This is a genomic window from Lacinutrix sp. YIN62 (assembly GCF_057219185.1).
This window is the reverse complement of record NZ_JBXVVH010000014.1, coordinates 1-57,671: the sequence shown is the minus strand read 5'-3', so window position 1 is coordinate 57,671 and position 57,671 is coordinate 1. Positions and strand designations below refer to the sequence as shown.

The 57,671-nt window shown below is 33.2% G+C and carries 39 protein-coding genes (1 of these 39 running past the window's edge); 20 read left to right on the top strand and 19 right to left on the bottom strand.

The features are described from left to right. Both AC2D8I_RS10645 and AC2D8I_RS10640 read right to left on the bottom strand, forming a co-directional pair. A protein-coding gene (locus tag AC2D8I_RS10645) for an APC family permease (protein WP_484705992.1) crosses the window boundary here: on the bottom strand, window positions 1-1,697 show its 5' portion. It extends 61 nt beyond the left edge of the window; 1,697 of the gene's 1,758 nt are visible here — the first part of the coding sequence; its start codon is at window positions 1,695-1,697; the stop codon falls past the left edge of the window. 353 nt (window positions 1,698-2,050) lie between these two features. Continuing rightward, window positions 2,051-2,725: a TetR/AcrR family transcriptional regulator gene (locus tag AC2D8I_RS10640; protein ID WP_484705991.1), complete on the bottom strand. Its 675-nt coding sequence runs from the start codon at window positions 2,723-2,725 to the stop codon at window positions 2,051-2,053. A gap of 121 nt (window positions 2,726-2,846) precedes the next feature. Between AC2D8I_RS10640 and AC2D8I_RS10635 the strand changes: the two genes are divergently transcribed. The 5 genes from AC2D8I_RS10635 to AC2D8I_RS10615 all read left to right on the top strand — a co-directional run bounded on the left by AC2D8I_RS10635 (window position 2,847) and on the right by AC2D8I_RS10615 (window position 8,052). Further along, window positions 2,847-3,149, top strand: coding sequence for a hypothetical protein (locus tag AC2D8I_RS10635; protein ID WP_484705990.1), 303 nt, complete (start codon window positions 2,847-2,849; stop codon window positions 3,147-3,149). A gap of 78 nt (window positions 3,150-3,227) precedes the next feature. Next, complete coding sequence (locus AC2D8I_RS10630) at window positions 3,228-4,808, top strand: SulP family inorganic anion transporter (protein WP_484705989.1); 1,581 nt, start codon at window positions 3,228-3,230, stop codon at window positions 4,806-4,808. A 29-nt stretch (window positions 4,809-4,837) separates the two neighbouring features. Beyond that, window positions 4,838-5,467 carry a carbonic anhydrase family protein gene (locus tag AC2D8I_RS10625; protein ID WP_484706041.1) on the top strand — a complete coding sequence of 210 codons (630 nt, stop codon included), beginning with the start codon at window positions 4,838-4,840 and terminating at the stop codon, window positions 5,465-5,467. 21 nt (window positions 5,468-5,488) lie between these two features. Beyond that, the gene (locus AC2D8I_RS10620) at window positions 5,489-6,163 is read left to right on the top strand and encodes a DUF2490 domain-containing protein (RefSeq protein WP_484705988.1); all 675 of its coding nucleotides are present in this window, start codon (window positions 5,489-5,491) and stop codon (window positions 6,161-6,163) included. A gap of 65 nt (window positions 6,164-6,228) precedes the next feature. Next, window positions 6,229-8,052, top strand: coding sequence for a cation:proton antiporter (locus AC2D8I_RS10615; RefSeq protein ID WP_484705987.1), 1,824 nt, complete (start codon window positions 6,229-6,231; stop codon window positions 8,050-8,052). Between the two features lie 47 nt (window positions 8,053-8,099). On the opposite strand, the gene AC2D8I_RS10610 is transcribed toward AC2D8I_RS10615, so the two are convergent. From AC2D8I_RS10610 to AC2D8I_RS10570, 9 genes are all read right to left on the bottom strand, one after another. After that, window positions 8,100-8,687: a 2OG-Fe(II) oxygenase gene (locus AC2D8I_RS10610; protein ID WP_484705986.1), complete on the bottom strand. Its 588-nt coding sequence runs from the start codon at window positions 8,685-8,687 to the stop codon at window positions 8,100-8,102. A gap of 192 nt (window positions 8,688-8,879) precedes the next feature. Beyond that, window positions 8,880-9,320: a heme-binding protein gene (locus tag AC2D8I_RS10605; protein ID WP_484705985.1), complete on the bottom strand. Its 441-nt coding sequence runs from the start codon at window positions 9,318-9,320 to the stop codon at window positions 8,880-8,882. A 220-nt stretch (window positions 9,321-9,540) separates the two neighbouring features. Continuing rightward, window positions 9,541-10,107 carry a hypothetical protein gene (locus AC2D8I_RS10600; RefSeq protein ID WP_484705984.1) on the bottom strand — a complete coding sequence of 189 codons (567 nt, stop codon included), beginning with the start codon at window positions 10,105-10,107 and terminating at the stop codon, window positions 9,541-9,543. Window positions 10,108-10,351: 244 nt separating this feature from the next. Next, the gene (locus AC2D8I_RS10595) at window positions 10,352-11,266 is read right to left on the bottom strand and encodes a DUF6268 family outer membrane beta-barrel protein (RefSeq protein ID WP_484705983.1); all 915 of its coding nucleotides are present in this window, start codon (window positions 11,264-11,266) and stop codon (window positions 10,352-10,354) included. Window positions 11,267-11,354: 88 nt separating this feature from the next. Further along, a complete protein-coding gene (gene bioA, locus AC2D8I_RS10590) occupies window positions 11,355-12,620 on the bottom strand; it encodes an adenosylmethionine--8-amino-7-oxononanoate transaminase (protein ID WP_484705982.1) in 1,266 nt (421 codons plus the stop codon). Window positions 12,621-12,708: 88 nt separating this feature from the next. Next, the gene (gene bioD / locus AC2D8I_RS10585; protein ID WP_484705981.1) at window positions 12,709-13,344 is read right to left on the bottom strand and encodes a dethiobiotin synthase; all 636 of its coding nucleotides are present in this window, start codon (window positions 13,342-13,344) and stop codon (window positions 12,709-12,711) included. After that, window positions 13,341-13,721: a putative signal transducing protein gene (locus AC2D8I_RS10580; RefSeq protein ID WP_484705980.1), complete on the bottom strand. Its 381-nt coding sequence runs from the start codon at window positions 13,719-13,721 to the stop codon at window positions 13,341-13,343. The genes bioD and AC2D8I_RS10580 overlap by 4 nt, the downstream gene beginning before the upstream one ends. An 8-nt stretch (window positions 13,722-13,729) precedes the next feature. After that, the gene (locus tag AC2D8I_RS10575; RefSeq protein WP_484705979.1) at window positions 13,730-14,851 is read right to left on the bottom strand and encodes an aminotransferase class I/II-fold pyridoxal phosphate-dependent enzyme; all 1,122 of its coding nucleotides are present in this window, start codon (window positions 14,849-14,851) and stop codon (window positions 13,730-13,732) included. Between the two features lie 51 nt (window positions 14,852-14,902). After that, window positions 14,903-15,766 (bottom strand): DMT family transporter, encoded by an 864-nt coding sequence (locus tag AC2D8I_RS10570; protein WP_484705978.1) that lies wholly within the window; start codon window positions 15,764-15,766, stop codon window positions 14,903-14,905. Window positions 15,767-16,125: 359 nt separating this feature from the next. Between AC2D8I_RS10570 and AC2D8I_RS10565 the strand changes: the two genes are divergently transcribed. Then, window positions 16,126-17,385 carry a Y-family DNA polymerase gene (locus tag AC2D8I_RS10565; RefSeq protein ID WP_484705977.1) on the top strand — a complete coding sequence of 420 codons (1,260 nt, stop codon included), beginning with the start codon at window positions 16,126-16,128 and terminating at the stop codon, window positions 17,383-17,385. Continuing rightward, a complete protein-coding gene (locus AC2D8I_RS10560) occupies window positions 17,382-17,822 on the top strand; it encodes a LexA family protein (RefSeq protein WP_484705976.1) in 441 nt (146 codons plus the stop codon). The genes AC2D8I_RS10565 and AC2D8I_RS10560 overlap by 4 nt, the downstream gene beginning before the upstream one ends. 79 nt (window positions 17,823-17,901) lie before the next feature. On the opposite strand, the gene AC2D8I_RS10555 is transcribed toward AC2D8I_RS10560, so the two are convergent. From AC2D8I_RS10555 to AC2D8I_RS10525, 7 genes are all read right to left on the bottom strand, one after another. Next, a complete protein-coding gene (locus tag AC2D8I_RS10555; RefSeq protein WP_484705975.1) occupies window positions 17,902-18,195 on the bottom strand; it encodes a F0F1 ATP synthase subunit delta/epsilon in 294 nt (97 codons plus the stop codon). A 12-nt stretch (window positions 18,196-18,207) separates the two neighbouring features. After that, window positions 18,208-19,716 (bottom strand): F0F1 ATP synthase subunit beta, encoded by a 1,509-nt coding sequence (atpD, locus tag AC2D8I_RS10550; protein WP_484705974.1) that lies wholly within the window; start codon window positions 19,714-19,716, stop codon window positions 18,208-18,210. 169 nt (window positions 19,717-19,885) lie between these two features. After that, window positions 19,886-21,526, bottom strand: a complete 1,641-nt coding sequence (locus AC2D8I_RS10545; RefSeq protein WP_484705973.1) for an SGNH/GDSL hydrolase family protein — start codon at window positions 21,524-21,526, stop codon at window positions 19,886-19,888. A gap of 2 nt (window positions 21,527-21,528) precedes the next feature. Continuing rightward, window positions 21,529-24,306, bottom strand: a complete 2,778-nt coding sequence (locus tag AC2D8I_RS10540) for a TonB-dependent receptor (RefSeq protein WP_484705972.1) — start codon at window positions 24,304-24,306, stop codon at window positions 21,529-21,531. A 196-nt stretch (window positions 24,307-24,502) separates the two neighbouring features. Continuing rightward, window positions 24,503-26,350 (bottom strand): glutamine--fructose-6-phosphate transaminase (isomerizing), encoded by a 1,848-nt coding sequence (gene glmS, locus AC2D8I_RS10535; RefSeq protein WP_484705971.1) that lies wholly within the window; start codon window positions 26,348-26,350, stop codon window positions 24,503-24,505. A 5-nt stretch (window positions 26,351-26,355) separates the two neighbouring features. Next, window positions 26,356-28,047: a BamH family beta-barrel-assembly machinery protein gene (gene bamH / locus AC2D8I_RS10530; protein ID WP_484705970.1), complete on the bottom strand. Its 1,692-nt coding sequence runs from the start codon at window positions 28,045-28,047 to the stop codon at window positions 26,356-26,358. Window positions 28,048-28,070: 23 nt separating this feature from the next. Then, complete coding sequence (locus AC2D8I_RS10525; protein ID WP_484705969.1) at window positions 28,071-28,877, bottom strand: glycogen/starch synthase; 807 nt, start codon at window positions 28,875-28,877, stop codon at window positions 28,071-28,073. A gap of 186 nt (window positions 28,878-29,063) precedes the next feature. Between AC2D8I_RS10525 and panC the strand changes: the two genes are divergently transcribed. The 13 genes from panC (at window position 29,064) to AC2D8I_RS10460 (ending at window position 57,250) form a co-directional block, all read left to right on the top strand. Continuing rightward, a complete protein-coding gene (gene panC / locus AC2D8I_RS10520; protein ID WP_484705968.1) occupies window positions 29,064-29,912 on the top strand; it encodes a pantoate--beta-alanine ligase in 849 nt (282 codons plus the stop codon). A gap of 12 nt (window positions 29,913-29,924) precedes the next feature. After that, the gene (panD, locus tag AC2D8I_RS10515) at window positions 29,925-30,275 is read left to right on the top strand and encodes an aspartate 1-decarboxylase (protein ID WP_484705967.1); all 351 of its coding nucleotides are present in this window, start codon (window positions 29,925-29,927) and stop codon (window positions 30,273-30,275) included. Continuing rightward, complete coding sequence (locus AC2D8I_RS10510) at window positions 30,276-31,232, top strand: lysylphosphatidylglycerol synthase transmembrane domain-containing protein (RefSeq protein WP_484705966.1); 957 nt, start codon at window positions 30,276-30,278, stop codon at window positions 31,230-31,232. Window positions 31,233-31,271: 39 nt separating this feature from the next. Beyond that, window positions 31,272-32,417 carry an alpha/beta hydrolase gene (locus tag AC2D8I_RS10505; RefSeq protein ID WP_484705965.1) on the top strand — a complete coding sequence of 382 codons (1,146 nt, stop codon included), beginning with the start codon at window positions 31,272-31,274 and terminating at the stop codon, window positions 32,415-32,417. A 32-nt stretch (window positions 32,418-32,449) separates the two neighbouring features. Next, window positions 32,450-33,808, top strand: coding sequence for a DNA repair protein RadA (gene radA / locus AC2D8I_RS10500; protein ID WP_484705964.1), 1,359 nt, complete (start codon window positions 32,450-32,452; stop codon window positions 33,806-33,808). A 367-nt stretch (window positions 33,809-34,175) separates the two neighbouring features. Next, window positions 34,176-34,760, top strand: a complete 585-nt coding sequence (locus tag AC2D8I_RS10495) for a hypothetical protein (RefSeq protein ID WP_484705963.1) — start codon at window positions 34,176-34,178, stop codon at window positions 34,758-34,760. 6 nt (window positions 34,761-34,766) lie between these two features. Then, on the top strand, window positions 34,767-36,419 hold the full coding sequence (locus AC2D8I_RS10490; protein WP_484705962.1) for a hypothetical protein: 1,653 nt from the start codon (window positions 34,767-34,769) through the stop codon (window positions 36,417-36,419). A gap of 40 nt (window positions 36,420-36,459) precedes the next feature. After that, a complete protein-coding gene (locus tag AC2D8I_RS10485) occupies window positions 36,460-42,150 on the top strand; it encodes a hypothetical protein (RefSeq protein WP_484705961.1) in 5,691 nt (1,896 codons plus the stop codon). A gap of 2 nt (window positions 42,151-42,152) precedes the next feature. Further along, on the top strand, window positions 42,153-44,564 hold the full coding sequence (locus AC2D8I_RS10480; RefSeq protein WP_484705960.1) for a VWA domain-containing protein: 2,412 nt from the start codon (window positions 42,153-42,155) through the stop codon (window positions 44,562-44,564). A gap of 3 nt (window positions 44,565-44,567) precedes the next feature. Continuing rightward, window positions 44,568-45,266, top strand: coding sequence for a LolA3 family protein (locus AC2D8I_RS10475; protein WP_484705959.1), 699 nt, complete (start codon window positions 44,568-44,570; stop codon window positions 45,264-45,266). A 38-nt stretch (window positions 45,267-45,304) separates the two neighbouring features. Continuing rightward, the gene (locus AC2D8I_RS10470; RefSeq protein ID WP_484705958.1) at window positions 45,305-56,332 is read left to right on the top strand and encodes an RHS repeat-associated core domain-containing protein; all 11,028 of its coding nucleotides are present in this window, start codon (window positions 45,305-45,307) and stop codon (window positions 56,330-56,332) included. Between the two features lie 4 nt (window positions 56,333-56,336). Further along, window positions 56,337-56,786, top strand: coding sequence for a hypothetical protein (locus AC2D8I_RS10465; protein ID WP_484705957.1), 450 nt, complete (start codon window positions 56,337-56,339; stop codon window positions 56,784-56,786). Then, window positions 56,783-57,250, top strand: a complete 468-nt coding sequence (locus AC2D8I_RS10460; protein WP_484705956.1) for a toxin-antitoxin system YwqK family antitoxin — start codon at window positions 56,783-56,785, stop codon at window positions 57,248-57,250. Before AC2D8I_RS10465 ends, AC2D8I_RS10460 begins: the two co-directional genes overlap by 4 nt. Before the next feature lie 69 nt (window positions 57,251-57,319). Here AC2D8I_RS10460 and AC2D8I_RS10455 read toward each other — a convergent pair whose 3' ends face one another. Next, a complete protein-coding gene (locus tag AC2D8I_RS10455; protein ID WP_484705955.1) occupies window positions 57,320-57,520 on the bottom strand; it encodes a hypothetical protein in 201 nt (66 codons plus the stop codon). Between the last annotated feature and the right edge of the window lie 151 nt (window positions 57,521-57,671).

The window sequence follows — 57,671 nt, the reverse complement described above, 5'->3', positions numbered from 1 at the left end:
GAGCCTATAAACATAAAATTTATAGGGATATTCCATTTTTTGGAAAGAGCTCTAATTAGTGATGGAGAAAATTCTCCTTCTTCAACAATTAAGTCTATGTGAATTTCTGGATATTCTCGGCTTAAAAATTCAATCTCTTCAGCTAGTTTTTCTGGGAGCTTTGCTGTATTGTTTACAATAATTACAATTTTTACTTTTTTTGCATGTTCATTCCTTATAATATATAACATTACTTTGTTTAATGTGGCTATATTGCCTCCTTTAGTAAAAAAAACAAATTCTTGTTCGTTTATATCATCAATTGTTTTTTGAATTTTTTGGTCTAATCTAATAAAGTACTTGCGTATAGGGTTAAAAACCGCGTTACTTATTTTTAATATTAATTTTAAGAGGACAGTTCTATTCAGCATAATTATAATAAAAAGAATAGCAGGAATAAAATAATATAAAAATATGCTTATGTTACTAGGAGCTCCTTCTTTATAGGGCATAACAATATTGCCTATTAATGCAATAATAACAGCGGTTATGGCGATAAGAACTTTAAGCCAAGAAGCTTTTTCGGGTCTTGGTAAGCTGCTGCGTTTTACTTTTAATAAGATGTTTCCAATACCAAATAATGCCATAACAGATAGGAAGGAAATTGTATAAACACCAGCTAATAGTTTTACATTGCCATTTGTAATTAGTAAAACTGAAATGGAAAGTATAAGAAAGATTAGAATTATTCTATACGAGCTGCCTTTTTTGTTTTTTTTTAAGAAATAAGGCGGCATTATTCGGTCTAAAGTCATTCTTTCTAGTAGTCCTGTAACGCCTATAAAACTTGTTAAAACAGCACCACTCAATACGAGAAATGCATCGATAGCAATTAAGTTGGCCATCCAATTTCCGCCGACATGTTTTCCCATTTCTATTAATAAGGTGTTTTGATATACCTCACTTTGTAAAACAGGAATTGTAAACAAGGCTAAAGCAAAAATTGCGATTAATGGATTGATAATACTTATAACTGACCACATATTTCTTAAGGTCTTTGGGAATACACCTGTGTCTTGTTCTTCTACAAAATTAGCAGAACTTTCAAAACCAGAAACACCTAGCATAGATGCCGCAAAGCCTAAGAAAAGAGCATTCGTTATACTGCCTGTTCCAGAAAAATGCCAGTTGTTAAAGAAAAGGGTTACATCGTGTTTAATTAAGTAAAATATTATAAAGCCACTTAAAATAGTTAATGATGAAAGATGGAAAATAAAAATAGCAATAGCAACTTTGGAGGATTCTGTAATGCCGCCTATAGTAAGAATAGCGAAAAGACTTAAAAGTACTATTGTAATAGGGATTATTGGAATAGAAGGGATTAAGTGGTGGATGTAATGAATGGCTTCATTACTGGATATAACAGCAGTGGCCATATAGGAGAGTAATGTAAGAGTTGCAGCAAAGGAAGCTGTAAATTTACTAGTGGTGTTTAGTAGGGCATTGTAAGCACCTCCATTAAGCGGGAGTGCGCCAACAACTTCTCCATAAATTTTTCTAAATAAAAATAATACGAGAGAAACCATAAGTAATGTAATCCATGCATATTGTCCTGCAAAAGCAATAGCTAAAGCAGAGACATATAAAACAGAAGAACTTATATCATTACCACAAATTGCTGTGGCAGCCAATTGGGTTAATTTATTTTTTTTCGACATTATTTTGTGCTTGTTTTTTAATAAACATAGCGGTTGTGTATTGTGTGCCCTTTATTAGGTGTACACTATCAGTATTGATTAAAAAGTAGCGGGTTCGTTTTCAAGCTCACTAAGATAGAGGTGTCGCAAACGTTTTAAAACGTGTTGTACCAAAGTTATCTATTGAAGTAGAGATTTACAAGGAAATATAAGTTAATTCAATGTTAAGTATACTGCTACTAGTGTTGTATCTGTTTTTAAATGTATAGCGTATAACGTTACGGTTTTATAAATCAGACCTCTCTTAATTGTGAAATTACTGTGTGTTTAATCTGCTTTTTTTACAATTTTAAGGAATATTATAAAGTGAAGGCCTAGTTTAAAAGTTTGTCTGTAAAATAATTAAGCATGTCTTCTACTTGATTTACTTCGTTGTCTGTAATAGAAATATCTGTTAATTTGGGAAGGTGTTTTGCAAAATAAATATGATTGTTAGACATTTCAAATAAATTAGTGGCTAGTGTAAAGGGGTATTTAAAATTAGGGTTTATTTCGTTGATTACTTTAGAAACAGAATGGGCTAAATCTTTATAACTTTTAAAAAAACCTTTAGAATTTTCGTTATCAACTTCTTTAGTGTGATAAGCCTTCATTCCTTCAGAAATCACAATATTATGTAGTCTACTTTCGCTTACGTATTCTACACCAGGGTTGTTTTTAGCGGCCGAAACAAAAGAATGTATAATGATTTTAAGTTTTTTTCTAGGGTTGTCAATATTTCTCGTGTTAATCTCTATGAGGTAATTTACCCATTCCCAATACCAATTAACTAAGAATAATAATAATAAATGCTTATTTTCAAAATATCTATAAATAGATGCTTCTGTAGAATTTATTTCTTGAGCCAATTTTTTAAAATTAAAGGCTTCAAAGCCAAATTCATCAATTAGAAGAATACTATGTTTTATAATGTTTCTTCCAAGTTTAGAATCTTGAGGCTCTTTAAGATACAAGCCTTCATTTAGAAATATTTTTATTTCAATACTCATAAGTTATACCAATGTATTGCTATTGTTATTGCCAAAGATAAAGAAGTTTAACATTTTTTAATAATAGTAAAACTATCATATTGAAAAGTATTGTTATATTTGCTGCGTTTAAAAAAAATAAGTGCCCAAAAAAATAGTATCAATATTCTTTTCTATAGCCTTTCTATCGGTTATTATTATGCCAACTGTACTTGTTGTAGTTGATAATGCTTTTGATACTTCTGTTTTTTTTTCTGTTTCTGAGGAAGAGGAAAAGGGCTGCGAAATGGATTTAGATATTGAGTTTTTATTAACCAGAATAAATCCTATTGATTCTGATTTTGTCTTTGAATTATCAGAAAACAAGATGCTGTATTTTTATAAAAGCTATAGCATGCCTAATTTAAATATAATCTCTCCGCCACCAGATACTTATAGTATATAAGGTTTGTGCCTGTAAAAGGCTTTAAAAGAATTTTAATAACTTCTGGTTTTATGTAGTCAGAAGTAAATCATTTATAATATGTTTAAAAGTTTTAAAAAAGACTTGCCAGCGAGTATAGTCGTATTTTTTGTTGCACTACCATTATGTTTAGGTATTGCATTGGCCAGTGGAGCACCTTTGTTTTCTGGTTTAATCTCTGGAATTATTGGAGGAATTATTGTTGGAGGATTAAGTGGGTCTAAAGTAGGCGTAAGTGGTCCAGCAGCTGGTTTAGCAGCAATTGTGTTAACAGCAATAGGGAGTTTAGGCGGTTATGAGAATTTTTTAGTAGCTGTTGTTTTGGGAGGTATTATTCAGTTATTATTTGGGGTTTTAAAAGCTGGAATTATTGGGTATTATTTTCCATCATCTGTAATAAAAGGAATGTTAACAGGGATTGGAATTATTATTATTTTAAAACAAATCCCTCATTTTTTTGGTTACGATGCTAGTTATGAAGGAGATTTTGCCTTTTTTCAAATAGATGGAGAAAACACTTTCTCTGAGATATTTAAGTCTATAAATAATATTAGTTTAGGATCTACAATTATTGGTCTAATAGGATTGGGCATCTTATTGCTTTGGGATAAAGTTTTGTCTAACAAAGGCCGGTTTTTTCAACTAGTTCAAGGGCCATTAGTTGCTGTTGTTATAGGTATTGTATATTTTTTAATCACAGGAACAAGCTCTATATTTGGTATTAATGCTTCGCACTTAGTAAGTGTACCAGTACCAGATAATTTTGATTCTTTTTTAGGACAATTTAGTTTCCCTAATTTTGGAGCAATTACAAATCCTGAAGTTTGGATTGTTGCATTTACTATTGCTCTAGTCGCTAGTTTGGAAACCTTGCTATGTGTAGAAGCTACAGATAAATTAGATCCTAATAAAAATGTAACGCCAACAAATAGGGAGTTGTTAGCACAAGGTACAGGAAATGTTATCTCAGGATTAATAGGAGGATTGCCTATAACGCAAGTTATTGTGAGAAGTTCGGCTAATATTCAATCGGGAGGGAAAAGTAAAATGGCAAGCATTATTCATGGTTTCTTTTTACTAATATCTGTAGTTTTAATTCCAACTTTGTTAAATAAGATCCCGTTATCGGTATTAGCTGCAATATTATTAATTGTGGGATACAAACTCGCTAAGCCAGCTTTGTTTATCAAAATGTATGCCTTAGGATGGAAACAATTTGTACCGTTCACTGTAACTGTTTTAGGAATTGTTTTTACAGATTTATTAATAGGAATTGGATTAGGTTTAGCAGTAGGAGTTGTTGTTATTTTAATTAAAAGTTATCAAAATTCACACTTCTTACATATAGAAGATAATAGTAATGGCCAAACTAAAATAAAAATGACATTGGCAGAAGAAGTTACTTTTTTTAATAAAGGTGCTATTTTAAAAGAATTGGACAAGCTACCTGAAAACTCACAGTTAGAATTAGATGTTCGGAAAACAAGATATTTGGACAATGATATTGTTGAAATATTAGAAGATTTTGCTTTTAAAGCAAATGAAAGGAATATAGAAATGAAATTAATCTCAGAACGAGGAGTTGTAAAAAACCCAACGAGTTACATTGAGTTTTTTAAATTAAGAAAAAAATCAGCTTAAAATAATAATATAAAAACAATACAAAGATGATAAAAGCACATACTAAAGAAACACAAAATATGATGACTCCAGAAAAGTCATTACAAGAATTAATCGAAGGAAATAAAAGGTTTCAAGAAGATTTAAAATTAAATAGAAACTTACTAGAGCAAGTTGAAGACACTAGCAAAGGACAATATCCTTTTGCTACTATTCTTAGTTGTATTGATTCTAGAGTATCTTCCGAATTAATCTTTGATCAAGGGATTGGCGATATTTTTAGTGCTCGTATCGCTGGGAATTTTGTAAATGATGACATTTTGGGTAGTATGGAGTTTGCAAGCAAATTAGCAGGAACAAAACTGATAGTTGTTTTAGGACACACTGCTTGCGGTGCTGTAAAAGGAGCTTGTGATGATGCTAAATTGGGGAAGCTTACAGGGATGTTAGAAAAAATTAAACCAGCAGTTAATGCGGTTAAGTTACCTGAAGACGCTAGTTTAAGAAATTCATCTAATATTGAATTTGTTAATAATGTTGCGGCTAAAAATGTGCAACTTACTATAGATAAAATTATAGCAGATAGTGCCGTTTTAGCAGAAATGCATAACGCAGGAGAAATAAAAATTATTGGCGGAATGTATGATATACATACTGGTGCAGTAACTTTTTACGAGTAAAACTTAATTAATAACTGTTCTATGCAAGATAAATTAATTAAAACCTTAAGTATGGTAGCCTTAATCGCAGGATTAATGTTACCTACTTTTGTTAAAGCACAAGATAGTCATTTTGGTAATTGGTTAATATATATAGGTAATAAGAAGCTGAATGAAAAGTGGAACATACACCATGAGGTTCAATACAGAAATTACGATGCTATAGGTGATTTAGAACAACTGTTATTGCGTACAGGTTTAGGATATACGTTCAATGATAATAAAAATAACTTATTATTAGGTTATGGTTATATTACATCTGAAAACTACGTTGCTAATACCGATGAAAAGATTACCGTTAATGAGCACAGAATTTTTCAGCAGTTTACATCCAAACAAAACATCGGTCGAGTAAAGTTAAATCACCGTTATAGATTTGAACAGCGTTTTGTCTCAGAGGATTTTAAAATGCGATTTAGATACTTTTTAGGCTTAAACATTCCAATAACAAATAAAGCCGAAAACAATTACTATCTTTCTTCTTACAATGAAATATTTTTAAATACAAAAGCGACCGTATTTGACAGAAATCGTTTGTATGGCGGTTTCGGTTATCATCTTAATAAAAATATAAGGCTAGAGCTTGGGTATATGAATCAATTTTTTGAGAATGGAAATAGAGATCAGTTAAATATGATTGCATTTGTTACTTTTTAAACTATTGAATATATTTAATAGTTCAGATTATTTCTATAATTAGAAATCAATAAAAAATAAAGTTTATGTTGGAATTAGCAGGTATTATTATATTAGGAATTTTAGCCCAGTGGGTGGCCTGGAAATTTAAAATACCTGCAATTTTGCCATTAATATTAATAGGGCTATTTGTCGGGCCTATTGCTACACTTTTAACCGAAGACGGTAGTAAATGGATTGCACCTATTTGGAACGGGAACAAAGGGTTGTTTCCAGGTGAAAGCTTGTTTTATTTTGTGTCTTTAGCCATTAGTATTATTCTCTTTGAAGGCGGCTTAACATTAAAATTGAAAGAAATAAAAAACGTAGGCCCTGTAATTACTAAGCTAATTACTTTAGGAGCGGCAGTTACCTTTTTCGGAGCAGCAATTACTGTTCACTATATTTTTAATTTAAGTTGGGAAATTTCTTTCCTTTTTTCAGGATTAATTATCGTTACTGGTCCTACTGTAATTACACCCATTTTACGTAATATACCTTTAAAAAAAGATGTTTCTGCAGTATTAAAGTGGGAAGGTATTTTAATAGATCCTATTGGAGCTTTAGTCGCTGTTTTGGTGTTTGAGTTTATTAGTGTAGGCGGAGGAAGAGAGTTTACTCAAACCGCATTTATAGAATTTGGTAAAATTGTTTTATTCGGAACTACTTTTGGATTTACTTTTGCACATGGACTTAGTTTTACAATGCGAAAAAAATTAATTCCACATTATTTATTAAATGTGGTTGTATTGGCATCTGTTTTAGGTGTTTTCGTGCTCTCAGACGCATTTGCCCATGAGTCAGGATTACTTTCTGTAGTTGTAATGGGAATGGTTATTGGGAATTCTAATTTACCACAATTAAAAGAGTTGTTATATTTTAAGGAGTCTTTAAGTGTATTGTTAATTTCGATCCTCTTTATTCTATTAGCAGCCAATATAAATTTAAAGGACTTAATACTTCTTTATAATTGGGAAACAGTTATACTCTTTGCAGTTGTGGTTTTTTTAGTAAGACCTATAGGTGTTTTGGTTTCAACAATGAATTCCTCATTAAAATTTAATGAAAAACTGTTTATTAGTTGGGTTGGTCCCAGAGGAATTGTTGCCGCAGGAATAGCGTCTTTATTTGGTTTAAAATTAGCTAAAATGGGAATAGCGGGAGCAGAATATATTACGCCACTAGTTTTTATGATCGTACTAGGAACGGTATTGTTAAATGCAACAACAGCTCGTGTTTTTGCTAAAATTTCAGGCGTTTTTTTAAAAAAATCTGAAGGGATATTAATCGTTGGAGCCTCGGCTTTTCCTAGACTTATCGCACAGTATTTTGAGAAAATTGGAAAACAAGTCGTGATAATAGATACTAATAAAACGAACATAGATTTAGCTGAAGCATTAGGCTTAGAAGCCTTAAATGCGGATGTGTATTCCGATGAACTAACCAACAATATAGAGTTAAGCAATATAGGATATTTGATTGCTTTAACTGGAAATGCCCATGTTAATAAATATGTTATAGATAAGTTTAAAAAACAATTTGGAGAGAATGGAGTGTATAGAATTCCTACTCAAGAAGATCTTAATATAAACCCGTCTAACGACGAATTATTCTCCCATTCTAATGATTTTAATTCTTTAACTGGAATTATTGAGAAAAACCCAACGGTTTATGAGGCAATTATAGAAACTGAAGAAGATTATAACCGTTTAATAAATGCTAAAGATTTTAGTGTAGCGCCATTATTTTTTAAATATTCAAATAATAAATTAGACATTATAACTGAAACTTCTAAAGAAAAAGCACTAGCCCAAGTTGGATCGACGCTTGTTTATTTGCGTAAAGATAAAAATGTAGATAAAAGAGGCTAGTTTAGAAAACTAGCTTAAGTTAGTTTATTAAAATAGTTATCTACTTATTAGCGGTATGGTGGCCCTGAAACCCATCCCACAATAGATTGACGTGTCCCTTTGGTTATAGGAGTAACACGATGCATTATAAACGAAGGAAATATAACAATGGTTCCTTTTTCACGTGGCGCACTCACTATTTTATCATTTATCATAAACTGTAAATCTCCACCTTCGTATTCGCTTGGGTCAGACAATTGTATTGTCATACTTAGTTTTCTTATGGAACTACCGCCAGGACCAAAATCTAGATGCCAATCAAAAAAATCACCTTTTGAGTATCGGGTTAATTGTAATTCTTGATGAAAGCCTAAGATGTCAAAATGATATCTTTCATGATTGCAGCTAATAGCAAGCTCAGCTAATTTACGATATATCCAATCATGTTCTACGGTATTATCTATGAACATTACAGTACTTTTTCTAAGGTCGTCCTTATATTTTTCTTTTCCGCTAACCGTTGCTTTTATTGTTTGTTTGTGATCCCAAAAATGGATTATCCTATCGACTTCATGGGGTAAAAATAACCCTTGATAATAAACAAACTCTACAAAATTATTTTTTAAGGGTAGGCCAAAGGAGTAGTTTGTAAACATAGCAAAGTATTGTTTATAATATAAATTAATAGAATATGTGTTCAAAACTAGTAAAGCTGCGGCATAAAAAAAACACGTACAATTACGTGTTTTTAGGTAAATAATTGATATTTTAAAAGAGTACTATCTATTGTAATTAAAAGGGTTTAGTTTATAATTGTCCTACTTAAAAAATAAAAAGGAGACTTCTTTTTAAATGAATTTATTTTTTAAGGCATCAATTATTATGTCGTGATCTGCTTCATCATTTAAGCCTGATACCGCTATTGTGGCTATCATTCCTGCATTTTTAACAAAAACAGGAATAGCACCACCTTTAGCTAGATATGTTTTATTATTGAGTGCGAAAGTATCCTCTAATGTCATATTTCCTTTAATTAAATCATGTTTAACACTTAATGAACTTTCTTCGAAATGTTTGGCCACATTGGCTTTTCTCGCTAACCAATTGTGTTTGTCGGCTGGAAGTGTATCATCTACATATAAAAAAATAATATGATTGAGTCGTGAGATTTGAACAGCGATTTCTTGTTTTCTGTCTTTCGCTAAATTAACAATGGCCAAGCCCATTTCAAGGGCAATACTATTGTCGAATATTTCTAATTCTATTTTTTTTATAATGATAGAGTTCATATTTAGTTACTAAAATATAGTTTTTATAGATTGATTAAATGTGAGTTAAGATAAAATAGTACCATTTTGGTATACAGTGAACTTAAAAATAACACTTTTAAATGTAAGCGGTCTCAGCTTATCTTAGTAAAGTGTTGATTTTTTCTTGCATATCGTATTTGCTTCTATATTTTGATCATAAAGATTATTAATAATTTATAAATGGAAGAGTATGATTCACTTAAAAGCGATAGCCTACACGTAAGTGTAAATTAGCAGCAACATCATTCCTGCCTGTTATAATCACATGCTCTTTTTCATAATAGTGTAAGTAACCAATACCAAACCCAGCTTCATATGTAAAATGATTACCAATATGCCTTCTTATACCCCAAGTAGGCACAATAGAAAGCGTGCTTATATAGCTGTAATTATCGTTAGGAGTAGCAATTAAAAACCAATCTGGAGCGTATTTAGTTTGTATAGCTATAAAGTTGCCACTATTGCCATCAATGCTTCTGGATTTGTTTTTTCTTTTATTTAGATTGTAATACCATCGGGGTTCTAATATTAACGTAGGTGTAAGAAAAAAACCATCATTATCACTAATATCACTTCCATATACACCTGTTTCAAGCCCTAGCTCAAGTCTTAATGAAGTTTGATTTGATAATTTTATTTCGTTATGCGCCCATAGCCCTAGAAAGCCTGTTTGAATTCCAAAAGTAGATTGTTCTACAGATGTATTTTGTGATTGCGTTGTAAATAGTATTCCACTAATAAATAGGGTTAGTAAAATTTTCTTCATTTGGTTTATTTTTGTTAAATTGATTATTCGAGTGCGTTATGAGAAATGATTTTTTTATTAAGCATTATTTCTTTTGAAGACTTCGTTGTTTTATTTGAAGTTTTAAGGGGATTTGATCAGCATAAAATAGCGCTTAAAGTTTTACTTCGCTTATTATTTATTTACGCCTGTCTATATTATTTTAAAATAAATAAGAGGTTCTGTTTTTACTTTTCATGCTAAAAAAGCAGAAAAGGTGTTAAGTTTACTTTAGGAATTTAATTCCGACATTAAAGAAAAATTTATCCTCGATATTGAAATCAATCTCAGAATTAGAATCATTATCTTGAAATTCTAAAATATTTCGAACCGCTATTCCTGTGCCAACATTTAAATAGAAATCTCCAAACAGCTTTTGCCTAAAGTCTGGTCCTATAGTAATTCTTGAATACGAGACCTTGTGTAAGTCTAAATTAGAATTGCCACTTTCTAGTTTTGAATTGTATAAATTACCATAAATAGCTAGTTTAACTCCTATTTGGGTGTTTTCATTGAAGCTATAGTTTTGCGAAATATAAGCTGGTAATACTGCTCGTGTTTTCCAGGGGCCTTTTTTGTAGGTTAGGCTAAATAAAGGAATAGGAATCGGCGATCCAAAGGTTGTTGTATAGGCCAATCCAAAACCATATTCTAGGGCAGGATTTGCTCTTTTTAGAGCTAAAAAAGAAGCTTGTAATATAATATCATCTGAACTAAAAGTATCTTTAAAATCTGTAGCAATGGTGGGCGAAAGATTTACGATTAGTTTCCAGCGTTTTGGGAGTATTTTAATAACTCCTAGAGAGTAGGCGATAGAATGAAAATTTTCATTTGTTTCAGTATTACTTCCTATTTTAGTATTGAACGCAAAATTGGTGTAACGTACGCTATTAGATAGGTAATATTTTTTATCCACGATTGGCGTAATGTATGCTAAATTAACATTGAATTCACTCATTCCGATTTCTCCTTTTTCAACCCCTGTGTTAAAATCAGATTTACCGTAATTAAAATAACCTACTGTAAAAACAGGTGTTTTTGTTAACCTTTTATAGGAAGGAATTGAATCATTGTCTTTTTGCGCATAAATAAGGTTGCTTAATAATAAAATTAAGAGCGCTGTACTCCATTTTTTAGTCATAAATTTTGGATTAAATTATAGCAAGGTAGAAAGCAATATGTTTAAAGAGACATTGCTATATTTAGGTTGTTTTTAAATTAGTTGTATTTTAGATAATCTCTAAAGCGTCTTCAATAACGGTATATATTTTTTCTAATTGTGTTTTAGAAATTATATATGGTGCTTGAATATATATGGTACTTCCTAAAGGACGTAAAAACACACCTTTTTTCATGAAAAAAGCAAATAATTTATCTCGTAAATTGCCATAACGTTCCATGGTTATATTTAGGTCTAATGCATAAATAACACCTGTTTGTCTAGTCGATTTTACTTTTGGATGGGTTTTTATACGCGCATTAAATATTTGATGAGATCGAATGATCTGTTCTATATTGTTTTGTATGGCTTCCGTTTGTAATAGCTCTATTCCTGCTAAAGCGGCAGTACAAGCCAAAGGGTTTGCAGAGTAAGTGTGACCATGAAATAAACCTTTAGTTAGATCGTCACTATAAAAGGCATCATAAATGTTTTGAGTACAAGAAGTAATAGCCATAGGTAGTAAACCTGCAGTTAATGCTTTACTTAAGCATATAACATCTGGTTGTTGTTCCATATGTAAAGAGGCAAAATGCTTACCCGTTTTACCAAAACCTGTCATGACTTCATCTGCAACAGTAATGATATTGTTGGATTTGCAAAATTTCAAGATCTTATCTAATCCTTTAGCATCGTGCATTTTCATAGCAGCAGCACCTTGTACTAAGGGTTCGTATACAAAACCTGCAACGTTATTAGTCGCAATAATAGTTTGTAACGCCATTATAATAGCCTCGTGATTTTCGCCATTAGGAACAGGAATACGCTTCACGTCTAAAAAAAAATCTTCAAATGGGCCGTTATAAACCGATAGACTTGAAACACTCATTGCTCCAAAGGTGTCTCCATGAAAACTATCTTCAAATGCAATTAGTGTATTCCGTTTTTCACCCTTGTTGAAATGATATTGTAGAGCCATTTTTATTCCTATCTCTACAGATGATGAACCATTATCGCTAAAGAAAATCTTGTTCTGATTTTTAGGTAGTATACCAATGAGTGCTTCAGATAATTTAATCGCAGGTTCATGAGTGAAACCGCTAAAAACGACTTGATCTAGCACTTGCATTTGTTTGGTAACGCGTGTGGTTACATAATCATTACAATGTCCATACATACAAGTATACCACGACGCAATAGCATCTATATACGTGTTCCCGTTCTCGTCGTATAAGATACAGTCTTTGGCTTTTGTAATAGCCAATGTCTCTGGATGTAATTTGTGTTGGGTTAACGGGTGCCAGATGTGTTTTTTGTCTCGTTCTTGTAATGTCATGCTGTAGTGTATTTCTGTTTCAGGAACAGAATATATTTTATATTTTTTTGCTAATATTTAAAAACGCATAGAATGGCGTATTATTGTTTTAATCTAGCCCAAAGAAAGTGCGGCATTCTTGTTTGTTCAAGAATATTTCTGCATATTCTCGAACGACATTCTTATCAAAATAAGGTTCTTCTTCTATGCGACCAATAACCGGAACCTTAGTCATTGATTTAATAATGTTTTCCGTGGTTATATGCTCATTGCCGCTAAAAATGATTGCAACATCTAGACCTTTGGATTTTAGTAGGTTTACAGTTAAAAGTGTATGGTTTATACTGCCCAGATAATGTCTCGATACGACAATAACTTTATAATTTGGTTTTATAATATCTAATATGGTTTGGCTGTTGTTTAAAGGTACTAATAGTCCTCCCGCTCCTTCAATAATTAAATCGTTTTTCGTTTTTGGTACTTTTATGTTTTTCGTTTCTATTTTAATATGATCTATTGCTGCTGCTGCATGAGGACTCATAGGCGTCTTCAAAGCATAGGCGTTATTATGAAACTTAGAGTTTTTATTAGATACTAATTGTTTTACTTTCTGGGTATCACAATAGTCTAATTCTCCTGCTTGTATTGGTTTCCAGTAATCGGCTTCTAAGGCTTCAGTAATAATGGCAGATGCTATGGTTTTTCCAACCTCGGTAGAAGTACCTGTTATAAAATAGGTGTTCATTTAAAAATAGTATTACAAACGTTACAACGGTATTTCGTTTTTTCAAAAAAAGGAAAGAGCATATAAAAAATATTTTTTCTAGAAGGCTCTGCTATTAATATTTTGGAGGAATTACAATTAGCACAAACGATCGCTTCTCCTTTATTGTTTTTTTCGTAGGCGCGTATTCTATTATAAATAGTCATAGCTTTGTTTAGGTCTTCGTTATGAACTAATAGTTTTACACCGCCTATGGCTTGACTTATTAATGGATCTGAATCGATGGTTTTTTCATCGGCAAGAAGCACACGAATGTGTTCCTCTTCCAATTTAGACTTTGTTATATGGGCTTCCGTTGAATACGGAAAGGTTGCTAAAATGGTATAATGATCTATCATAGGGATATCTATTTTAAAACAAAGGTACTAAGTAAGGTTAAGACCTTTGATATTTCTTGTTCAGAATTATATGAATGTAGGCAAAAACGCAATCTTTCTTGCCCCTCAGGAACAGTAGGTGACATTATAGGCTTTACATTAAAACCTTCGTCTTGAAATTTTTTAGCGATTGTTTTTACAGTTTTATTTCCGGAGGTAATATAACAATGTATAGCAGCATCACTATTCGTAAAGGAATGGTGAAGTTGTAATCTTTTGGATTCGGCTTTAAAAAATGAAATGTTACGATGTAATTTTTCGATTTCTGATGTTTTTAGAAGCTCATCATAAGCAGATGCAATGCTCGCTAAAGCATGAGGCGGTAATCCTGTAGTGTAAATAAAGGGGCGCGAGAAGTTTATTAAATAATCTTTTACGATCGCATTACTTAATATTGCTGCCCCGTGACAGCCCATAGCTTTTCCAAAAGTTATAAGTCTTGCAAATGGTTGCTCTTTTTTTTCCGTTTCTTGAATAATTCCTGTACCATTTTCGCCAAAAACGCCTAAAGCGTGAGCCTCATCGACTATTAAATGATAGTTGTTTTTTTTACAAAAGCTAGAAAGGGCCTTTAAATCAGGAGTGTCTCCATCCATAGAGAATACCGATTCGGTAACGATATAAATTTCGGATTCCGAACGGTTTCTAGAACGTTCTGTTTTACAGCGCTGTTTTAGGTCTTCTAGGTCATTATGCTTAAACTTATACCGCTTTGCATTGCTCATTGTTATACCATCTCGAATTGATGCATGAATGTATTCATCATAGAAAACAATATCACCACGTTGCGGGATACAAGAAAAAAAAGCGAGATTGGCATTATAACCAGAGTTAAATACCAAAGCATTTTCACTATTATGAAACTTAGAAAGTTTGGCTTCTATAGTATCGTACAATGGATAATTGCCAGTGAGTAACCGGGATCCGGTAGCACCATTTTGGAAAAGCTTATTATCGATTAAATACTGATGTGCGTTTTTAAAGAGTGTTTTATTTCTTGAAAAACCCAAATAGTCATTAGAAGAAAAATCAACCAAATTGTTTTGTGTGCCCAGTGTGCGAAAGGCATCGATAGCATTACGATTATCCAATTTTTTTTGTAATTTTTTTGGGAAACCATTCATAAGACAAAGATACAATTACTAAGCATTCTTTTTGCTTCTTACACTTTCAATAATAACAGTTGTAAGAATTAATAAACCACCAAAAAAGGTGTTCCAATTTGGTATTTCTTTTAAGAAAAAATAAGCGAGTATTATTGCATAAATGGGTTGTAAACTGCTAATAATACAGGCCGTACTTGCAGAGAAATATTTCAAACTTTTTATAAACAAAGTATGGCCAATAGCAGTAGTTAACAAAGCTAATAACATAACATATGGCAATTGCGTTTGTATGGCTGAGGTGTCCATAAAGTATAAAAAGGGAAATAAGGCAACGCTAATAACTACTAATTGATAGGTCATAAGCATTGTTCCATTGTAGTTTGAAGTATGTCGTTTTATAATAAGAGTTCTTAAAGCATAGAACAAGGCAGATAAAAGTCCTAATAATACACCTTTTACATAAGTGTTTTGGTAATCTAGTTCTGGGACTAATACATAAATACCTAGTAAAACAAGACCTCCTAAAAGGAGATGTGTTGGATTTAATTTAGTTTTAAAAAAAAGAGGCTCCATTAACGCTGTCATTACTGGAAAAGTATATAAAGATAAAATACCCAGTGCGACATTTGATAATTTTAAAGCATAAAAGTAAGTAACCCAATGTGCGCCTAAAAGTAGGGCGCTTACAATAAAACTATAGCTGTCTTTTCTTGAATTTATTTTAAGACTTATTTTTTTGTATTTACAATATCCGAGTAAAATAATTACGGCTAAGACAGCACGCCACCAAACAATTACAGGTGGAGGCATAGCAATGAACTTACCTAAAACTCCAGAGGTACTTATGAATAATGTTGCTAAGCTTAACTCTAATAATTGCTTAAAATGCTGGTTTTTCATTATTCAAATATAAGTAATGCATTTAAGCTTTTAGTTATCTATTATAGCGTTGTTTCTATCGCTAATATTTTCTTTTCTAGTAAAAATATTAATGTCTTAATTTGTTGTATTATAGGGTTTAAATCTGTGTAGTGTTGCAATTATTGATTGTTTTTAGAAAAAGGACTTTTGTAGTAATGAATACCACTGTTTTAATATTTAATTTATGTATAAAAGTATCATTAGGGTCAATAAAACTGTTCGGATTTATAATCTTGATTTTTTATTATGGTATTAAAGTTGTTTAACGAGTGTCGTTAGTTGTTTTAGAAAGAAATTATTTTAAAAATCTGAAATGGATTTCTCGTATCTTTGTCTCTATGTTTGGACTTGTTGATTGTAATAACTTTTATGCTTCTTGTGAACGTGTTTTTAACCCTAACTTACAAAGTAAGCCAATTGCTATACTTTCTAATAATGATGGCTGTGTAATTTCACGTAGTGATGAAGCTAAAATCATTGGTTTGCCAATGGCAGCGCCTATTTTTAAATGGGAAGCCTTTTGTAAAACCAATGGCATAGAAGTTTTGTCTTCAAATTATCCTTTATATGGCGATATGAGTAGCCGTGTGATGTCTATTTTAAAGCAATTTAGCCCCGATATAGAACTCTATAGCATAGATGAGTCGTTTGTTGAATTTAAAGAGTTTAAAGTAGATTTTGACTACCATACTTACGGTTTGGAAATTAGAAGTAGGATCTTGAAATGGACAGGCATACCAACATCCGTTGGTATAGCGTCAACAAAAGCATTGTCTAAGGTCGCTAATAAGATTGCTAGAAAGTTTCCTGAGAAAACGAAAGGTGTTTATGTTATAGATTCAGATTTAAAACGAATCAAAGCCTTGAAATGGATTAAAATCGAAGATGTATGGGGGATTGGAAGGCGTTTAAGTAAACGCTTAAAACTTATGGGGTGTAAAACCGCGTATGATTTTATTCAGTTGTCCGATGATTTCGTGAAACAACATTTTTCTGTTGTTGAATCTCGCTTAAAAAGAGATTTAGAGGGAATTGCTACTTTGGAATTGGATGAGCATAAAGATAAAAAAATGATAGCTACTACACGTAGCTTTGAAAAGACTTATTCAGACCTTGCGAATATAAAGGAACGTATTGCTACTTTTGCTTCTAGTTGTGCAGAAAAATTGAGAAAGCAACAGTCTAGCTGTTATGTTGTTATGGTAACATTAAGTAGTGACAGGCATCAAAAAGTTGGTGAGCAGCATCGTGCTAGTATTAGTGTAAATTTATCATATCCAACGAATTCATCTTTAATAATAAGCAGAGAAGCTATTCGAGCTGTTATGTCTATTTTTAAGAAGGGAATAAAGTACAAGCGCGCAGGTGTTATTGTTACTGGATTAGTACCTACCGATAGGCATCAATTAAATATGTTTCACAGTGAAAACCCTAAGCATAAACCATTAATGGCATCTATAGATGGACTAAACACTAAATATGGCGCTTATAAAATTAAGCTAGGCAGTCAAGACCTAGAACGGACCTGGAAAATGCGACAAGAACGTTTGTCTCCACGGTATACTACCAATATTAACGATATTATAGTTGTAAAATGATAAAACATAAATCAGGAAATTTAATATTTTTTACTCCACAAGCTTTCAAAAATTCAGGGGCTCATTTTTTTGATGCAGGGATTTCAGCAGGTTTCCCTTCTCCTGCAGAAGATTTTAAAGAACAAAGACTGTCTTTAGATAAGGAATTGATTAAAAATAAAGAAGCTACTTTTTTCGCTAAAGTTAGTGGGCAATCTATGATTGGCGCAGGGTTAGATGACAATGATTTACTCGTTATAGACAGGAGTTTAGAACCCAAAAACAACAAAATTGCGGTTTGCTTTTTAGATGGCGAATTTACTGTAAAACGACTTAGAGTGGATAATGACGAGGTCTGGTTGCAACCAGAAAATCCAGATTACCCGATTATAAAGATAACCGAAGAAAATAATTTTTTAATTTGGGGTATTGTAACTAATGTGATTAAAAAAGTTTAATTTTTTGAAATTATGAGGAATAAAAAAAACGCAAAGCTTAGCCTTGCGTTTTTTTATACTTTATAATAAGGTGATTGATTTAATCAGCTAGAATAATAACTTTATTATCATTCATTTCTAGTGTTCCAGAATTGATTTTCACCGTTAGTACTTTATCATCATCGTTATGAGGAACAATGGCAGCGTGCAATTCATCAAAAACTAAATGAGATTGTGTATGTGTGTGAATTTGGATATTTCCAGAGCTTAAAAGAGACACTATAGGTGCATGGTTTTTTAACATTTGAAATTCTCCATTTATTCCAGGAACAACAACCGAATCTACTTCGCTACTAAATAGAGTAGCTTCTGGTGATACAATTTCTAAATACATAGTTTTCTAATTTTAAGCTTCAGCTAACATTTTCTCTCCAGACTCAATAGCCTCTTCAATAGAACCTTTAAGGTTAAAAGCTGCTTCTGGTAAGTGATCTAGTTCACCATCCATAATCATATTAAATCCTTTAATTGTTTCTTTTATGTCTACCAATACTCCAGGAATACCAGTAAATTGTTCTGCCACGTGGAACGGTTGAGATAGGAAACGTTGTACACGTCTAGCTCTACCTACAGCCATTTTATCTTCTTCAGATAATTCTTCCATACCTAAAATGGCAATAATATCTTGTAATTCCTTATAACGTTGTAATAACTCTTTTACTCTCTGTGCACAGTTATAGTGTTCGTCTCCTAAAATATCTGCTGTAAGAATTCGAGATGTAGAATCCAATGGATCTACTGCAGGATATATCCCTAGCTCAGCAATTTTACGCGATAATACTGTTGTAGCATCTAAGTGTGCAAAGGTTGTTGCTGGTGCAGGATCTGTTAAATCATCTGCAGGTACATATACTGCTTGTACAGAGGTAATAGATCCTTTTTTAGTTGATGTAATACGCTCTTGCATAGCTCCCATTTCTGTTGCTAATGTAGGTTGGTAACCTACGGCAGAAGGCATACGTCCAAGTAATGCAGATACCTCAGAACCAGCTTGTGTAAAACGGAAAATGTTATCTACGAAAAATAAGACATCTTTTCCTTGGCCATCTCCAGCACCATCACGGAAATACTCAGCAATTGTTAATCCAGATAAGGCAACACGAGCACGTGCTCCAGGTGGTTCATTCATTTGACCAAATACGAAAGTAGCTTTAGATTCTTTCATTATGCTTTTATCTACTTTTTGAAGATCCCAACCGCCTTCTTCCATAGAGTGCATAAAGTCATCACCATATTTGATAATTCCAGACTCTAACATTTCACGAAGTAAATCATTTCCTTCACGTGTTCTTTCTCCTACACCTGCAAATACAGAAAGACCACCATGTCCTTTTGCAATATTATTAATTAACTCCTGGATTAATACTGTTTTACCTACTCCAGCACCTCCAAATAATCCAATCTTACCTCCTTTTGCATAAGGCTCAATTAAATCGATTACTTTAATACCTGTAAATAAAACTTCTGTAGAGGTTGATAATTCTTCAAATTTAGGCGCATTTCTATGAATAGGAAGACCAGCATTACCAGATTTAGGTAAATCACCTAAACCATCAATGGCATCACCAATTACATTAAATAGACGTCCATAAACATCTCCACCTATAGGCATTTGTATTGGAGCACCAGTAGCGTTAACTTCTGTTCCTCTACTTAAACCATCAGATGAGTCCATTGCAATAGTACGCACGGTATCTTCACCAATGTGAGACTGTACTTCTAGTACTAAGGTAGAACCATCAGGTCTTTTAATTTCTAATGAATCGTAAATTTTTGGAAGTTCAGCGCCTGCTCCGAATTCAACATCGATAACTGGACCTACTATTTGTGCAACTTTACCTGTAACTTTTGACATTACTTATCTATTTAATATTATGCTGTTTAATTGATTGAAAACGTCATTTGTTTTCGCGTGCAAAGATAGTCGTTTTAATTTAAAAATAAAGTTGTTTCGAAGCATTTTTTATACATAAAAAAAGGCCTTCGTTTTGAAGGCCTCTTTTTGTAAATATTATCGTGTCTTCTTATTGTAATAGAGGAGAATAGTTTGTGTTATAATTAGCTATATCTACTAAATTACCAGAAGCTTCGAAGTTAGAATTGTATGTCGCATCTATTGCTTTTAGCATTTCATTAGCTATTAAAGCATATCCTTTTGATGTTGGGTGAACCCCATCTAAAGAAAATGCACCACCTGTTACTAAGTCTGAAGTTAAGATGTAATTATCAGAAGGAAATCCGCCACTAGCCAATCTTAGCATTAAAGCATTTGCATCTAAAAGCGCTAAACCTGCATCTGTTCTTGTATTATCAATTGTTTGATTAAATGCATCTGTAGCAATTCTGATCTCATCTTGCTCATTAGGAATTAATACCCATTTATCTTGCAACGGAAAAGAAACGCCTTCAACAGAAAATTGTGCAGCCAATGTTTCAGGGAATCCTTGTGCAACTAATGCCTCTACAGAAGCATTATTGGTTGTTCCTATGATGTTTGAACTTGGTAATACCAGTAGGTCATTAGCTGTTGCTTGTCTGGATTGGCCATAAGACATTCCTAGAAAGTTGGCAACTAACGGAGCGGCTTGTGGCGGTAAACCAAACTGCTCAATAAAGGCAATAAAACCAGGGTTGGCATTAAGAGCCCCTGTAATTTGAGCAGAAATGTCTATTAAAGATTCATCTCTAATTATTACAGGACTAGCTTCTGTTTCTGAAAAAACGATAGCACGTTCATGTTCTCCTAAGGCAGCGTATATTTGATTAATTTGGCTAAATACATTGTTTAATGTTGCAATTTGTGGACCAAAATTTGGATCTGAAGGCTCTAAAGGATTATGAGGAACTGTTGTAAAATGCGGTATGGAAGTAACATAAGGGATATTAGCAACAATACCTTTAGTTTCTCCATTTGCCAATGTAGATACTAATGTACTGTATGATAAATCGAATGTTTCTTGTGGTGTAATAGGATCATAATTAGTTGCAGCTGTATTACTTTCTCCTCCAGATAATGCGTAACCTAATACATCATTGTTCCCTATCCATAATGAGAAAAATGTTGGTGATTGTGCTGCTGCATCTGCTAAAACAGAAGTGGCAGATGAACTAGCCATTCTTACAAAGTAAGGGTTTGCTGTAGCTGGACTTGTAGAAATACCAGCTATATTGCCATAACCTGGTGCTAATAAATGAAAACTCTTTGCACCAGGAACTCCCATATTATTAAAAGGACCTGTAGGATTATTTAAAACGATATCGGTTGTTGGGGATACTGGGCCTATTACACTTGAAAGCGGTGCTGGACCAGAACCATCAAATACTAACCTTGGACCAAAATCTGGGATTTCCGTACCACCAGCTAGAAGTCCTCCAATATTATCATTCATTAGCGGTTGTATAAAACTACCGCCACCAACTAAAGCAAACTGTTGTGCAAGTATTGCTGGCATAGAGTTTTCTTGCGAGACTTTATATAAAGCACCATCTGAAAAACCAGCTGTTAAGGAGTTTCCTAAAGAAACAAATTTTGAAAAATCAGCATCACCTGTTGTTAATGTTGGGAATGTTATAACGGGCTCAGATTCTATAAAATCTTCCTCGTCGTTACATGCTGTAAGCCCCAAAGCAATAGCTAGTAAGTATATGTATTTTATATTTTTCATTATTAAAGATTGTTAATTGTTAATGAAATGTAATATTGAGACCCTATAAAACCAGTTCCAAAAGCTGTAAAATATTCTTTCCCAGTAAGGTTAGTAGCGCCAGCTTTTATCGTTGTTTTCATTGCTGGCACTCTGTAATTTATTTGTGCATCTACAGTATGGAATTCTGGGACAACGCCACTACCAAATGTTGCTTCCCAAAAGTAATCGTCACTAAACCTATAGGCGATGTTAAACCCGAAATTTTTAAATAAATCTGTCTTACCAAATGTCGCTTTAAATTTATGCTCAGGGGTGTTAAAGCTCGTTTGAAATCCAGGATTAGCTGCTTGATCAAAATCTTGTTTAGTAAAGGTGTAACTCCCTCCAAGATCAAAATTATTAAATACCTTGGTAGACAGGCCTAAAGAAGCGCCGTAAGAGTTTACATCAGCATCAGAATTAGTATAAGCACTATACGCTTGGAAATCACCATTAGCAATAGCAGCAACCGATAGTGTGTTATCTCCAACAGTTCCATAGTATGGTGATGCGACTACTTCTTGAGCAATAAAATCTTCGTATTTGTTGTAATATGTACTAAAGTCTATAATAATTTTATTGAATTTTCCTCTATAGCCTATTTCTACAGATGTTACTTTTTCAGGTTTTACTATATCAGGATTGGCTATAGCTGAAGGTTCAGCAAGAACAGCAGGGTTTCCTGTTTCAGCAAAAGACTGTAGGGCTGCAATAGAATAAGAGTTATTATATGCGTCTGCTCCTGTCTGTGTTACAGTGCTTTCTTGTCCTAAGGTGTTTTGAGCCTCTACACTAATAGGGAAGGTTCTGGTGTATCTGTCCAAGTTACTTGGCGCAGAACCTACTAAGATAGCACTACCTGCATCTAAGCCAATAAATAAATCTTGTGTGGTTGGATTTCTAAAACCAGTTTGAACTGAAGCTCTAATATTATGATCTCTATTTAGTGTCAAACCAGCAGAAAGTCTAGGAGATACAAAACCATCGAATAATTCTGATTTGTCATATCGTCCCGATAACGTAATTTTTAGTTCCTTATCGCCAGATAATTCTAGATTCTTTTGGATTTGTGCATAACCACCAGCTTCAGAGTATCTAATTGGAGCATCACCATCGGTATAAATAGTTCCGCCAGAATTTAAATTGTATTGTCTGTAAGACCCTCCAACTTGGATTTCTGCAAATTCAATTAAATGACTAAAGTTGTAATTACCATCACTATGGAAATACTTGGAAGCATCTTGAAATTTTGAGCCCTTAGACAAGTCAGGATCGTTGATGCTTTTGTTAAAAGCTGCTTTAAATTCTGGAGAGCCTGGTAAGTACCTTCCAGTATCTGCAGCAGATCTAGCTTCAGCATGTTTTTGCTCCTCTGTTAAACCTAAAGGGTTACCACTTAAATTGATTTCAGCAAACTTAGCGATGTAATCGCCAAACCATTCAGTATCACTTTTCCACGCTCTATTTATATTAATTCCAGAAAAAACCATGTCATAAGAGTCTCCTGCTTTGTCTGCAACTTCATAAGCTCTAATGAAAAAATTGTCATTTTTAACTTCTATTTTATGCTGTTGTTGGAAGAAGTTGTCAATATTGTATCTGTTAGTTCCTTGGTAGATAGTTGTTCCTGTTCCTACTTTACCAACATAAGATATTTCTAGACTATTGTCTTTTATTGGACGCAAGTAAAGCCCCCAATCTGCTTTAATACTTTCTGCGTTATATTCGGTTAGATCTCGTTCATTGTAACCTGTTCTGCTTACCACAACATCTGGTATTATACCTAAACCAGAAGCAGATCTAATATTTGTAGATACTTCATCTCCATAAACATTAATACCATCATAATTGGTATTATTTGCTCTTGTGCCTCCAACTCTATTTTTATCAACTTCGCTGGTAGCAGCCCAATCTGTTCCTTTTAAATAGCCGAAGTTTACTTTAGCAGCAAAATGGTCTGAGAATTTATGAGCCATCCTAATTCCTAAATCAGTATAAGCGTTATCTCCTGACTCTTCTTGTGAAGTGATGCCTCTTTTTATGTAACCACTAACACCTTCGTGTTCAAAAGGGTTTTTACTTCTCATAAATAGAATTCCGTTAAAGGCATTGGCACCATATAAAGCAGAAGATGCTCCTGGTAAAAGCTCTACACTTTGAACGTCGGTTTCTATCATACCTACCAGATTTCCTATTGGGAAATTAAGTGCTGGAGTAGAGTTATCCATGCCATCTACCAATTGCATAAAACGTGTGTTTGCAAAGGTTGCAAAACCACGCGTATTGATCGATTTAAAGGTTAAACTATTCGTGTTAACATCGACACCTTTAAGATTTTCTAAACCATCATAAAAGTCTGCAGAAGCGGTATTTTTAATTTCTTTAAGACCAAAACGTTCAACGGTTACGGGAGATTCAAAAATACGCTCAGGAGTTCTTGAGGCGGATATAACGACTTCATCAAGGATGCTTCCTTCTTTTAAAATAAAATTTAAGTTTTGATTGTTTTCTGTAACCTCTATAGATTCTGTAGAAAAACCAATACTACTCGCTTGTAGTTTAAAAGGAGGGGCTTGACTTACAGTTAGGGTAAACTGACCATCAAAATCACTTATAGTTCCTGAGGATGTGCCAACAGCTATAACATTCGCTCCTGGAATAGGTTGACTGTTGTCATCGACAACAGTTCCAGTAATTGTTGTTTGGGCATAAGTTACAGCACAAAATAGCAACAATAAAATTGATAAGACTCTTCTCATTTGTTTCTTTAATTAAATTGGAGAGACCAATATACGTTTTTTAGTGAGATCTTAAAAAAAAGTTAACAAAATTATGCATGCATAATAAAAAAACGTAAAATAGAGAAGAATCCGCTAAATATTTAGAGTTATCTAGCGGATTTTTATAGAGTTTTATGAAATGATTGTTTTTGTAATTACAAAAAGCAATGCTTATTTATTCTACGGTTACTGATTTAGCTAAATTTCTAGGCTGATCAACGTTTTTGTTTAGCAGTACAGCAATGTGGTAAGAAAGTAATTGTAAGGGTATAGTTGTAAGAAGTGGTGTTAATACCTCCAGTGTTTCAGGAACTTCTATAATGTGATCTGCCAAATTTTTCACATCTTCATCACCTTCGGTTACAATTCCAATTATTTTCCCTTTTCGAGATTTTATTTCTTGTATATTGCTAACAACCTTTTCGTAATGCCCTTTTTTAGTAGCGATAACAAAAACGGGCATTTGCTCATCGATTAAGGCTATTGGGCCGTGTTTCATTTCTGCTGCAGGATAGCCTTCAGCATGTATATATGAGATTTCTTTTAGTTTTAAAGCGCCTTCTAAAGCCACTGGGAAATTAAAGCCTCTTCCAAGGTAAAGACAGTTTTTTGCATTTTTATATATTTCTGCTACTGCTTTAATGTGCGCATCAGATTTTAAGGCTTGTTCGACTTTACTTGGTATTAATTCTAATTCTTGTAAATGTAAATGGAATTTAGATTTAGAAATATGTCCTTTTTCTTTGGCTAGCTGTAATGCGATTAAAGTTAATACTGTTATTTGTGTAGTAAAAGCTTTAGTTGAAGCAACTCCAATCTCTGGACCAGCATGTGTGTATGCCCCAGCATGCGTTTCTCTTGCGATAGAGGATCCTACAACATTACAAACTCCAAAAACAAAAGCTCCTTTAGATTTTGCTAATTTTATTGCAGCAAGCGTGTCTGCTGTTTCGCCAGATTGAGAAATAGCAATAACGACATCCTTTTCTGTTATTACAGGGTTTCTATATCTAAATTCTGAAGCGTATTCTACTTCAACAGGTATTCTTGCTAAATCCTCGAATAAATACTCTGCAACCAATCCAGCGTGCCAAGACGTACCACAGGCGATGATTATTATTCTATTAGCATTTAAGAATTTTTCGATATTATCATCAATTCCAGCCATTTTAATAAGGCCTTGCTTAGCTATAAGTCGTCCTCTGTACGTATCTTTTATTGCGTTAGGTTGTTCGTGTATTTCTTTTAGCATAAAATGCTCATACCCGCCTTTTACAATTTGCTCTAGATTCATTTGAAGTTCTTGAACGTAAGGAGCTACAAGGGAGTCACTCTTTATTTTTCTGATTTTTACGCCCTTTTTACGTCTAACGATTGCCATTTCTTCGTCTTCTAAGTAAATGGCTTTTTTTGTATATTCTAAAAAGGGGGTTGCGTCACTGGCAATAAAAAACTCATTTTCTCCAACTCCAATCGCTAGCGGGCTTCCTAACTTTGCTACAACAATTTCATTAGGTTTGTTTTTGTCAAAAACAGCAATAGCATATGCGCCTATGACTTGATTTAGTGCTATTTGAACAGCTTTTCCTAACTTTACATTTTCATTTTTCTTAACGTCTTCAATTAGATTTATTAAAACCTCTGTATCTGTATCAGATTTAAAAATGTACCCTCTCTTTATTAATTCTTGTTTTAAAGATTCGTAATTTTCAATGATTCCATTATGAATAATAACTAAATCACCAGAATTAGAGTAGTGTGGATGGGAATTAACATCGTTAGGTATGCCGTGTGTAGCCCATCTTGTATGGCCAATACCTACGGTACCACTAGTTTCTATTTCTTGAGCGACTCGTTTTTCTAGGTCTATTACCTTGCCTTTTGTTTTAGATAGTTTAATATCTTGCCCGTCATAGAGTGCCACTCCAGCACTATCATAGCCTCGGTATTCTAATCGTTTTAATCCTTCTAATATTACAGGGTAAGCATTTCTTTCGCCTATATATCCTACAATTCCACACATAAAATTTAATTTTTAGGTTCTGTATAAAAGACTTCAAATTCTACACGTTGACCTTCGGGAATGTTGGGTTTACTTCCGTGTAAAACAGTGCTTTTTGGGGACATAATACTCGTTACAGGAAAGGTGTTTATTGTAGAATCGTCGTCGTCATTATTGACTCCTTCTATTTTAGAATTTGTTATTAAATTTACATCATTAGCGATATAAAGACCTAGTTTTACATTGGTAGAATCTCTAATGAGTATGTTGTTTACGTGTTCTGTTAATCTAAATTTATATTTGACACCTTTTCCATTACTATCGCGTTCTAATATTTCAGAATAGTTTATTTTAGAATTTACAGGTTCAGAGGTGTCGGTACTACCATCTAAAAAGTAATCTATAATAGGAACGTTGTTTTTTAAGTCGTATAAAAGCAGTCTGTCTGGTTCATTTTTTTGAGAATCGCTATCGGTTTGGTCTACATAAAAGATTAAGTTAACCTCATTAATTAGCCATTTGCCTTTTTTAAGTCTAAAATCTTCTTCATCTGGGATGCCATTACCATCACTGTCACCGTTAAAAAGATCAATTACCGACATTACCCCGTTGATTCCTTTTAGGTATAATTTATCATCACCATTTATGTTGTTTGGAGGAGTTGGGAATACAAACTCATCTTGTATGGTGTTTATTTTTATGCCTCCAAAAGTTAATTCATAGACACTAGGGGCTTCGTCTTCAGTGTTGTCACTGTCATCATCATTATCTTCACTATCTTCACTATCTTCCACTTCTATTTCTGAGTCATTTGTATAGTTTAAGGTAATACCTGCAATAGAACTCGAGAAATCTAGTATTTGCATACTCCCATCGTTATCTAATGGTTCAATTTTGAATGTTAGTCCTCTAAAAAAATCAGTAAAATTATTTTTATTACTTAAAATAGGAGTGTTTTGATTAGCAAATATCAAATTTTCCCAAAAATTATCAGGAAGACCTTCGGCAGCATTTAAGTCAATTCTAAGAGAAGGAACTATGCGTTGAGTTATATCTTCGTTTGCTATGAGTTCGTTGTTACTATTATGGGTGTTTCCGTTTTTATCCAGTCTAATTTCATTAATACTAGGTATGTATTGGTTATTTTGATATAGGAGTTGACCTAATTGGGAGTCAAATAAATCGCCTTGATTTGAATAATAAGCTTGAGATGTCTCAAAATTCGTTGAAGGGTCTGAATCTCTTAAGAGATAATTGTTCTGGTAGATGGAGAGCTTAAAGGGTTTAGTTCTGTTACCAAAAATGGAGTCAAACGTATATGTGCTGTTCCCGTTTTCATCCGTTTCCTTTAATGTGGTAAAATATGGAATGGTTAGGTATACAGATTTTAAAACTGGTGAAAAACCAAAATCAGGATTAAAGCTACTCGGAACAACTTGTGCTACGACACCTGTTGTCGTGGTTCCGAAAATAGGATTAGGGTCTGGATAAACCCCAAGAAGATTGTTTGGGAAATTATTGGTTTGAACCCCAACGGTATTACTACTGATTTTTTGAGAATAAGATATAACAGGGAATTTTTTGCTATTTGTTTCGAAGTTTTTAATTCCTTCAACATCACTATCTATATTTGTGAAATCTTTATCACACGCTATAGTTACAAAGAGAATAGCTATTAATAGAGTGAGTGATTTTATGGTATTTGTTATCTTTTTCATAATGTATTTATGCTGCTGTTTTCCTATAGAACGCTGGTATTGTAGAATTCGGTATATGCTTCTGCAAATTCATCTTTTTCTTTAAAGTCTAAAACAGGTTTTTTAGAGTCTTTTAAGTAAGTCTCTAATTCTGTAGGGATTTCTCGTGATCCAACAATTAATGCATCTGAATGATCTACGGCAACTTTCATTAGATTGCTGTATGTAGGTTTTTCTAGTGCTTTTATCGCTTCAGCGTCTATATTGTCAAACGCTATTTTGTTAATCATATCCTTATTTAAGGTGTTGTCAAAACTTTGGCCATATATAGAAGTTACTATTTTACTTTCGTTGAATAAAGGCTCGTTCTTATAAAATTGTTTTAAATACAATGGCAATAAAGAGGCTAACCAACCGTGAATATGAATAATATCTGGAGACCAGTTCAATTTTTTTACAGTTTCAATAACGCCTTTAGCAAAGAATATAGCGCGTTCATCGTTATCTGGGAATAGTTTTCCTTCTTCATCTGTTAAAGTCGCCTTTCTTTTGAAGTATTCGTCATTATCAATAAAGTACACTTGAATACGTTCTTTCGGGATTGAAGCTACTTTAATAATTAGCGGCATATCAAGATCGTTAATAACTAAATTTATTCCCGATAGGCGAATAACTTCGTGTAATTGGTGTCTTCTTTCATTAATATTGCCATATCTTGGCATAAAAATTCTTATTTGTCCACCTTGTTGGTTTACCATTCTAGGAGTCTCAAATGACATTGAGGAAATCTCAGTTTCGGGTAAATAGGGAACCACTTCAGACGATACATATAATATCTTTTTATCTTTCATACGAAATTTTAATTATTAATGAAGTACGCAAAAATCATTCCTTTTTTTTCGAAAAGAAATTTTAATTACGACCATTAGGTTTAGTTAAGTGTTATAGAATTCTAAATAAAAAACACGCAAAAGTACAAAATTTTATGCAGATTGAGGCTAATATATTAAGTTTGCAGGGTTAATTTTATATTAAAAATGAAAGTTTTTTTAGATAATGCAGAAATCAGAAATTATATAAAGGGCCAAAAAGCGAATGGTTTAGCCTTTGGTTTTGTGCCTACAATGGGGGCGTTGCATAAGGGACACTTGTCTTTGGTGGAATTAGCGTTGGCAGATAATGACATAGCTGTAGTTAGTATATTTGTGAACCCGACTCAATTCGATAATTCTAATGATCTTGATAAATATCCAAGAACTTTAGATAGAGATGTTTCATTATTAAAAACGGTTTCAGAAAATATTATAGTCTATGCGCCTAGTGTTGAAACTATTTATGGAAAGCAGATTGAAGCAGAGCATTTTAATTTTGACGGACTAGAATATGAAATGGAAGGTCGGTTTCGAAAAGGTCATTTTGATGGTGTAGGGACTATTGTTAAACGCTTATTCGAAATAATTAGTCCTAATACAGCTTATTTTGGTGAAAAAGATTTTCAACAATTAGCTATTATAAAAAAATTAGTTAAGAATTATAAAATTCCTGTAAAAGTTATAGGGGGTAAAATACATAGAGAAGCTAATGGTTTAGCTATGAGTTCTCGTAATGAACGCTTAAAGTTAGAGTATAAGGAGGTTGCTCCTTTTATTTATGAGATATTATTAGCTGCCAAATTCAAGTTTGGCATAAAAAGTGCTAAAGAGGTTACGGAATGGGTTGAGAAACAGTTTGCTAAGCATAAGTTGTTAGAGTTAGAGTATTTTATAATAGCCGATGTTGAGACCTTAAAACCAATAAAACGAAAAACAAAATCAAAAAAATATCGTGCTTTTGTCGCTGTCTATGCAGATGAGATAAGATTAATAGACAATTTAGCACTAAATTAATTATCTTTACCCATGCAAATACAAGTAGTAAAATCTAAGATTCATAGAGTAAAAGTTACAGGAGCAGACCTTAATTACATTGGTAGTATTACTATTGATGAAGATTTAATGGAGGCTGCAAATATTATACAAGGAGAGAAGGTGCAAATTGTAAATAATAATAATGGTGCACGTTTAGAAACGTATGCTATTCCAGGGCCTAGAAATTCTGGCGAAATAACACTTAATGGTGCAGCTGCACGGTTAGTTTCTCCAGGCGATGTGCTTATATTAATTACATATGCTTTTATGGATATTGAAGAGGCAAAAGTGTTTAAGCCTTCATTAGTATTTCCTAATGAAGATACAAATTTATTGCAATAAATGGCATTAAAACCTTTAGTGAAAATATTAAAAATTGTGCTCCCAATACTCTTGGGAGTTTTTTTGATATGGTTTTCGCTATCAAAAATCTCTATAACGGATTTAATTGGACACTTTAAATCTGCTAATTATTTTTATATCGGTTTGGGCGTTTTGCTTGGTCTTTTAAGTCATTTGTCTAGGGCTTATCGTTGGCTGTTTATGTTGGAGCCTTTGGGGTATAAAATTAAATTAGGGAACAGTATTATGGCTGTTTTTGCAACCTATTTGATTAATTATACTATCCCTAGGGCAGGAGAGGTCGCTAGAGCTTCTATTTTAACAAATTATGAAGGGGTTCCTTTTGAAAAAGGCATTGGAACAATAGTGGCAGAACGTATTGCAGATTTATTGGTAATGCTAGTTATTGTAAGTATAACATTGTGCCTTCAGTTTGATTTTATTTATGAGTTTTTTTCTAAAAAACTGAACCCTATAAAACTAGCGTTAGCTGTTTTTTTAATTATAGTTGTAGGAGTGTTTTTTTTGTTTTTCATAAAAAAGAGTACAGTTCGAATTGCTTTAAAAATTAAAGCCTTTGTTAATGGATTAATTGAAGGAGCTTTGAGTATTTTTAAAATGAAAAAAAAGTGGGCATTCATTTTTCATACTTTATTTATTTGGGTAATGTATGTTCTTATGTTTTATGTTACAAGTTTTGCTATAACTGGTTTACAGCCTATACCTTTTGGTGCTATTTTAATAGGTTTTATTGCCGCTAGTTTTAGTATTGCAGCTACTAATGGTGGTTTAGGGTCATATCCAGTTGCTGTTTTTGGTGCTTTTTCTATTTTTGGAATAGCAGAAGAGCCAAGCCTTGCTTTTGGTTGGATTATGTGGTCTTCTCAAACATTAATGGTTATTGTGTTGGGAGGATTGTCACTCTTATACCTGCCAATTTATAACAGAAAGAAATAATTTGTACATTGCATCTTAAATTAAAGTTAACCTACTACGATGCAAAGATTATTATACCTTTTTATTTTTATTATTTCACTACAACAAATAGATGCTCAAGTTACTTATAAAGAATTTGAATCCGCTATATTTGGAGAAACCAGGCAGCTTAAAATACAAGTGCCAAGAGGTTACGATAATACCGAGAAAAGTTATCCTATCATTTTTGTTTTTGATGCCGATTACTTGTTTGAAGTTGTTGCAGGAAATGTAGATTATTATTCTTATTGGGAGGATATTCCCGAAGCCATTGTTGTTGGAGTTAATCAAGTAGAAACTCGAGATCTCGATACGTATTATTCCGAACAAAATTCGCTGCCAATTGAAGAAGGGGCAAAATTTTTTGAGTTTATAGGGATGGAGGTAATGCCTTATATCGAAAGTGTATACCGTACAGAGAAATTTAAAGTTGCTGTTGGTCATGGGCATACTGCAAATTTTATTAACTATTTCTTATTAAAAGAAGTGCCATTATTTCAGTCTTATATCGTTTTGAGCCCAGATTTGGCTCCGGATATGACAGAATTCATATCAAAACGTTTATCCTCTATAACAGAAAGAACCTTTTATTATTTGGCGACATCTAGTAAAGATGTGAAGCCAATAAAAGAGAAAACCGAAGGTTTAAATACAGCGCTTTCATCCATAGACAATATTAATCTATTGAAAAGCTTTGATAACTTTGATGGGCCATCCCATTATTCGTTGCCTGCACATGCTATTCCTAATGCTTTAGAAAGTATTTTTTTCGTGTTCCAACCTATTTCTAAGAAGGAATATAAGGAGACGATTCTTAATTTAGATAGCTCGCCAGTAGATTATTTGATTCAAAAATATGATATGATAGAAGATTTGTTTGGCATAGATAAACCAATCTCAATCAACGATTTTAAAGCTATTGCGGCTGCAATAAAAAAGAATGAAAGTTTTGAGTATTATGAATCTCTAGGGAAATTAGCAAGAAAAGAGTATCCTGACACGCTATTAGGCCATTACTACTTAGGGCTTTTTTATGAGAAAACAGGGAAATCGAAAAAAGCTATGAAAACCTATCAGTCTGCTTATATCCTAGAAGAGATTGGTGGGATTACTAAAGATAGGGTTTTGGAACTTTCTGAGCAGATTAAATCGGATTTTGGATACTAATATTTAAATAAACACTACTTTAAAAGGGGGATATGGCAAAAGTAAAAACGACTTTTTTTTGTCAAGGCTGCGGAACTCAATATTCTAAATGGCAAGGGCAGTGTACCGCTTGTAAAGAATGGAATACTATAGTTGAAGAGCTTTTGCAAAAACCAGAAAAGAACGAATGGAAAACGACTTCTGTGGGTTTAAAAAGAGCGTCTAAACCTCTGAAAATAAAAGATATCGATTCAACGCAAGAAGCGCGATTAGATACCTTAGATAAGGAGTTTAATCGAGTGCTTGGAGGTGGAATTGTGCCTGGATCTTTAACGCTATTGGGAGGGGAACCAGGGATTGGAAAAAGTACACTGTTGCTTCAAGTCTCTTTGAAGTTGCCTTATAAAACGTTATATGTTTCGGGAGAAGAAAGCCAGAAGCAAATAAAAATGCGTGCAGAACGGATTAACCCCAATAATGATGGTTGTTATATTCTTACAGAAACAAAAACACAAAATATTTTTAAGCAAATCGAGGCTTTAGAGCCAGATATTGTTATTATTGATTCTATTCAAACTTTACACAGTGACTATATTGAGTCGTCTAGCGGAAGTATTTCTCAAATAAAAGAGTGTACCACAGAGCTTATAAAATATGCGAAAGAAACAGGAGTACCTGTTATTTTAATTGGTCATATTACTAAAGATGGACATATCGCAGGGCCAAAAATTTTAGAGCATATGGTGGATACTGTATTGCAATTTGAAGGGGATCGTAATCATGTGTTTAGAATATTAAGAGCTCAAAAAAATCGTTTTGGATCTACAAGTGAATTAGGGATTTACGAAATGCAAGGTTCTGGCCTACGAGAAGTTAGTAACCCTAGTGAGATTTTAATCTCTAAAAAAGAAGAAGAATTGTCGGGAAATGCAATTGCGGCGACTTTAGAAGGGATTCGATCGTTAATGGTAGAAGTGCAAGCGCTAGTTAGCACAGCGGTATATGGTACGCCTCAGCGTAGTGCAACAGGTTTTAATGCTAAGCGATTAAACATGCTCTTAGCTGTTTTAGAAAAACGAGCTGGTTTTAGGTTGGGGGCCAAGGATGTGTTTCTTAATATTACCGGTGGGATTTCTGTTGACGATCCAGCTATAGATCTAGCCGTTGTTGCTGCTATTTTATCTTCTAATGAAGATGTGGCCCTGCAGCGTGATTTTTGTTTTGCAGCAGAAGTTGGCCTATCTGGGGAAATTAGACCCGTACAACGTGTAGAGCAACGTATTTTAGAAGCTGAAAAGTTAGGGTTTTCTACTATTTTTATTTCTAAATACAATACAATTACATTAAAAGAAACCAGTATTAAGATTCAATGTATAACTAAGGTTGAAGATTTAGTAGCATTTATAGTGTAGTATATTAAATTAAAACGGTTACTTCATAAATAAGCTAGAATTAAAGTGAGCGTAGGTTTTTAGATCTAGTAATTATATTGCGTACGGGTTATATTTTATGTTAATTAAAGCGTATGTTCACCTCTTAAATAAGAGCATGTGCGTAACTGCAATCATTTTACTGTAGCCTTATATTTGGAGTGTTTATATAAAGGTAGCTTTAATTTCTAGCTCCGTGAAATACAAATGAAATTTTATGTTAAAATACGTAGACCTACGTATTTTGTAAACTAATATAATATTCTATATTTGTGCAATAGATAACGCACTGTGAAAACTTATTTGCTTCCTAATGTGTTGGTTGTTATCTGTTAAAAATAAACAAGATATGCGCAGAAAATGCTCCCTAACATTGTATGTTGCTCTTTTATGTATTATTGCCTCCTGTAATACGAAAAATAAATCTTCTTTTGAAGATTATAAATTTTTTAAACTACAACAACAAGGCTGGAAATCTAAACGAGTTAATACCTTTGTAGGAACTATAAACTACACGGCAACCGAGGTGCCACTTCAATATTATATTTTAAAGAATAATATAAATACCCCCGAGGTGGTGGATTCTATCTATAATCTAAATAACAGAGAACGTATTATAGAAATAGAATTTCAACATGAAGATCAAAAAGATTTACTTTTAGAAGAATACACTAAAAAAAGTTATGAGGAAGCTGTAAAATATATGGCATTTACTATAGCTAAAGATTTTACAGTAATAACTTCTTCCAACGATACTATAAAATGCTCTGGAGTGAATTTTGAGCGAAATTTTAAAGTCGCACCTTTTAAAAGAGCACTTTTATACTTTAATAATATAAAACCAAACGATAATATTGAATTAATTTACCAAGATAACTTGTTTGGAAATGGAAACATAAAATTCAATTTTAACGAAACACCAATCTTATTATAATAATTTATGAGAAAAGCAGTCTTAATCTTTCATTTAGTAATATTGCCTTTAGGGGTTTGGTCGCAAAACACCTATTATGGTGTTGAAACAGGGGATAATACAAATGGAGTCAATAATAGTTTTTATGGGAAATATTCAGGGAAAGAAAACACTGCTCGGTATGGTACTTTTATAGGGGTAGAAGCAGGTAAGGTAAACACTGGAAACGAAAATACTTTTGTTGGATATTTGTCAGGCGCTTCAAATACTTCAGGGAAAACTAACGCTTTTTTTGGAGCCAATTCTGGAGCGTTTAATACCACAGGTGGTGATAATACTTTTTTAGGTCATCGTTCCGGTTATAAAACAACTATTGGTTTAAAAAATACATTTGTAGGAGCTAATTCAGGTCTCGTTAATGTAAGTGGTATTCGTAATACAGCATTAGGTTTTTCTGCAGGTCAAAGTAATGAAACAGGAAACGATAATGTGTCAATAGGTTCAGAATCAGCTGTGTTTAATGCTTTTGGGTCCAGAAATGTAAGCATAGGTAGAGGAGCAGGACTAAAAAACACATCGGGTTCCGACAATACTTTGGTCGGTAATGCTGCTGGTTTGAATAACCTTATAGGTTCTGGAAATGTATTCCTTGGAAGTGGAGCAGGACAAGAAGAGCAAGGAAGCAATAAATTATATATAGAAAACACAGCTAGTAGTTTGCCTTTAATAGGAGGCGATTTTGAGACAGATATAGTAACAATTAATGGGAAAATGGGAATTGGGACATCTGCACCACCTGTAAATGAGCTGGAGGTAAATGGCGTTATGTCTGGTAAATTAGGTTACTTTAATGATGATTTAACAATCCCTCCGACAGAATTTTTAAACGACGGGCACCTTTTAGCTATAGGGTTAGACAATGTGAACACTCCTCTTTTTGGGTTTCAATCATTAACCTCAGAACAAGCTAGTGATGGAGTTGCGGCTGTGAGATTTACTATTGAAGATAAAAAAGATAAAGCGAGATTTAGATTGTGGGCGCAAGAAGATGGTGCCACAAATTTTAGGATTTATGATAAAGATCAAGTGAAAGCGCTTGATTTTCATGCTTATGGTACTTCTACATATTTACGCTTGACTACCCCTAATAGTTACTTATCAATAGGTGGTGAAAGTTTAGCAGGGTATAAATTAGTTGTTAGACAAGGAGATACTTACGTTGATGGAAATATAATAGCAGAAGATAAGATAGGAATAGGTGTCCTTTCTAATGAAATACCTACGGATTATAAGTTAGCTGTAGCAGGTAAAATTATTGGTGAAGAATTGAAAGTGAAAATACAAGGAACTTGGCCAGATTATGTTTTTAAAGAAAACTATAAACTACCGACTCTATATAACGTAGAGAAATATATAAAAAAAGAAGGGCATTTACATAATATTCCTAGTGCTAATGAAGTGAAAGATAGTGGTTTATTGTTAGGAGAGATGAATGCTAAATTACTTCAAAAAATAGAAGAATTGACACTGTATACAATAGCCCAAGAAAAAGCGTTAGAAAAACTCAGAGAATCCAAAGTAACACAGCAAAAAGAAATTAAAAAACAAAAAAATAAAATTGAAAATCTAGAGTCTAGGTTAGGGGAAATAGAAAAATTTTTACGTTCTCCAAGAAATTAAAACTCAATTTTAAATAGCTCCTGTTCTAAAATTAACTTAAATGAAAAACATTAGGAATAGTAAATTTTCAAAGATATTAGCTACTTATTTGGCTATACAATTATTGATCACAATCATTCAGCCAACAAATTTGTTTGCACTAACAAGTGGCCCATCACAACCTGAATTTAATTCGTTTACTCCTATAGGAACAAGTGATATGGTAAATTTGTCTTCTGGAGATTTTAACTATAACATCCCGATTATGGATGTGGGAGGTTACCCTTTAAATTTAGCTTATAATTCAGGGGTTACTATGGATCAAGAAGCTTCTTGGGTAGGACTCGGTTGGAATCTTAATGTCGGGCAAATAAATAGGCAAGTACGTGGTATTCCAGATGATTTTAAAGGTGATAAAATGCTCTATGAGAACAATATGAAAGATAATGTTACAATTGGAGGTAGGTTTAATGTGTTTGCAGCGGGGTTTGGAATAGGAGAAGGGGAATCTGCTGGAGATGTGGGTACAGGTAGTGCTCAAGTTGGTTTGGACCTAAAATATAACAATTATAACGGACTTGGATTTTCTTTAACGGGAGGGCTTAGTTACCAAATAGCGCAGAATTTATCTGTAGGTATGGATATGAGTGCTTCTGCGTCTGAGGGAACTTCTGTGTCTCCAAGTGTTTCTTTAGATAATAAGAAAAAAGGAGTGACAAATCAAGATAATGTTTTAACTGGTAGTTTGGGAACAACCTATAATAGTAGGCAAGGAGTTACACAGTTGGCAATAAGTTTGACTCGTAATAAACAAGTCGAAAAAGTTAGAAATGAAAAGACCGTTAGGAGCGGTGAAGCAAGTTGGGCTTTAGGAGGAACGATTTCTTTCGCAGATGCATCGTATACACCAACAAAATCTGTAGGTATGGTGTCTTCAAATTATGTTTTTACACTTAATTTAGAAGGTGAAATAATGGGGATAGAACCAGGGGTGAAATTTACAGGATATAGAACTAGTCAAGGGATTAGGAAATCTGAAAAATATAAGGAGCAGAAAGCTTTTGGTTTTGAAAATACATTTGTCGCTTCAGACGAGGATGTCTTAGATTTTAATAGAGAGAAGGATAGAACATTTAATCAATTTACAAGGACATTACCTATAACTAATAATACCTACGATTTATATAGTATACAAGGTCAAGGGGTTTCGGGGATGTTTAGAGCTTATAAAAGCCAAGTAGGTCACGTTTACGATAATTATACAAAAGATATAAGTCATGGCGGACGATTAAGCGTAGAAGTAGGAGGTGGAGTAGGTGTACATTGGGGATTTGATGGAGAGGTGGTGCCATCTAATGGAAAAACAAGAAGGTGGAAAAAACAGAATAATGCACTGCCAAAGTTTATTGAGAATAACATAAGCGATAGGCCAGAATACGAAAATGTTTTTTTTAAGAACATAGGCGGATTTCATGTAGACGAAGAATTAGATTTGTTAAATACTAGATTAGGAGGGTATGACCCTATAAAAACAGTTATTAATGGTGAAAAGTTTTCTAGAATCGCTTCTCCTGCTTATAACCAAAAAAAATATAATACTAATGGCGTATATATTCCTGGAAATTATAATAGAATACCAATTAATAGCCCAATTAAAAGAACAAAGCGATTAAAAAGAAACCAGAGTATTCAAAAATTAACCAGAGAAGATGCTGCGAAATATGGGTTTAATACTAAGTTTAGTCCATATTCTTTGGCGGGTAAACATAATCATCACACCTCCGAAGTTAGAATTCTAAAAGATGATGGTTCAAGTTATATTTATGGGTTAACGGCATATAATGTCGTTAAGAAAGAAGTAACTTTCGATATTAGTGGAAGACAAGGAGATTGTAAAAATGGATTAGTTAGTTATACTCCAGGTGCAGATAATACTAGTGGAAACAATAGAAATGGAGATCAATATTTTAATAGGATAACTACACCATCGTATGCACACAGCTACTTATTAACATCTGTAGTATCTTCAGACTACGAGGACTTAACAGGTGACGGACCTTCAGATGATGATTTAGGAGCGTACACAAAATTTACATATGAAAACAAAAATCAAAATCTATACAAATGGCGTGTGCCTTACGATAAAAATAAGGCAAATTATAATCAAGGGATTAAGTCTAGTTCGAAGGACGATAAAGGAAATTATATTTATGGAGAAAAGGAATTGGTCTATATAAAAGAGATTGAGACTAAAACACATATTGCGAAGTTTCATTTAACAGAACGAAAGGATGCCTTGGGGGTGGTTGACGAGAATGGTGGAGGCAGTGCGAGTACAAGTTCTAAAATGTGGAAACTTAATAAAATATCACTATACGCAAAGCCAGAATATGAAGCAGAAGGAGAAGATGCAGAGCCTATAAAGGAAGCTCACTTTATATATGATTATTCATTATGTAAAAATGTGAAAAATAATTTGGGAGGAAATGTAAATGAAGAATTATCTAATGAAGGAGGGAAATTATCGTTAAAAAAAGTATATTTTACTTATAGGAATTCGAATATGGGAGCCTATACGCCTTATGTTTTTAACTATAGTGACTTCAATCCAGACTACGACTTAAAGGGATATGATATCTGGGGGAATTACAAACCTAGTGACTTTGAATCTGGTTGTGGTGTAGATGCAGCTTTAACCAATGCTGAATATCCCTATGTTAACCAGAATCAAAATACCCAACAAGATGAATATGCAAGTGCTTGGTCATTACAGTCTATAGACTTACCATCGGGGGGGACAATAGAGTTGGAGTATGAGTCTGATGATTATAAACACGTTCAGAATAAGGACGCTATGCAAATGTTTAAGGTTGTTGGTGCTGGTAAATATGCGTTGTCTTCAGGAAATAATTCCGAGCTTTTTAACGATTTGCTATATAAGCCAGGAGGAGCTATAGATCATTTGTACATAAGATTAAATGAACCTATCTCTGGAAATACTGAAATTGAAAATGAACTGGATTACTTTAAAAAGAAGTACATAAAAAATTTAATGAATGAAGTAATTTATTTTAGATTTTTATTAAATATGACAAAGCCTGGAGGAAAAACCTCAGGAAAAAAAGTGGGCGATAATGACTTTGATTTTGTTACAGGGTATTTAGAATTAATGGAATCATCAGAATTTGGATTATTCAAAGATACGAATGGAATACAATATGCCTCAATCCCTGTAAAAATGGTTAATGGAGGTAAAGGTGTTTTAGGAGGTAAAGTGAATCCTGTTGTTAAGTCTGGTTGGCATTATGGTAGGAAATACTTAAATAGAAAAGTTTATAGTATTTCTAATGAGGAAGATGTTAATGATTTAAAAGGGGTGGTTATGGAAATTGTAGGCTCAATTCCAGCAATATTAAATATTTTTAGTAGCCCAAATGGAAAGCTTCAAGAGCGTAGAATTGCACGTCGATTTATTAGAGATAAATCATGGATAAGATTGATGAATCCAAACGGTAAAAAATTAGGTGGCGGCCATAGAGTTAAAACAATAAAAATGCATGATGAATGGGATGCCATGACAGATAATGAAGGAGATGTTAATTATAAACAATTTTATGGTCAAGAGTATAACTATGAGTTAGATAAAGGGGAATCATCTGGTGTAGCAACTTATGAGCCTATAGGGTCTAAAGAGAACCCTTTTGTTAAACCTTTTTATGATAAAGAAAACCCAGGGCTTTTGTTAGGCCCAGATGAATCTAATTATGTAGAAAAACCATTGGGAGAGTCCTTTTTTCCTTCACCTGCGGTTACTTATAGTAAGGTAACGGTTAAAAATATCGAAAGAGAAAGAACAGAAAATATAGATAATACGCCAGAAAATTTAGTTGTTAGAAAACATGCTACTGGCGCTGTTGTTAATGAGTTTTATACCTCTTTTGATTACCCAACAATAGCAGACTATACAGATTTAACAACGTATTATGACAAGTCAGACGTTTTATCAAGTTTATTGAGGTTAAGAGTTAGAGAACATTTAACCTTATCTCAAGGTTACAGTATTCATACAAATGATATGAATGGAAAGATGAAAAGGCAACGTGTTTATGCAGAAGAACAAGAAGAGTTTATTTCTGGTGTAGATTATAATTATGATCAATTACCTAATCAAGGAAATAGTAATATATACAACCCGAATATTGGAAAACTAGACAATACGGTACTAACCATAGATGCGGAAGGTAAAGTTGAGAAAAAATTAATAGGTGTCGATTACGATGTTATTAATGATTATAGAGATAGTAAAACGGTTAGCGAAATTTATGGCGTAAAGTATAATAGTGCAGGATTGCCTATATTTTTAGTTTTTGTTATTGTACCGACACCGCTTCCTCGATATTCCAGACATGAAACACAAATAAAAATGGCTGTAACTACAAAAGTCATTCATTCTTCAGGGATTTTAAGGGAGAAGGTTGCTTACGATGTGGGTGCAAGGGTTTCTACAAAAAATTTAGCATGGGACGCAGCAACAGGAGCTGTTTTATTAACAGAAACAACTAATGAATATAAAGACAAGTATTATAATTTTATGTACCCTGCTTATTGGGCTTATGACGGTATGGGACAAGCCGCTAAGAATTTAAATTTAAAATGGGATTTTCAAAATGCAGGAGCAAATGCCTATAGATTGTCTGGGAATTTTAGCGCAGAAAACTATTTATTAGCAGGAGATGAATTATGGGTGAAATCAGGTTCAAATGAATTTAAAGCTTGGGTTGCCGAGGTTAATGGAACAAATTTCATATTAATAGATGAAAGAGGATTACGATATACATCTGAAGATATAGGTAAAGGATCTTTTACAGTGATTAGGTCTGGACACAGAAATTTACAGGGCGCAAACATGGCTTCTGTAACGTCAATGATCAATCCGATAGTACATAGTATAACAGGGGAAACTATAGATATTAATAACGAGACTTTTTTTCAAGATTCTTGGAATACTTTTAGAATTATAAATGCATCTGCTGTACAATATGATAATGTTTGGGAAGCGCAATGTGAGTGTGATTTACCAACTATGGAGTATGACACACTAGGGAATTTAATTTTTAATTACGATACAGAATCCAAAAGTTATAATCCATATTTATATAATGTTAAAGGAGATTGGAGAGCAAAACGATCATTCGCTTATTTAACAGGAAGAAATTTTACTAGTGAGGATCCTACGCCTCGTAAAACAGGTTTCTTTAATAATTTTAGGCCCTTATATAAATACAATAATACTAATTTAAAATGGGAATTAGACTTTAATTTAATTGCAGAAAACGGCTCTCAAGACAATACAACAAAATGGACTTTCGCTTCGGAAGTAAACCAATATAGCCCATACGGTATGGAATTGGAGAATAAGGATGCATTGAGTAGGTATTCGTCTGCTCAATATGGCTACAATTACAAATTGCCAGTAGCAGTTGGCTCAAATACAAAGTACAAGGAATTAGGATATGATGGTTTTGAAGATTATAGTTTTAATCAATGTAATACTAAAGCGCACTTCAGTTTTCAAAAAAACACAGACGATATTGCCATTTCAATTTCTAAACAAGAATCTCATACAGGGCGTAATAGTCTAAAAATAGGGCCCAATAGCTCAGCAATTATGACGCAGCAAATAATACACTGTGACGATATTCCAGTAAATAACGAAAGGGCAGCTACATCTAAAACCTTAAAACAAAACTAAAGATGAAAGAAATTTTTTTATACACTATTCTTAGTGCTCTTTTTTTTGTTAGTTCATCAGCTTTTGACAATGAAAAATATCACGAAAAAGTGATAGAGACTGAGGTAACTAATATTATAAAGGAAACAGACGAAAAAGAAGAGGTTTCTTGCGATGGAAGTATCACGGAAATTCTTGTTGGCTTTTGCCCTTCTAAAACAAGTAATATGTTGAGCTCTAATTGCTCTGATGTCCTTCGTTGTTTTTCATATAATTATGAAGGTGTAGGTGAATATGGTTATCAAACTCATTTTGATTGGACATTTTATGATACAGATGGCGTAAGTATTTTGTATACTTCTAATAGTCAATTTCCTTACTATAACTTTATTAACCCTGGGACTTACAGTATAAGAGTGTGGATTACTTTTGAAAACGGATGTATAGAAAAGTATACTCAAGCTGTAGTGATAGAAGATTGCACTGTAGACCCATGCGATTTTCAAATTACAAATATTAGTACAGATCGATGTGTTTATAAAACCACCGAAACAAAAAAGCGAATAAATCAAAACTATTGTATAGGCGAAGAATATTGTTATCAATATACTGATAACTCAGGACTTATTAATAATGTTACATCTTATCTTTGGACATTTTATGATGTAGACGGGGTAACGGTATTACATACAGCGAATCATGCATATCCAGCATATACTTTTACAAATCCAGGTATACATAATGTTACTTTAGAGTTAACCTATGATAATGGTTGTACCGCAGAGTATACTCAAGCTGTAGTGATAGAAGATTGCACTGTAGACTCATGCGATTTTCAAATTACAAATATTAGTACAGATCGATGTGTTTATAAAACCACCGAAACAAAAAAGCGAATAAATCAAAACTATTGTATAGGCGAAGAATATTGTTATCAATATACTGATAACTCAGGACTTATTAATAATGTTACATCTTATCTTTGGACGTTTTATGATGTAGACGGGGTAACGGTATTACATACAGCGAATTATGCCTATCCAGCATATACTTTTACAAGTCCAGGTATATATAATGTTACTTTAGAGCTTATCTATGATAATGGTTGTACCGCAGAGTATACTCAAACTGTAGTAATACAAGATTGCGATGATGATATAGACCCCTGTGATGAAGTCGCTATAATAGTAGACGAATCGGGGTCTATAAGTCCAGAAGAAGCAAAACAACTAAGAACAGGTCTTTATAAGTTTGTAGAAGACCAATTAGATAGTGGATTGAATATCTCTATTATAGGAATGTCAAACTCAGATGGGAGAGTTGGTATAGACCCATTAGCGAATATTAGAGCAGATCATATTATAAGACAAAAAGTTACTACAGCTACAAAACCTATGTTTGATAATTGGATCGCTAATTATGGTAATAGGGATGGTAATCAGGGTGTTGATGGTAGTTCAGACTACTGGGCAAGCGCATTGAATGTAGTAAATAATTCAAACTATACCCCGGATTTGGTTGTTGTTTTTACCGATGGCTCACAAACAGCAAACATAGATTATTTAAAAACTCAAATCGATTTGATAAGACAAAACTCGAATCTTTTTGTTTATGCTATCGATAATGAATATTATGTAAATGGAAATAATCTATCAGGAAGGCTACCTCAAGATCAAGACCCTAATTATACCACGTTAAATAAAAATGAAATGCGAGCTTTAAACACTACAGTATCTAGAGATGTGGTGTCAAGTATACGAACATCATTAGATTATTTATTTGGAAATGGAGAACCAATCTCTGGACAAATGAATTTGGCTACTGCAGATTATTATGGTTATGATGATTTTTCGGGAATAGAATCTGGATTAGGGATCCTCTCTAATTTATTAGCACATTCAGAAATTGAGTGTTCTAATGCCGTAGACGAATGCTATGATTGTTATACTTTTCAACCAGAGCGAGATAAATTTTATTGGATTAGCGGTTGGGTAAAAGAGGATTTAAATATTCAAGTAAAGTCTTATATACACGCTTCATTGCGAATAAATTTCATTAATGCTGTAGACATTGAGATATCCTCTAAAGTTTTATACCCTTCTGGAAATATTATAGATGGATGGCAACGTATTGCTGGGAAGTTTCTTGTTCCCGAAGAAACAGTAACTCTAGAATTAGAACTATCGAACGCTAGTAATAACATTCCTGTGTATTTTGATGATATAAGAGTACACCCCATTAACGGGAGTATGAAGTCCTTCGTTTATGACCCTGTTACTTATAGGCTTATGGCAGAATTAGACGAGAATAATTACAGTACGTATTACGAGTATGATAATGAAGGTGGTTTAGTACGTGTTAAAAAAGAAACGTCAAAAGGAGTAAAAACTATACAAGAAACACGTTCAGGAAATAGTATGCATAACGAAAATTAAGCAATGAGAAAAAGTAAATTTATAATATTGATATTGCTGTTTTGTTCGCATAATGTGAGATCACAAACTGTAGAAAAAATACTGTCAGAGATCTACCTACAATACAGTTCAAATAAGCCATTACAGTTTAAAATGACCTATAATTTGTATAAAACTTTTGATACAGAAAAAATATACCAAAGCTATACAGGAAGGTTTTATAAAAATGCATCCAATGCGATCTATATAAAGATTAAAGATACAGAGTTTCTTAATAACAAGGATGTAAACATAAAAGTTAGTCACAACGAGAAAGCCTTACTACTGACAGCTCCAGAGTTATATATTCAAGAAGAATACGATTTGAGTGCGCTTTTTAAAATATATGAAGAAAGTACTTTTAAAGATAAAGGAAACTATTGGGAGATTGCGCTTCTTGCAAAAGAAACCAGGTTACCCTATAGTAAAATAGTATTAGAAATCACTAAAACATTCTTTTTACAAAAGCAAATTTTCTTTTATAATGAAGGGGTCAATTTCTCTAAAGACTATAAAAAAGTAGATTTACAAAGACCTCGATTAGAAATTTGTTATTCTAGTTATGGTAGAATTCAAATGGAAGAAAGTAAATTTAAAACAACCCGACTTCTAGAAATTAAAAAAGGTGGCACGGTCGTACTGTCTTCAAATTTGAAAGGGTATGAATTATTAGATAAGCGATAAAGCTTTAAATATCAAAAAATATATAAACAAAACTATTTATGTCAAAAATTAAGCATTATTTAGTCATTATAGTAACACTGTTAACAACATTGGGGTATGGACAAGAAGAAGAAGCGTCTAGTACACGTCTTGTTGGTAACGCAATAGCAGGAGCTACAATAGCTATTCAAGATCCTTTATATAATGATCTTAACAACGGGAGCTTTGCATCTCAAGGCGCAAGTACATCAATCTATTTTGGGTTCGAAGACGATTCGGATAACCCTATAAAACATAAAGTTGTTTATGGTGCGGAGCTTAGTATAATAGTAACTCCGTATAATAGTAATGGCATAGCTCTAGCGGGATCTTCAATAGAATTGTCTATAATGCACGATAATGTAAGAGGCAATATAGGTAATGTTGTAGATTTGGCTGTGCATCAACTCCCAGGAGTACACAAAGCATCAATAACCGTTACTAACATTATATATATAGATGAAGAAGGTGATGTGATCAATATAAACGATTCTTCAGCTTATTTAGAATTAAAGTTCAAAACGAATCGTTATTATAAATTTACAAATAATACAACGGTTGAATTGTCTAGACAATTAGTAACATATGATGGATTTAATGAAATAATAAGTGCTCCTAATCCCGATTTTTCAAACGGGGAAGATGAATTAGAAGTTATATGGACTGCAAATCCAGCAGCTATAGAGTACGAATTAGAATGGGCATGGTATGATAATTATGGAGAGGTGTTACAAAACACAACACCATTGCCATTACAAACAACGGAAATTAAGCTAAGTGAGCAAGATTTTAAAAGAAATAGCACACGTATTGAAACTAAAGCATTGTCTTATCGTATTCCTTTAATTTTTTCCAGAGGATACTTGGTATATAGAGTAAGGCCAGTAGGGCGTTTTCTAGATGACATTACAAAAAATTATTATGGAGATTGGACTAGTGGCTCAAATTTTAAAACCACTATGGCAAGTTGGGCCCCTCATGTATTAGAAATAAGACTTTCGCATGAGCAAGGACTTAAGAATTGGCAATTTCAGTCATCTTATGCTGAAAATGGAAAAAAGAAAGAAGTTGTTAGTTACTTTGATGGAACATTACGAAATCGTCAAACCGTAACAAAAATAAATTCCAATGCGCAAGCTATAGCGGGTGAGGTTATTTATGATGCGCAAGGGAGGCCAGCAATAGAGGTACTTCCAGTTCCTGTAGAAGAATCTGCCATTCGGTTTTATGATGATTTAAATAGAAATCCACTTGGACTCCCGTTTTCTCATAAAGATTTTGATTGGGATAAAGAAAATTCAAATGATTGTGAAATAAGACAGACTGGAATGTCTACAAGTTCTGGAGCCAGTAAGTATTATTCAAATAATAATACCGTTAAAAACAATTTTCAAGATTATGTCCCATCGGCAATAGACCCAGATAATATAACAGAAGCCTTTCCTTTTAGCCAAATAGAATATACGCCAGATAATACTGGAAGAATTCGTAGAAAAAGTGGTGTAGGAGCATCATACAAATTAGGAACAGGTCGTGAAATGAAATATTTCTATTTGCAACCAGAGCAAGAGAAACTAAATCGTATTTTTGGATACAAGGTAGGCTACAATAGCCTCTATAAAAAAAATATAGTTGTAGATCCTAATGAACAAGTTAGCGTTAGTTATATAGACCCACAAGGAAGAACAATTGCTACTGCTTTAGTCGGTAAAAATCCTTATAATTTAATTGGTTTGCCTAGTGAATCATTTGATAGTGAGGTATTTACTTCAGATTTACTGTCCAATAATATAAAATATGCAACAGGCAGAAATGGAGTGACCATAGATGGTATTAGCCTGGGAAAACAGATAGGAGTAGAAGACGACAACCCAGAAATCTTTTTCACTTATGATGCAAGGCATAATAATAACACTTATAAAGAAGAGTGTTTAGGTGAAAAACAATACCCTTTTGTTTATGACTTAAGAATAAGTTTATTAGATGATTGTGGAAATAACCGACTTGCAGGCGATATAATTTCTTATACTATAGGAACAGCAAGTTTAACAACGAATTCTGAAGTACCAGAAATCTTAGAGCATTTGGAATTCGAAGCAGGTGCAGATTTAAAAGTAGGTACTTACACATTAAGCAAAGACATTCGTGTAAATCAAGAAGCATTAGAAATTTATGCAAATGATTTTATAGAAACGATACAAAGTACAGAAGGAGATGAAGATAACGAAGATTGTTATTTGAGTGTTGACAATTTTATACCCAACGCAAGTATAGAAGTAAACTGTAACATAACTTGCCTAAGCTGTGAAGAGTCTTTAGTTTGCGAATACCTCTCGACAGTAGAATGTGAAATTTTTAATTCAATTTTAGATCCAGATGGTGATGGCACCATTGATGTTTCAGAAAATAATGTACAAAGACTAGCTTTTATAACAGCAGCACAAAAAGAATATATATTGGAAGGAATCATTGCTATTACAGGTAATGATAGTTTTTTATACAATGGAGACACTTTAGATTTTACTTTTCCTGAAGGCGTAAACCAATTGGTATACCAAGAAGAAATAGCCCTGTATGAACAACGCTTTAAATTAGAATTTGAAAGCCTATTATTAGGGTGCCGAGATTTATGTCCTACTTTATTAACAACTTGCGAAACCGATGTACAATTATTATTAACCGATTTAACACCTAATAACCAGTATGGCAAGCTTCCAGAAACGGAGAATGATGATTTCCCTCCATTAAGTATTTTTAATGAAAATAACTTTTTACGATATTCAGGAACTTCGACGGGTACTGTAATAGAAGAAGGTGAAACAGTAACTGTAACACTATCTAATGCGAGTTGGAGAAACCCTTCATTTCCATATGCTAATGAAGAAGGAGAAACGTCATACATAACAGTTACAGAACTTGGAGAAGGCCAATTTATACCAGCAGTTTTAGATGCAAATAGTTTAATGCCAGTTTCTTCTGGGCCGTCAAATACTTTTTTAACGCTACCTCAAAACTTAGAGAATATAGAAGATTTTATTGCTGCATGGGAGCCAGATTGGGCTAAATCTTTATTAATATATCACCCTGAATATTATTACTATTTATATAATAAAGCGTTGTGTGAAGTCGAGTATAATGTAAATGGAACCCCCATGAGTTCTAATACATTTGATGCTTACTTACAAGAAATAAAAACATATGCAGAGGCTAGTTCCAATGATAATATCTTTGAATCTTTATTAGATTTTAATGAAGACCCATTTTTTAATATACAATATACTGTAGAATCTACTCTTATTGCGACACATAGAAGAGCGATAATGCAGGAAGCGCTTCAAACCAATTATGATGGGGTTAATTATGAGTCAGCAGGTACAACGCATAGTTTAAACATGTTACAAGCAGCTTTTTATAGTGTTGTTTATAGTAATGGCTTAGTACCTCAAGACGAATTTGCAACAGTAATAGAAACACCTAACCTCTTAACCTCTTACGCCTTTACAAGCCTTTCTACAAGTAAAAAGGATAGGATATGGCAAACCTTTAGAAACTATTATACTTCTCTTAAAGAAAAAATACGTTATGTCTATTCTAATGTTTATGCTACAAGCCAAAACCGTTACCATGGTTGCATAGGCAATCAGGAACATTTAGATACCTATATCACTTTATTTGTTCCTTATGCAAATTATGGCGTAGTATTATTTGATATTACTACAGCTTTAGCTTCAACCGTAAACGCTAATTATACAAGCCCTTGTGAGTCCGAGACTATACAATATTACGCAAATAAAGAAAAGCGATTTTCTCCTGCCGATTATGGGTTTAACTCTGGAGCAGATAATCAAGATGCGGCGACAGATGTAATTAATGAAACAGACACAGCATTATATTTGGAAACAGGTAAATGTCCTTTGGCTTTTGATATGGAATATTTACTAAATGGCCTTGTTAATCCTGAGTATCAAACCAACGGGCTATTAGTAGAATCTGGTCCAGAGTCTTTGCAATTAAGTGATTTACCATATTTAACCCAAGATTTATATGAAGCAGTAGGCGGAACTGTTCCCGTAACAACAGGAGTAAGTACAGATATAATAGGTCAAGCTAGTGGCGAACAATTAAGTATCAAACTAGGGGCAACACAAGCTATAGTTCTTGAAATTTTAAACCCAGAAGCCAATCGACTTCCTTGCGGAAATATTGAGCCAACATGGAGTAATTATGAAAACCAGGTTTTTAAAATCATAGATTTTAAAAACATATATTATGTTCCAAATTCTTATAATACAGAAACACTTACTTATAAGTTTCAAATAATAGCAACGGTTATCACTACAGGAAATACTACTTGTAGTAGCCCGCAAGAGATAATAATAGAAGGCACAACCATTGCAGCTATAGGCGAATGTGGTTTTGTAGACGATGGAATTGGGCAAACATTGAGTAGTGAGTCTGCCGTAGGAATAAATGGTTTATGCTATGAACGTACTCGTTTTGAAAAAAGTATGGTACGTACAATGAATAAGTTAAAAGAAGATAATCTTTTATTAACTTCTTCTGTTGTTTTAGGGCCAACACCAAGTGAAGACCTTTCTAATGATCCTTATGGCTATAAGAATAGCTTTTTACCAGAATACTTAGAAGATCCAAATTTTGAAGCTAGGTGGAGCGGAGCCGCATCTGGGAGTACTAGCAGTTTTGTAATAAATAATATAGGAACTACAGATTTTGAATCTGTTCGTATTGCATTGAATGGAGTAATTAACCCTGTAAATATAGAACGTTTTACAAGCCTTAAAATCGACGAAAATGATAATACGAGTATTACTCTTAGTTATTTAAGCCTCTCAACATTAGAATTGGTTCACGTACAAGGTGTCATTTTGGGAGAAAAAGAAAGAAATCAAATAACACTCGATTTTGATTGCGACTGTACGGAAGAGCTTAGTTACAATAGTGGAGTGAATCAATCTATAGTACAACTGCTTAATCATTTGGTAATTCAACAGCAAACACCGCAAGGTATTGTCTACCCCTATAATCCTCCAGAATTACAAGCTTTAGCACCTTTTTTTATGCAACCAAATTTACTAATCACTTATTTTGGGTATGAAACAGGTGTTGAGGGGGTTAACAGCTTAATTCTGCAGTTTAATAATAATGCTTTTTTTACCTTTAAAATAATGATTAGTGATGGAATAGATTCCTTTCCATACAATACAGCAACATCTAATTTTTTAGATCAAAGTATAGAATTTTCGAATTTTAATATCACGCAATTTAATACTAATACTAATGGGAATGAGGGAGTTATTTTTGAAATTGATATCACACATGGAGAGTATACTGTGTTTTATGATTCAGGCCAAGAGCAAATAATTCCTGCAGGCACAAGAACTGTTGGCGGTAAACATAAGAATATATTTGAAGATGTTATTTGTCCAGAAATCATAGAACCTGTTAGCTATATAGAAGATCTCCTTTTAGAATTAATAAATGAATATAATGAGAATGGAGAAATACCAGATGGATATACCACAGCCGCTTTAGAGGCTTTAACAGATAATATTGTATTTCCTTCGGGTAATGGAAGTTCCAGTGAAACTATCGGAGTGTACAATTTCTCTGTAATAGAAACACAAACGGGCGATCAAGTGATGTTCAATTTTAATGAGGATTCAGAGTGTGGCATTGTAGTAAATGTAATTGGACGAGTTGTAACTAATGCATTTTCGGGCATTACAGAAGTTACAAACTTCTTTTTTAGTGGAGACCAGTACGATTCTTTTATTGTTGAAATAATTCATGAATCAGGAAAAAAGATACATGCCAGTGGAACATTAAGTTGTCTCACTTTTGCAGGATGTTTAGTTGAAGTTCCTGTGCCATGTACACCCTGTATTCCTCAAACAGTAGCACCAGTATCATGCTCTAGTGCATGGGAGGTTTATAATGAAGCTATTTTTATTGCTAGCAAAACAGCTGAAGACTATCAAGCACCCCAGTATTTAACTCAAGAATATTTTTGCCAAGCAAATTTGGCCTATGTTGTAAATGATTATTTGTATTTTTTAGAGCTAATAAGAGATTTTCCAGATTTTTACGTAAACATAGAAGAGTTTAGTGCTTCAGAGTTAAATATGGGATATGAAGGTCTTACAGATGCTATTGATGGCTATATATTATACCTTCAAGAAGGAGGAGATAAGGAATGGGTACATTATGTCTCTCAAGTATATTTAATAGAGAACGATATTCCTTGTCCTCCAGTACCTTTTTTAAGCGCTGTTAGTGTTGTTGTAGATGATGTAGAGGATCCTTGTGTAACACTGCTTAATGGGGTTAATGATACCTATTCTTCAGAAGGTTTTGAAGCTTACCTTAATGCGGAAAAAGAGGCTTTTAAATTACGTTATATTGAAGACGCAATAGAGAATCTAGAAGAAACATTTGTTAAAAAATCGCCGGACAAGGAATATCAATATACATTATATTATTACGATCAGGCAGGGAATTTAGTGCAAACAGTGCCGCCAAGTGGAGTTACTAGATTAGCCCCAGAATCTAATTTATCAATAAATAATTTAAGAGATAATTCACCAGATAGCGAAACAACCAATTCTAATCTAGTTCCAAATCATACTCTCGAAACGCAATACCGTTACAATTCATTAAATCAATTGGTATGGCAAAGTACACCAGATGGCGGTGTAACTCGTTTTGCATACGATGCGCTAGGAAGGATTGTTGCTTCCCAAAATGCAGTACAAATTTTAAGCGGTAAATTTAGTTATACTAAATATGACAGCTTAGGTCGTATTATAGAAGCAGGTGAAATGGATCTTGGTACAGGGTATATAATAGACTCTAATGGGCGACTTAAAAATAACTCAGGGGCCTATGTAGAAGTGTCTAATGAGTTGTTCCCTAGGAGTATATCTGCCGAGCAGAGAGAAGTTACAAAAACAATTTATGACGACCCTTTTGGTAGTACCTCATCTCTGTTCGAAACCTATTCAGAAAATAATACACGAAACAGAGTAACAGCGGTTTTGTATTATAATAGCGTATTAAATACAACTCAAGATATAAATTATCAAAATGGACTCTTTTATGATTATGATGTTCATGGCAACGTAAAGGAATTAATTCAGATTAATAATGACCCTAATCTAGTCGCAATTCAACAGGATGTTAAGCGAGTAAGTTATGATTTCGATTTGATTAGTGGAAATGTGAATAAGGTTTATTACCAAAAAGGTAAACCAGATCAATTCATTCATAAATACAACTATGATGCAGATAATAGAATTACAGAAGTATATACTAGTAAAGATGCGATTATATGGGAAAAAGAAGCGAATTATCTATATTATGAACATGGTCCTTTAGCACGTACAGTAATAGGAGATAAACAAGTACAAGGGCTAGATTATGTATACACACTACAAGGATGGCTTAAAACAGTAAACGGAGAACGCATTGGTAGTTCATACGATGTAGGTTCAGATGGGTTATCGGTTGCTCAAGACGCCATGAGTTTTGCCCTTAATTATTATAAAGGGGATTATAAATCGAGATTTCAAACACCAGAAAATAATGTAGATAATCAGTTTTTATATTATAGTAAGGCCGATAATCTAGAAGGTAATCAAGATCTTTATAATGGCAATATAAAGGAGATGATTACAAGTTTGGTAGATGTTAATCAAAATTATCTCGCAACTCAGTATAATACTTATACATACGACCAGCTAAATCGCTTAAAAGCGATGAACTCATTAGCTATAAATAACGTTACAGGTAATAGTAATGCTTCGTTCAAATCAAATTATAGTTATGACAATAATGGGAATCTAGATAGTCTTAACCGTTGGGTGTTACAAGGCGGAAGCGCTCCAAAATTAATGGATGCATTAAGCTATAATTATAAGCCCAATACGAATCAATTAACACATGTAGATGATACAGTGGACGATAATGATTTTGTGAATATAGATATAGATGATCAAGAAGAAAATTATATAATAGATAACACCTCTTATAATAATTATAATTATGATGAAATTGGGCAGTTAACAAAAGATGTTTCAGAAGGATTAGATATTGATTGGCGTGTAGATGGAAAAGTAAGTCGAATAACAAAAACATCAGGAACCGTAATAGATTTTGACTACGATGGCCTAGGAAACAGACTCTCCAAAACAGTAACAGATCATAACGGTATTGTAGATAAAACCTTTTATCAACGAGATGCCCAAGGTAATGTAATGGCCTTGTATAGCCTCAATGGAGATAATGATGACACAACAACAGGCATACAGGAAAATTTATTTTTACCAACAGGAAATGTAGATACGACCTCGACAGAATTAGCAACTAACGGAGTTTATGTTGCAGGAACAGGTAGTTATAATGTGTTGCCTCCAAATGGAAACTTAACCATAAAAGCAGGTCAGGAAATAGTCCTACTTCCAGGATTTAATGCTGTTCAAGGGAGTACACTATTAGCTAAAATAGAAACGCAGGACTCAGGAACAGGCGCAATGGACAATGCCAGTTATCGTTTAAAAGAGCAGCATATATACGGTAGTACAAGATTAGGGATCCAACAAGAAAACTTAATATTAGGAGAAGTCTCGGTTGCATCTCCAAAATTAGAAGTAACGCATGCCAAACCCCTTGCAAGAGCCTTAGAAAGCCAAATTCAACCCCCTTCAAATTTGGCAGGATTAAATTATAGTGGATTTAACTTATCTACCTGGTTAGAACCTTCAGAAAATTTAAACTTATTTTTGGAATTAGGGCTAACATCACAGATAGAATTGGCAAGTAAATTCAAAATAATTGAAGACTTAACCCTTTTTCCGCTAAATGATATAAGACAAGTTGCTAGACTTAGTGGACAAGAATTTGTAGATAAAGGAAGAAAAAATTGGAGCTACTTATATAGAAGTATGGTTGCTGCCTATGTAAAAAGAACAGCAGATAATAAATTTAAGGCAGTAATAGAATTAATTAGATTTAGATCAGACCATAGATTCCATAGCAGAAAATGGAATTGGAATGATTATTATTCTGTAGAAACATTTGAGTTAGAAGAAGGTATTCCAGAAGGCGAATGGGATATGAAATGGGAACTAAACCTTAAGTATTCATTCATACCAATTTATGAGCCTACCTTATTTTTAAATGGCAATATTTATACATTAGGTAATGGATTAGTGAAATTAGATAAAGTAGCATTTAGTGAAGGGGAGTTTAAGAGGAATCACAGAACAGACGATTTTTATAATGTTTTTCCAAATGTAATAGGGCTATCAGGCTTTAAATCTTTAGGATCTAAATTCGGATTGCCTGCACAAATGTGTGAGTTTAGTTATAAGCTAGATGAAACCCATAGACGCTTTAATATGGATATGACTTATTCATCAGACGATGGTCAATTGCAACTCTCTTCAATTCTGACACAGTTTTCAACCACGTATTGTGGAGAAGAAAATGTAGATACAGATGGAGATGGAGTGATAGATGCTGAAGATAATTGCCCCTTTTCAGAAAATCCATTTCAAGAAAATGTAATGGAAATAAATGCAGGAAATCCTGCCGATAATGTTGGTGATCTTTGCGATAATTGCCCGCTAATAAGTAATCCAATTCAAGCCGATAGCGATGTAGACAATAACGGCTACCCTACTCCAGATGGTGTTGGTGATCTTTGCGACAATTGCCCAACAAAGGAAAATGTTAATCAGTCCGATGTAGATAATGATAATGTTGGAGATGTTTGCGATAATTGTATCTTTGTAAATAATCCTGGGCAAGAAGATACTAATAATAATGGAATAGGAGATGCTTGCGAAGGCGATGACCAAGGGAATGCTTTTCTAGCAAGTGTTGGTGTGCCAATACAATCCAATCGATTAATAGGAGACAAACGCTATGAATTAAGTAACCATTTAGGCAATGTTTTGTCTGTTATTACAGATCGTAAATTATTTGACGAAACGGATTTAGCAAACCCTTTTAAACCAGACGTTCTTTCATATAATGATTATTATCCCTTTGGTATGCTCATGCCTAATAGACATGGATCAACGGATGATTACAGGTATGGTTTCCAAGGGCAGGAGAAGGATGATGAAGTTAAAGGTGAAGGGAATAGTTATAGCTATACACATAGAATGCATGATCCAAGAATTGGTAGATTTTTTACACCTGACCCTATAGAGGCAAGATACCCATGGAATAGTCCTTATGCTTTTTCTGAAAATAGAGTTATTGATGGTATTGAATTTGAAGGGTTAGAATTTTGGAATGTAATTACAGATCAAGCTAAAGATTATGGGAGATCAGCTTTAGATTTATATACTGAATATGAAGCTCATATTTCTGCATATGCAACTATGACTGGAGGAATTATAGTCACAGCAGGAGGTATTGCTTTAGCAGCTGTCCCAGGAGCTCAAGGTTTTGCAGCTGTAGCTATTACATATGGAGTTGCACAAACAGGTTTTGGTTTAGCTAAAGTTGTTGATGCGCATAGAGGGACTAACGATCCAAGATTAGCAAAAGCTAATAATTTTGGACAATTAGTTGGTAATGATTTAGAAGAAAAAGGGTATGAAAATGCTGGTGAGATAGGTTATTACATTGGAGAAGGTATTGATATAGGTACTAATGTCACGGCTGGTATAAAGAAGTTATTAGGAAAAGGAGTGAGTCCTCTGGCGAGATATTTGGCTTATGGGAAAGTGTCTAAAGGACTCGGAAACGCTGTTACTACTTCTGCAATGCTCTCTTACGATATTTTTGTTGCGGATGCTAATAGTAGATTAGCAGATATAACTAATTTGAAATCAACAATAGAATTTGTAGAAACCGAAGTAGGTGTTGAGATTTTAATACATTTTGAAGCATCAAATGATAAAGGTGAATTTATAGAAGAAAAACATAAAATGACAGTTTCAAAAGAGCAATTAGAGTCGTTTAAAAAGGAACAGGAAGCAGAAATAAAAACAGAAGTTAATAAAGTAAAAGATTAGCATTATGAGTTCAAATATTTTTCATAATAAAGTGGGTTTATCTATAATAATTAAGATAGCTTTAATAGTATTGTTTGTATTAATTCTGATAATAAATTCTTCTTTATTGCAATTTGTTTTTAGTTTAATTTTTTGTTGGTTATGTGTTAAGGCTTATTTTAAAACTAAAACAAAAATTGAACGAATAGAAATAAATAATGAAAGAATACTTTTATTTGATAAAGAAGGAGAAAAGAAAATGGATGAATTAATAGAAGAAGTTCATTTTGAATTTTTTAATAAAGGGCTTTTTTACATTAAAAAAAATAAAGATAAATTTTATTTTGATGTAGGTAAAGAAATAACAAGGCTAAAGAAAGCATTATCAGATAAAAAAATAGATATAAAACAAAAGAATAAAAAGAATAAACTAAGTTTTAGCGATGTTCTTGATATTATATATATATTCAAATGAAAAGAAAAATATTATTTTTAATATCAATAGTTTACTGTAGTTTTTTATTTGGACAGGTTAAGAATACGAACATATTTGATGAAGAAGGAAATAAACATGGTTTTTGGAGATTTTATGATTTAAATGAAAAAAGAATAGTTTATGAGGGCACTTTTTTTCATGGAAAAAAAAATGGCTCTTTTGTGTCTTATTATAAATCTGGCTTAATACAAAATAAGAATAATTTTGAGAATAATTTTTTCCAAGGTAAGCAGAGTAGGTATAATGAAAATGGGGTCTTAATATGGTTATGTGAATATGATAAAGGTGTTAAGAATGGTATTGAAAAGAGGTATTATTCTAATGGTAAATTACAAGTAGAAATTAATTATTTAAATGGAAAAATTAACGGTAATCAGAAGTATTATGATGAACAGGGTAACGCTATGCCTTTTTCTTTTAAAACTGTAAAGTCAGGTAATTAGTTTGTATTAGTTATTGGAATAAAAATAGAGAAAGCTTTTACATAGATGTAAAGGCTTTTTTTTTGTGTCTTAAAGTGAAGCAACATTTTTATCAAAGAAGTCTTTAAATTTCTTGTTAGTAAGCATTTTATCAATAATTTTAAAGATGGTGGATTTATCTTCCTCGTCTAGCTTATCAATTAATTTTAAGCGTTCATCTTCTGTTTTATCTTCTAAAGTTACAGCTTGTGGTATATCATCTTCAAGGTTGATAATCTGGTCAACAGTCATATTAAAAAGCTGTGCAATCTTATTAAGTTCAACTACAGTAATATCACCCCCGCTAGGCTACCACGTATCGCTACTGCTAAGCTTAGCTTAGTAGCGTTACAGATTGGTATAAGAATAAGAGTAGAAATAAAAAGAGAAAAGCTTTTACAGA

What these genes read in the sequence shown, in the direction of transcription:
- AC2D8I_RS10640 (WP_484705991.1), bottom strand. Translation starts at nt 2,725, where the DNA reads ATGAGTATTGAAATAAAAATATTTCTAAATGAAGGCTTGTATCTTAAA.
- AC2D8I_RS10630 (WP_484705989.1), top strand. Translation starts at nt 3,228, where the DNA reads ATGTTTAAAAGTTTTAAAAAAGACTTGCCAGCGAGTATAGTCGTATTT.
- AC2D8I_RS10620 (WP_484705988.1), top strand. Translation starts at nt 5,489, where the DNA reads ATGCAAGATAAATTAATTAAAACCTTAAGTATGGTAGCCTTAATCGCA.
- AC2D8I_RS10615 (WP_484705987.1), top strand. Translation starts at nt 6,229, where the DNA reads ATGTTGGAATTAGCAGGTATTATTATATTAGGAATTTTAGCCCAGTGG.
- AC2D8I_RS10610 (WP_484705986.1), bottom strand. Translation starts at nt 8,687, where the DNA reads ATGTTTACAAACTACTCCTTTGGCCTACCCTTAAAAAATAATTTTGTA.
- AC2D8I_RS10605 (WP_484705985.1), bottom strand. Translation starts at nt 9,320, where the DNA reads ATGAACTCTATCATTATAAAAAAAATAGAATTAGAAATATTCGACAAT.
- AC2D8I_RS10600 (WP_484705984.1), bottom strand. Translation starts at nt 10,107, where the DNA reads ATGAAGAAAATTTTACTAACCCTATTTATTAGTGGAATACTATTTACA.
- AC2D8I_RS10595 (WP_484705983.1), bottom strand. Translation starts at nt 11,266, where the DNA reads ATGACTAAAAAATGGAGTACAGCGCTCTTAATTTTATTATTAAGCAAC.
- bioA (WP_484705982.1), bottom strand. Translation starts at nt 12,620, where the DNA reads ATGACATTACAAGAACGAGACAAAAAACACATCTGGCACCCGTTAACC.
- bioD (WP_484705981.1), bottom strand. Translation starts at nt 13,344, where the DNA reads ATGAACACCTATTTTATAACAGGTACTTCTACCGAGGTTGGAAAAACC.
- AC2D8I_RS10580 (WP_484705980.1), bottom strand. Translation starts at nt 13,721, where the DNA reads ATGATAGATCATTATACCATTTTAGCAACCTTTCCGTATTCAACGGAA.
- AC2D8I_RS10570 (WP_484705978.1), bottom strand. Translation starts at nt 15,766, where the DNA reads ATGAAAAACCAGCATTTTAAGCAATTATTAGAGTTAAGCTTAGCAACA.
- AC2D8I_RS10565 (WP_484705977.1), top strand. Translation starts at nt 16,126, where the DNA reads ATGTTTGGACTTGTTGATTGTAATAACTTTTATGCTTCTTGTGAACGT.
- AC2D8I_RS10560 (WP_484705976.1), top strand. Translation starts at nt 17,382, where the DNA reads ATGATAAAACATAAATCAGGAAATTTAATATTTTTTACTCCACAAGCT.
- AC2D8I_RS10555 (WP_484705975.1), bottom strand. Translation starts at nt 18,195, where the DNA reads ATGTATTTAGAAATTGTATCACCAGAAGCTACTCTATTTAGTAGCGAA.
- atpD (WP_484705974.1), bottom strand. Translation starts at nt 19,716, where the DNA reads ATGTCAAAAGTTACAGGTAAAGTTGCACAAATAGTAGGTCCAGTTATC.
- AC2D8I_RS10545 (WP_484705973.1), bottom strand. Translation starts at nt 21,526, where the DNA reads ATGAAAAATATAAAATACATATACTTACTAGCTATTGCTTTGGGGCTT.
- AC2D8I_RS10540 (WP_484705972.1), bottom strand. Translation starts at nt 24,306, where the DNA reads ATGAGAAGAGTCTTATCAATTTTATTGTTGCTATTTTGTGCTGTAACT.
- glmS (WP_484705971.1), bottom strand. Translation starts at nt 26,350, where the DNA reads ATGTGTGGAATTGTAGGATATATAGGCGAAAGAAATGCTTACCCTGTA.
- bamH (WP_484705970.1), bottom strand. Translation starts at nt 28,047, where the DNA reads ATGAAAAAGATAACAAATACCATAAAATCACTCACTCTATTAATAGCT.
- AC2D8I_RS10525 (WP_484705969.1), bottom strand. Translation starts at nt 28,877, where the DNA reads ATGAAAGATAAAAAGATATTATATGTATCGTCTGAAGTGGTTCCCTAT.
- panC (WP_484705968.1), top strand. Translation starts at nt 29,064, where the DNA reads ATGAAAGTTTTTTTAGATAATGCAGAAATCAGAAATTATATAAAGGGC.
- panD (WP_484705967.1), top strand. Translation starts at nt 29,925, where the DNA reads ATGCAAATACAAGTAGTAAAATCTAAGATTCATAGAGTAAAAGTTACA.
- AC2D8I_RS10510 (WP_484705966.1), top strand. Translation starts at nt 30,276, where the DNA reads ATGGCATTAAAACCTTTAGTGAAAATATTAAAAATTGTGCTCCCAATA.
- AC2D8I_RS10505 (WP_484705965.1), top strand. Translation starts at nt 31,272, where the DNA reads ATGCAAAGATTATTATACCTTTTTATTTTTATTATTTCACTACAACAA.
- radA (WP_484705964.1), top strand. Translation starts at nt 32,450, where the DNA reads ATGGCAAAAGTAAAAACGACTTTTTTTTGTCAAGGCTGCGGAACTCAA.
- AC2D8I_RS10495 (WP_484705963.1), top strand. Translation starts at nt 34,176, where the DNA reads ATGCGCAGAAAATGCTCCCTAACATTGTATGTTGCTCTTTTATGTATT.
- AC2D8I_RS10490 (WP_484705962.1), top strand. Translation starts at nt 34,767, where the DNA reads ATGAGAAAAGCAGTCTTAATCTTTCATTTAGTAATATTGCCTTTAGGG.
- AC2D8I_RS10485 (WP_484705961.1), top strand. Translation starts at nt 36,460, where the DNA reads ATGAAAAACATTAGGAATAGTAAATTTTCAAAGATATTAGCTACTTAT.
- AC2D8I_RS10480 (WP_484705960.1), top strand. Translation starts at nt 42,153, where the DNA reads ATGAAAGAAATTTTTTTATACACTATTCTTAGTGCTCTTTTTTTTGTT.
- AC2D8I_RS10475 (WP_484705959.1), top strand. Translation starts at nt 44,568, where the DNA reads ATGAGAAAAAGTAAATTTATAATATTGATATTGCTGTTTTGTTCGCAT.
- AC2D8I_RS10470 (WP_484705958.1), top strand. Translation starts at nt 45,305, where the DNA reads ATGTCAAAAATTAAGCATTATTTAGTCATTATAGTAACACTGTTAACA.
- AC2D8I_RS10465 (WP_484705957.1), top strand. Translation starts at nt 56,337, where the DNA reads ATGAGTTCAAATATTTTTCATAATAAAGTGGGTTTATCTATAATAATT.
- AC2D8I_RS10460 (WP_484705956.1), top strand. Translation starts at nt 56,783, where the DNA reads ATGAAAAGAAAAATATTATTTTTAATATCAATAGTTTACTGTAGTTTT.
- AC2D8I_RS10455 (WP_484705955.1), bottom strand. Translation starts at nt 57,520, where the DNA reads ATGACTGTTGACCAGATTATCAACCTTGAAGATGATATACCACAAGCT.